This window comes from Streptomyces sp. NPDC026673, assembly GCF_040638135.1.
Classification (GTDB): domain Bacteria; phylum Actinomycetota; class Actinomycetes; order Streptomycetales; family Streptomycetaceae; genus Actinacidiphila.
The window spans coordinates 1-42,144 of sequence record NZ_JBEZXR010000075.1 but is presented as its reverse complement, the minus strand read 5'-3'; the positions used below and the strand labels follow the sequence as shown (position 1 = coordinate 42,144).

Sequence of the window (42,144 nt, the reverse complement as noted above, 5' to 3'; positions counted from 1 at the left end):
AACGCGGCTGCGCGTGAGATACGGCCGACCAACGCGGGGCCGCGGCCCGCCGTTCGTCGGCACAGCTGTCGGGGCAGGCGGCGGATCGCGAAGCTGCCTCACCGGCCCCGCGATTCCCGCTGGGCACCGGGAGGCCCGGTCTGCAGCACGGGCCGTGGACGAGCTGGACGAGGCGGGCCTCGGCGTGCCAGGCAAGAGGCGCTCGCCCGGGCAGACGCCGGCGGCCTGCGCCGGGGCGGCGACCGCGCGGGCCGCGGTGAGCAGCTCGGCGGGGTCGTCGGTGAGGACCAGGTCCAGGACCTCGCGGCCGCGGAAAGCGAGCCGCGGCCTGCTTCTCGCGGAGGCCGTTGGCGACCTCGTACGCGTACGGCCAGATCGCGGAGCTGGTCTTGCCGTCGGCCGGGCGGACGGCTGCGAGGAAGTGCTCTACTTCTGCGCCACCGGCAGGGCGTAGAGCATGGCAACGTCGCGGGCGGCGGCGAAGACCTCGTCACCTTGTTCGTGCAGCGCTGTCGCGGTGCCCATTCCGATGCCCCGGGACGCGCCGGTGTGCGGTTGCCGCTCACACCGCAACCCGATGCTATGTAGGTCAACACACAAAGCTTGAGCGTCAAGAACACGGAGACCGGACCCGGCGATCGGAAGAGGCGCTGGCGGGGGCCGGGTGCTCTGGGACCGGACACACCAGGGTACGGGGACGACGCGTGGGCGCACTGAGCGACCGGCCCGTGCGGTGGTGGCGGGCCGGGCCGGCGGGGACGGTGCTTCAGCGTCGGACGCGTTCGATGCCCTTCGGGGACACGCTCGCGGCGTGGCTGACCAATACGGTACGGACCGCCTCATACGGAGTGGGGCTACGCAGAGCGCGGGAGGTGATCATCGCTCCCTCGATGCCCGCGAGCACGGCGTCGGCGAGCACTCTCGCCGACGCGCGCTCCACGCCGAAGGCGACGAAGTGGAAGGCGAGCCTGTCGGTCATCTCCGAGAAGGCACGACGGCCGGTTTCGGCGATCTCGGCCGAGTCCTGCGTGGCGCCCTCGGTGATCAGCGGGGCGACGGCGCAGCCTCGCCCGTAGTCGCCGGCGATCATGGCGTCGCGGCCCAGTTCGACGTAGAACTCGATCAGCTGACCTGCGGAGCCGGCCTGTCCGGCGGCGCGGTCGATGATCTCGACCTGCTCGAAGGCGTGGGCTTCGGCGGCTTCGATCGCCAGTTGCGTCTTGCCGCCAGGGAAGTGGAAGTAGACCGAACCGCGGGATGTGCCGCTGAGTTCGAGCACGTCGGAGAAGGCCGTCGCGTGGTAGCCGCGCTGCCGGATCAGCTGCTTGGCGGCCTGCACCATCTTCTGCTTGGTGTCCGTTCGCCTTCCCATCCCGCATCCTCTCCACATAACATGTATGCTGACCTACATAGTATCTATACGGGGGCATAGAACCCAAGAGCGCAGCCGCCTCGATCGAGGAGGAGCTCCTCGTGCCTTTCGTTGCAGATCCACTGCCCCGTGGCGGGCCTGCCGCCTGCCGCGACGCGGTCTCACCGGCGGCGCACGAGGCCTGGTTCGTCCCCCACTGCCAGGACTGAGCTGTCGTGTTCATCACGATGGCCTTCACGCTCCCGGAGGCCTCCGGACCGAGGCGAGCGTGATCGCGGACCGCATGGCGGCTCCGGCCATTCCGGCCGCACCATGACGGTCACCCGCCAGGCCTTGCATGCCTGGCGAGTCCCACTGCCTGCGGCTCACCGAGCCCGGGCGGCACGACAAAGAGCAGACCGGTCCGGAACAGGTGGAGCAGACCGGTCGAGGACAGGATTCATCATGACCACCGATCTCATCTACGTCGACGCGAGCGAACTCGCCGAGCTGATCCGTGCCGGGAAGGTGTCGTCCGTCGAGGTGGTCCAGGCGCACCTGGACCGCATCCAGGCCGTCAATCCGGGGATCAACGCCATCGTCACGCTCGCCGACGGCGCGTTGAAGGCCGCTCGGGGGGCGGACGAAGAGCTCGCGGCGGGCGGGGAGACAGGGCCGCTGCACGGCGTGCCCTTCACGGCCAAGGACTCGTTCGACACCGCGGGAGTGCTCACCCAGCGCGGTTCGCCGATTTTCGCGGGGCGCATCCCGGACACGGATGCCACCGCGGTGGCGCGCCTGAAGCGGGCCGGAGCGATCCTCCTGGCCAAGACCAATCTCCCGGAGTTCTCGTACTGGGTGGAGTCCGACAACCTCCTGACGGGCAGGACGAACAACCCCTGGGACCTCGACCGCTCTTCCGGCGGTTCCAGCGGCGGGGAGTCCGCGGCGATCGCGGCGGGGATGTCACCGCTGGGGCTTGCGAGCGACCTGTCCATCTCGGTGCGCGGGCCGGCGGCCGACACCGGTGTGGTGTCCCTCAAGCCGACGCACGGACGCATCCCGATGACGGGAGTCTGGCCGCGCGAGCCGCGCCGTGACTGGCACGTCGGGCCCATGGCCCGCAGCATCCGCGACCTCGCACTCGCGTACGGGCTGCTGACCGGCCCCGACGGCGCCGACGGCTTTGCCACCGCCCCGCGCGAGTTCGACGCCGGCCTGGGCGCCTGGCCGGGCCGGCCCGTGCGCGTGGGATGGCTGGTCGACTCGGGACTCGGTCCGACCGACGCAGAGGTCGCGGCAACGGTGAGGGCGGCCGCCGACGCCCTGCAGGCGGCCGGAGCCCGGGTCGACGCCGTGACCATCCCGGCCCTTGAACGGGACAACCCTCTCGAGCTTTTCAACCTGCAGCACGTCATGGAGGTGAAGCCGGCCTTCCGGCAGGTCACCGCGGGTCACGAAGACCAGATGTTCACCTACTCCAAGACCTTGGCCGGCATGCCCGACACGTCCGTGGAGGACTACGTCCGGGCCGAACAGGGCATCGAGCGGCTCCGGGACGGTTTCGCGGAGTACTTCCACCACTACGACGTCCTGCTGCTGCCGGTGACGACCATCCCCGCACACCAGCACCAGCTCGGGCAGTTCACCCTCGACGGCCAAACCGTCGGTCCCTTCCATGTGTCGTCGACGACCGTCCCGTTCAGCCTGACGGGACTGCCGGCCCTCTCCATGCGGTTCGGCACGAGCAGCGACGGCATGCCGATCGGTGTGCAACTGGCGGCCGCCTGGCACGCGGAGTCGACGATCCTGCACACCGCCTCGCTGCTGGAGACACTGAGCCCGGTGCGCGACCAGCACCCCGCCCTCTGACAACCGGGAACCACTCCCCACGACCCCCACCCGTCCCGCACCCCTCACGCTGACCCGTGAGGGGTGTGGGGTGGCGAGCGCGCGGACCGGCGGTGACACGCGGGGCCGGCGTGGCGGTCCCGGCTGTCGACCCCGGTAACCCGGGCATCCGCGGTGAGGGCCCCCGCGCCGGCCAAAGCACCGTCAAGCCTGCTGTCGGGCTACACCGCCATGTGCTCAGCCACAGTGACCTCGACCAGGCAGAACGCCGGGACCCCCACCCCGACGGCGACGACCGAGTGTGGCCGCGGTCCTCAAGAGCGCCGGATGGTGAGTGGGCCGCACCATGGTGACGCACGCTGACGCGCACGGTCCGCCGTGTGGGTCAGCCGTGGTCCTCCCACTCCGCTTGGCAGAACCGTGCCCCGCTGACCACGGTGTCGCCGGCTCGGGTGGCTCGTACATACATGTTGAGGCCGCTCGAACCGAGATCTCCTCCGCAACCGAAGGTTATGTCCGGCCCGCTCTCCTCCAGGTACTGGATCAAGGACGCGTCCACAGCCTGGACCGGCATGCCGATCAGCCGGATGCCCTCGAATTCCACCTGCGGCCCGGTGAGTCCGTCGACGGTGACTGCGCCCAGGGTGGGGGGCACGCCCGGGCCACAGGCATAGTGAGCGGTCACGCCGGCTTTGTCGAAACGGTCGCGGTACAGGATCCACTCCCCGGGGCCTTCCCACGGCTGCCCGAAGGAGTACCGGCCGAGACGAGCAGCCGGCTCCTCGTCCAACACGCTCGACACCTGCTGCGGATTCATGCCGAACTGGAGGGGGCCGATGCTCTGCAGCGGTGTCCAGTCCCAGCGCGACCGGTCTTTCTCGGCCCTCATAGGCCACGTCCCCGGGTTCGGCCGCTCATCCCTGACATCGCGCCAGTACACGACTGGCTCGGATCCGTACGGATCCTCCGCCAGCTCACTGTTGACGAGCAGGGCATGGGTGATCACCGTGTCCTGCCGCTGCTGATACCCCTCGGACGACAGCCCCAGTTCCTGCGCGGCGCCCATGGAAACACCCCACGCCTCGATCTCCGGATCACCGCTCCAGTTCACCCGCACGGAAGTCCCCTCCCGGTGGGCGAGGTCCTGAATATCGGCGCACACCTCGGAGGGCACTCGGGCGATCAGCTCGATGTCCCGCAGACTCACCAGTGGGCCGTCCATCGCATCGATCGCCACCGCGACCAAGCCCGAATCCGCCCCATAGATCCCGGTCACACCCCAGGCGGTGTAAGAGCCCCAGCCTCTGCCGCCGCCCAGCCCCTGCGAGACGTGGGCGATCGCCCCGTCCAGAGCCGATGCCACCTCATCCGAGTTCATCCCGAACCGCAGCGGCCCCACCCCCACCAACGGATCAAGCACCCACTGCGCCCGCTCCCCAGGCTTCCTGTTCCACCAGTGCACCCCGACCCCCACGGCCGTTCCGAACACTCCCGGCAGCTCTGCCAGGGATCATGGAGCCAGCCTAGGCGCGACCTCCGACAACAGGCTCTCCCTGCGCAACCGACGTACACGATCACTGCCACGGCCCCACCTGCGGTGCGACGCCCTGACAGCCCCCCTCGCGCCGGGCGGCAGCAGATCACCCCAGCCTTGATTGCTCTCCTTCTTGCCCTCGAGGACGAACGGGCTCGTACCCGACAGAGGGCGTAGGCTTGCATTAGGCAAGTCTGGAGGTGCGGCATGCCAGGACCCCGCCGCGGCACCGCCGATGGACCATGCCCGATCGGACGGGCTGCCGACATCCTGGGCGACCGGTGGACGTTGCTGATCATGCGCAACGCCACCGTCGGGATGACGCGCTTCGACGACTTCAAGGCCGAACTGGACATCGCGGACAACGTCCTGTCCAACCGTCTGCGGCAACTCGTCGAGTCGGGGCTGCTCGCGCGAGTCCCCTACCGGCCCGAGGGCGGCGGCCGGACCCGCGAGGAGTACCGGCTGACGCCGGCGGGTGAGGACCTGCTCCCCGTCCTGCACGCCATGATGGTGTGGGGGAACACCCACAGCGAGCCCGCGTCACCGACGCAGCCGATGCGTCTTGTGCACAGCGTCTGCGGACAGTCCTTCGAACCCGGCCGCCGCTGCCCGCGCTGTCGCAAGCGGGTGCCACGCACCGAGACCGCCTGGGTCAGGCCCTGGCGGAGCGACCTCGCCCAGGTCCTGGGCGCCACCGAGACCCCGTGAACACCCTTCGATATGCCCGAAATGCTGGATTTTGTTGCGAAAGCCTGTCGCGCCTCCTAGGCTGGCTCCTGCAAGGCAAGCCAGAAGGGAGCAGATCATGGTCCACACCACCACGACGACGCACCCAGCGATCCGCGCACTCCCCCGTTCCGTCACGCGATTGGAGATCCCGGTCGGAACGAACTACGACCAGTTCCGGGCCCGCTTCGAGCAGGCCGTCCCGCCGCTCGACTACCGGCGCACCTTCGAACTGGTCACCCAGCGGGCTTCGTGGAGCGCCGTACGCGAACTCGCCGACAAGGACGCTCCGCTGGGGTTCATGATCTACTGGAAGTTCGACGCCCAGCCGCTGTTCGGCGTGGCCGGCGACCAGGCCCGATGCACCGAGTACCTGATGGGCAATCACACCATCGCAGAGCGCATGTACCGGCACGATGCCGGGGCCCTGATGTACGCGCCACTGCGCACCACGATCCACGAATCCCCCTCAGGCGAGGCGGTTTTCGCGATCGACCGCCCCAGCGACACGGTCAGCGTGCTCGGTCGGCCGGAGATCACGGAAGTGGGAAGGGAGCTGGACCGCAAGGTCGGCGCACTGCTCGCCCACCTCGGTCTCCCCGTACCCGAAGAACTGACCTGACCGGTCTGCAAAGCCGACGAGCATCCGGTCCACCGCGTCCCCGTCTGAGCACCCGGTGCGCTCGCCCGGCCGACAAGCGGGTTGCCCAGGAGGACACACCACCGCGATCCCGCGCTCGCGATGACCGCCCCCTCACGCCGAAGCCGGACGAGGGCGCGCACCGCGTCACGAGTGGGCGGGTTCGCCGCCGGATCCTGTCCGCGTCGGCGAGGACGAGGGAGCCTTCCACATCGCCGCAGTCGGGAACTTCGGACGTGGAGTCGGAGGGCCTGCGCACGAGCGTCCGGCCGAGTGCCGGCAGCGTGTGACGGGGGCGCTAATCTGGCCGCCATGTCGAAACCCGTGCGTCTGCGGCCCATAGCCGAACGCGACCTGGATCTGCTCGAGCGTCTCTTCGAGGACCCGGCCGAAGCAGCGGAGTTCGCCTTCTTCGGCCACCGCAACCCCGGGACCCTTCGCCGGCAGTGGGCGCAGACGGGCTTCATCGCCGAGGAACGCGGTCGGCTGGCCGTCGCCGGGGACGGCGACCGCTTTGTGGGCGAGGTGCAGTGGCACCAGGTCATGCTCGGCCCGGCATCGCCCTGCTGGAACATCGGCATCGCGCTGCTGTCCGCGGAGCGCGGCAAGGGATACGGCACGCACGCCCAGCGTCAGCTCGTCGAGTACCTCTTCTCCCACACCAAGGCCAACCGGGTCGAGGCAAGTACCGACATCGCCAACATCGCCGAGCAGCGGGCCTTGCAGTCGGCCGGATTCACTCGCGAGGGCGTACAGCGCGGGGCGTGTTTCCGCGCCGGACGGTGGCGCGACATGGTCGTGTACTCCGTCCTGCGATCCGAGGTCGTGCTCGCGGATTGAGCAGGTCCAGCAGACGGCCTCGCCGGCGTGTCCTTGCCGATCGTGCCGAGCGTATCCGCATTAGTGGCGGATTCGTCGTGGGAGACCGGGTGGCCGATCGGTGGAAGCCACTCGTGCGGGGTGAAGGCGGCAGCCACACCCGGCATCCTCGGGTCTGCCGATCTTGCGAGTGGTCGCGTTGAACCCAGCGACTGCGGGGGGACGTTGAACGCGTGATCTCGGTCTGCCACGTGTGATCAGGTGGCGTCCTGGTCCCAGCCGCGCCTCGATCCATGGCCACACCGTCCACGTCCTCCTCCCCCTGACGGGTCAACAGCCTCGGTCGTAGATCGCCCGCAACCACGGTTCCCTGACGGCGGGCATCCGTGCGAGCGTGTACCGGAACGCCTCCCCCGACGGCTGGAACAGGTACCCCGGGTGCGGCGGCAGCGGGTCGTCCCGTTCCACCCCCGCCGGCAGTCCGCCGACCACCGGCAGCCGGGTCCGGTGCGGAGGGAAGGCGAGCTCGGCCCAGAGCGCGGCATCCATAGGAACCGGCACCGCTCCGGCACGCGGCCGCCACATGTCCCCGGTCTGCGGATGTACCGGCACCAGCACCAGGTCAGCTGCCGGCTCGCCGAACCCCGGCCCCGCCAAGTCCAGCCGCTTCGCACCTTCCTCGGCGGGCAGCAAAGCATCGAGCGCCCGGCCGAACAGCTCAACCAGCGGCCCGGGCGCCACCTCGACCGACGCGCCCCCGGCGGCCGCCACCACCCGGGCCAGGGCCACGCCCGCCGGGATGTCCCGGTACTCGCTCAGCCGATGCCACAACGCGCCGGTGGCCGGCAGCTCCGCCCAATCCATGATCGGCCGCTCCGGCGGGCCGGGGAGCCGTACCACCGCCTGCGGGACGAGCCGGACGACCTGCCAGCACCCGCAGTCGTCCATCCTCGTCGCGACCGGCAGATCGCAGCCCAGGCAGGCAAGGTTCGGCCCGTCCCTCCCGTCGATTCCCATGCAGTAGCCCCCGGCCCGCTCGACGATCAGCCTGGTGCCCCGCATGTCGCCGGGCGCGAGCAGCACGGTGCCGGACGCCCCGCCGGACAGCGCGCCATACGGCGCGAAGCGCCCCCGCTCCGCCGCCTCGCGCTCCCCGACCTCGTCCCACTGCCGCCACGGCGGCCCATACGGCTCAGGGTCGACAGCGTAGGACCCCGCCTCCAGCAGCGGCGGGTGCAGCGTCTCCCAATGGGCGTCGGCCAGATGGATCGGCAACGCCACCTCCGACACCGCCGCCGTCAGAACCACACCGCAGCCCGCACACCCGAACACCGCCAAGCCGTCCACTCCCGCCGTCGAAACCCCTGCATCCCACCAAGCGGGCAGCCTGGGGGGCAAGGGGTTTTCAGCCGATGCTGAAACAGCCCACCCATGGTCAGAGCGGGCTTCGACGTCCCGGACGCAACCTCAGGAAGCCGAAAGCCGCGCCAGCCTGAGTCTCCGCACGTGATACGCACCGTCGGTCAGCCGCCCGTGATCGCGGAATTCGGACGGATAGCTGCTGCGGCACAGCAGGCTTCACCCCGCTTCGCCACCGCATCCTCCTCGGATGGCGGCACGGCCGGTGTGTGCGTTCGCCGCTATCCGGCCAGGGCAAGGTTGTGCATGCGGGGAATGGCGAGCATGGTGCGATCGGCTTCATCGTCTTGGAGGCAAGATCAATTCGGGGCCCGGCGCCGGACCCTCGCACGACCTCCCGGTCGGGGCATCCGGGTTTCCCGGCAGTTTCCCGATCGCATGTCTGCGGGTGTCCCGCAGTCTCACCCGGCAGACGGTCGGTGACCGCGGCCGGGCCTTACGTTGGCAGGGAAAGGGCTTCCCGGTCCCGGCGTCGCGCGACGCGTGGACGCGTTGCGCAGGTCCCGGGAACGCAATGGCTCCCTGGCACTATGCGAGGGCATCGTGATCCAAGCATTCCGCACTGACATCAAACCGCCCGACGAGCGGACCGAGTACTGGGCAGACGCCGTGGGCCAGGCGTTCATTCAGATGGAGGTCCGTAGCCTGGGAGAGGCCGTGATCCATGGCGCCATTCGACGGGCATGCGTGGCGGGCATCCAAGCCGGTGTCATCGAGACAAGCCCGCAACGGCTGGCCCGAACCGCGCCGCTCATCGCCGCGGACGGCGACGAATCGCTGGTCGTGAGCCTGCAACGAACCGGTGCCGGCGTCGCGCATCATGACGGCCAGGAGATCCCGGTCGCCGCCGGCGAGCTCGTCATCCTCGACACCCGCAGGCCCTACGCCGTCGAGTTCACCGGCCCGGTACGACGGCACCTCGTCACAGTCCCGCGCGAGATGCTGGATCTCCCCGACTCGGCACTGCGCCTGGCCACCGGCCGGACCTACTCAACCCGCCGAGGCATCAGCGGAATCCTCGCGTCGTACGTGAACGGACTCGTCACGATGACGGACCACTGCATCTGCGCGCCGACTCCGAAGGACTTCCTCAAACGGGGCATCGTCGACGTGCTGACGGCCCTGGTAGCCCTGGAGGGCAACATCAGGGAAGCGGCCACGCCCGCCGCGGAGGCGGACCTGTTGCTACGCCTGCGCAGCTACATTCGCGCCCACCTGCAAGACCCCGCACTCTGCCCGGCCTCACTCGCCGCCGAACACCACATCTCCGTTCGCTACCTGTACCAGCTCTTCAAGGACGAGCCCATGACCGTCGGCCGTTGGATCCAGCGCCTCAGACTGGAGGCATGTCGAAGGGACCTCGTATCCCCGGAACTCGCGGGGCAGACCGTGGCGGCCATCGCACACCGCTGGGGCTTCGCCAGCCACGCGCACTTCAGCCGCACCTTCCGTTCGGTCTACGGAGTGTCTCCCATGGAGTGGCGGCAGGCCGGCGTCCTGCAGACTGATTCTCTCCAGGCCGTCGATCTCCCCCTTCAGTAACACAGCGGGTGATCAGTGCCGCCGTACCGATCCGCGCCACGCGATGCGGGCGCATGCGTGGATCCGGCAGGCTTGTCCTGCGACCTTCGCCTTGGCTGGCTCGGCGCAGCCCTGGGTGGCTTCAGTCCGCCCGCTGTTCCGGCCTGACGATCAGGGGCAGGGGCGGGCGGCAGCAGCCGTCGGCACTCAGGCGGAGCGTGCTGGTGAACCCGCCCCCGGGAGCGGCCCGGGCCCTCAACGGTGGCCCGCTGGTGTACCGCAAGGCCAGGCAGAAATTAAGATGCACAATGCAGCAAAAACTGCGAAATGGGCAACTGGCCGCAGTGCCACGGAAAATGTGCGCCCGCTACGCAGGCTCCGCGACCTGTTCGGGAGGAAGCTCACATGGCAGTTCGACTCGACGCCGCGTCGCTGGCTCCTGGTGATCGTGCGGACGCGATCCGGGATTTCTCGTGGTCCATCAACGGCCGCGTAGAGGTGGACCTTCCGCCGAATCCGCATCGCCAGCGGGCCTATGCGACCACCAACGCGCTGGGGTCGGTGAAGGTCTCGGAGATCGGCTGGAACGTGACCCGCCTCCTGTGTACCGCTGCCCCGATGAACGAGGACATGGTGCCGCACGTTCTCGTCCATCTCCAGGAGGCGGGGGTCTCCGACGTCCGCCAGGGAGGCAGGCACGCACTGAGAAGGGCCGGGGATCTCACGGTGCTCGACAATGCGAAGCCCTATGAGGTCTTCTTCCACGGCTCGACACATTCGGTTCTCGTGCGCGTTCCCACGCATGTCCTGGGGCTGCGGCCGTCCTTGCTCGACCAGGTCACAGCTGTGCGCATCGGTTCGGACTGCCCGGTCGTGGGAGCCACAGCGGCCTTCTTCACCCGACTGGCCCGTAGTCAGGCCACTGTCGACGAGGCCGGGACCGCCCTGTTCGAGGAGCCCTGTGTCGACCTGATCAGGGCTGTGCTCACCATGGCCCTGGGCCGGGACGACCTGGCCCGAGCGCCTTTGAACAGCACCCTTCTGCAGCGCGTCCAGGAATACGTCCGCCTCCATCTGGCAGAACCCGACCTGACCGCCGCACGTATCGCCGCCGAGCACCAGGTGTCCGTACGCCAGCTCTACCTGACCCTGTCCCGAGCGGGAATCACCCTCGGCGAATGGATAAGGACGCAGCGCCTCGAAGAGTGCAAGAAGGAACTGGCCTCGCCAGTGCATCAGTTCATGACGATCGAGGCCATCGCCCACCAGTGGGGGTTCGCCAGCGCGGCCCACTTCAGTCGCGTCTTCAAGACCACGTACGGTGTGAGCCCCCGCGAGTTGCGGCGGCAACACACGGCGGGGAGAGCCGACTCCCACCGGCCTGACTGATGCCGGGCCGCGTGCCGGCCTCCGTGACCCGCGGGGCTCCAACGCTCGGGACCGGTGGGCGACGACACCCGCCGGCCTCAGGGCGCAGAGAAGCCACAGGACACCGGTCTGTTCGACTTCAACATCTCCCGCTTCTGACGCGACCCGCTGACCGCAGGCGGGGGCCGTCGCCGAAGGACGCCAGCGCCGCCCGTGCCGCAGGGTAGAACTCCGCTGGGAAGCGCCGGTCGGACGACAGCGTCGCTTCGAGCAGAGGCGCCGCGGCAGAGGCCGGGGCACCGATCTGGGCGATGTAGCGGACCGCCGCGCGGCAGGGCTCGTCGGCATCACCCGACCTCAGAGCTTCCAGCGCCGCCAGCAGTACCGGAACGGCGGCCTCGGTGTCGCCGGTGATCCGCCACCAGGCATAGGCGGCCTGGACGCGGGTCCACGGGCCGGGGGACTCCAGCAACGGCCGGAGCGCGGTCACGCATCGTGTCGCCAGCGGCCCCAACTCCGCCAAACGGCCGAGGTCGGCATACCCCAAGCCCCGGGAGGCCGCCTCCTCCACGAAAGTCAGGAAGACCTCCGGTTCGCCGGTGATTCGCCAGTGAGCCCACGCCGCGTTCTGCGCGCCGTGCCATCGTCGTATGCCGTTCGGCATCAGGGTGCTGCCGTCGTGGCGCGGTGGTTGCGTGACACCACGGGCAAAGCCCTCGAGGGTGCTCGCCGTGAGCGCCGCCGCCGGGCCGATACTGCCGAGCACGTCGCAGGCCCATCGGACATTGCGGGTGGACAGTGTCGACACGAGCTCCGGAACCCCCTCGCTCACAGCGGGACCCCAAGCGGCCAGGGCCGTCAGGACCGGACGCAGTCCCTCGCTGTCGGCCGAGTCGACGAGCATGCGACGGATTCCGGGAAGCAACTCATCGGCACATCCGACCAGCGGCTGCAGGACCTGCCCGAGTGACGTCACCTGGAAGACCGGAAGCCGGCTGCTTGATGCCAGCCACCGGTGCACCGGCTCCCGAACTGCCGGATGGTCGAGACGGGCAAGAGCCAGTGCCGCCGGCCCGGCAACCCTGTCGTAAGAATCGTTGGCGGCCACGATCAGGGCGGGAACGGCCGACGTGATCTCCTGCGTGGAGTCCGACGACACCAGCCCCGCCAGCGCCATCGCCGCGTCGCCCCTGGCATGAGCATGAGGGGAGTCCAGGCAACGCACCAGGCCGGCCACCAACTCCGGCCGGGGCGCACGCCATCGCCACAGAATGTCCGACGCGATGGAAACCGCGCCCTCGACCAGGTCAGAGCGCTCGGAGCCGAAACCGCTCAGGGCAAGCTCGACACCACGATCCACGTGGTCATACACGTCCAGCCGCAGATCGCTCGGATCCACACCCGCCTCGACCAGCAATTTGCGCGCCTCAAAGCCGTGTACCGTCCCAGTCCCAAGCGTCATGGCTCGCACGCTACAGCTGCGGGACTTTCCCAGAAGACGCCGGGCGTTTCCCCCGACGCCGCCATGCTTCGTCAGGGCCTCATGGCAGCTCACCGGACCGAACCTCCCCCGGTAGGCGGCAACAAGGTTGCGACCGCAGATCAACTGCGTCGTCCAGACCTCCGAGTCTGCTGGGCGCGCGAAAGTGCGAGGCTGGGCCCCCGCTCAGGGGATCGGTCGGTGGGCCGCCTGGCTCAGCTCGGCGCACAGGTCGGCACGCCCCGGGAGGACACGGACCAGCTCGGCGAGGTCGTCGCGGAAGTCCGCGAGTCCCCAGGGATGGTGGCGGTAGTTGAGCGCCGTCCCCAGCCAGCGACGGGCCTGGCGTTCCGCGCCGAGCGCCACGTGGAAGACCGCCAGGTTGGCTGCATGGGTGAAACACCAGGGGCCGAACTCCCGGTAGAGGGACGTCTCCTGGCGGATCGCCGCGCCGATCTGCAGGCGCGCCTGTTCCGCGCGGCCGGCGACGAACAGCCCGAGGGCGTACTCGTAGCGGGTCCAGACGCAGTCGGGATCGATGGCGCTCGCCGCCGTGAGGTCCCGCACTGCCTCTTCCATGTCACCGAGCTCGCGCCGCACTTGCCCGCGGGACAGCAGTGCCGACGGGGACCCGCCCTCCCGTGGGACGGCGTCGAGGTCGGCGAGCGCCTCGGTGAAACGCCCGGCGCGGCGGAAGGCCTCGCCCCTGCGGTGCCGGGGGATGGCCCCGTGGGGGGAGAGCGCGAGAGCGCGGTCGAAGTCGGCCACGGCGTCGTCGATCCGTCCGGTCCACAGCAGATGCGCGCCTCTCGCGGACAGACGGGACGGGTCGGCGGGTGTCAGCCGGACCGCTTGGTCGTGGTCGGCCCTCCCGAGGTCGCCTCGATTGAGGCGGGCCAGCGCCCGTGCCCGCTCGTCGTGGACAGCGGCCAGTACCGGCAGTTCGGCGTCCACTACCTCGATCGTGCGGTTCGCCACGACGAGCGCCCGGTCGTGACGGCCGAGGTCTCCGAGCCGTCGCATCACGGACGCGGCCTCCGTCACCATCGGTCCGATGCGCACCGACGGCGTTGCCCTTGCCATCCGGTGCCGCTGATGGGCGGCGACCAGCAAGAGGGCGGCGGCTTCGGAGTCCGGGCCTTCGACGGCGAGGCAGCGCGCGCGCTGTCCGAGCGTCCAGCCCCGCAGGTCGGCCGCCTCGGACGCCGCCTCGGCAGCCAGGGGGGATTCGTCATCGGGCTCCTGCACCGACTCCAGCAGGGCGAGTGCCTCGTCGTGCAGCGTCAGGGCTTCCCTCCACCTCCCTGACTCCTGATGCACTACGCCTATCTTGGTGAGGGTGCGGGCCAGGTCCGCCGTCCGCTCCGCGTGCGGCCGCATGTCCAGCCGGGCCAGCGCGGCAGCCTGGCCGAGCGCGGCGGAGGCCGCCAAGCCCCGACGCCGTCGGGCGACGGCGAGCAGTACCTCGATCAGCCAGTCCACGTGGCGATGGGGGGCGTGCCGGTGGAGGAGCCGCAGGATTTCGAGGTGCTCGCCCTGCGCGTCGAGCACCTCTTCCATGCGCCGCCGGTACTCGGCCTCGTCCCCGTCGGTGGAGTGGCCCCGGGCCAGCAGACGGGTCGTCTCGCGGTCGATCGCGTTCAGGGCGCGGTCCAGGTGCCAGACCAACTCCGGGTGGAACGACTGTCCGCCGGGCCGCTTCGGAGTCTCACGGCCCGCCGCGCCATCGTCCGCCGCGTCGTACGCGATCGGCGTACCGGGCTGGGAATCGGCCTGCTCTGAGCGGGAGTTCGGGCTGGGTGCGACCTGGTCGAGGGCCCGCGCCAGATCATCGGCGGTGTATTCGGTGTGGCCGGCGGCGCGCGCCAGGGCGGCGGCGGACGCGAGCACCCGGTCGGCCCTCGGAGTCAGCGGCAGCGGAACACAGGGCTCCGGCCCCGTCCCCGCTTCAGGGGCGGGCGCAGGGGTCTGACCGCGGAACAGCCGGTCACCGGCCTGGTCCAGAGCGGTGTGGAGGTGTTCGGGACCGATGTAGGGCTGGTCCCCGGCCTCGGCGGCCGCCCGGGCGGAATCCAGGACGCCCTTCGCCCCGGCGTCGGGCGCCGGCCCGGCCCTGTCCTCCCCGGCTGCCGGAACCGGGCGCGCGGGATGCGCGGCAAAGTCACCGTCCCGGAGGATCGCCTGGACGATGTCGTCCAGGTCCGCACCCGGACGGCCACGCCTTACCGCGTCCTGGGAGGCCGCCGCCAGCACCCGGTGTACGGCCGGTGTGGACATGACGCGCAGGGGGGCCGCGCCTGCCCGTGGGGCGGGGTGGCCGGCGCTGTCCGGCTCGGGGGCATCCGCGTCCGACGGGGCGCGCTCCGGGCGGCGCGGAGGACCGGCGAGAGGCATGCCCGGCGGGCCGGCGGTGGCGTCGGTGTCGGCGGCCACGTGGCGGGTCTGGTCCCAGCCCTCCGCGGCGATCGCACGGAGCAGCAGCGCCGGGTCCAGCAGACCGCCCGGTGAGTCCGCGGCCCAGTCCACCGCCCGGGCGACGCTCCGGCGGGCCGGTGCGGTGAAATCCCCCAGCGTCGGCAGCCCGCCGATCAGGTACCCAGCCGAGTCCGGCGACAGCGTCGGGGGTTGCGAGGCTGAGGCGGTGTGCAGTCGCACGCGAACCAGGATCTCGTCGTGGTCCGCGCCGAGCGCGGTCAGGATCTGGGCGCCGACGCCCCGGCCGTCCAGCGCCAGAGCGCCGAGGACGTGGAGCGGGCGGACGCGCCTCGCGCCCAGGCTCCGGGCATGACCGGCGGCCAGGGCGAGCACGGTTGTCGCCCGCTCGGTGAGCGAGAGGTCCGCGCGGCGTTCCGGGTCGGGCCCCAGCAGCGCCGTGACACATCGAAGTACGGCCGGCCGGGTGATGTCCAGCAGCCCCAACAGCCCGCCACAGTAGGTGTCCTCGCACACGGCCAGGAGGAGGTGCTCGCTTCCCACTCGCCCGTGCCCGAGCCGGTGGGCCTCGGCCGCCGCGGTCAGCGCCGTCCAGCAGTCGCCCCCAGGCCGCCCGGCCGCCGGAGCCCACCAGGAAGGACGTGCCAAGGCCCCGGGCAGCGGCCGCTCGCCCTGTGGGATCTCCGCGGTCATGTCCTTGAAGGGGCCCGGTACGACCGGCGGGAGCCTCAGGGCCTCCGGTGGGTTCCTTTCGGCCTCGGCGGACCCTTCGCCGGGCGCGCGCCGAGCCACTCCTACGGCCCGGGTACCCAGGTCGTTCGCAGTCCGCCGGCCGTCGAGCAACGGCTCCCCGCCGAGCAGCGACTCCAGGTCGGCGATCGTCCCGCGGGCACGGTCGTACATCGCCCGGAACGTCTCCGGGTCTGACGCGCTCAGCCGGGAGAACACCTCGTGCGCCTCCCGGGCCGCAGCGCGCAAGCGGGCGGTGTCCGAACGCTCCGCCCACCACACCGGCCGCGGCAGTGCTCGAACGTCCACGCCGCCACCCGGATCCGGTTCCGCGTCGGCGCCGGCCGTGGCGAGAGCCCGGATACCGTGCACGCCTTCGTGGAGGGCAGCCCAGCGGCGCTGCGCCGCGTGGTCCGCGAACAGGAAGAGGGAGTCGGCCGGGGGCTCACCGGGGACGGTCCACACTCCCCTCCCCGTCCGGGCCAGTTCGGCGAGGTAGCTACGGGAAGCGGACAGCCGTGCCGCTGTCTCGGCGTCACCTCGGTTCGCCGCCGAGGTCGCGGCGAGGCCGAAGACGAGGGGCGCGTCGCTGTCGGAGCAGTCATCGCCCATGGCGGCACGGCAGTGGGCCTCCTCGCAGAGCGCCTCCGCCCAGTCCGCCGCGGCGTACCGCATGCGCCGGTCGGCCTCGGGATGCCGGTTGACGACGGCCAGGATGCCCTTGGCGGCGACCCAATCGGTGACGCCCGTGAACCGGCCGGCCATGTCGAAAGCCTCGCAAGCGGGTTCCAGCCGCTCGTGCCGCAGGAACGTGCGCCCGAGTGAGATGAGGAGGGAAGTCATCACGCCGGGCTGGGAAGGGTTGAGCCGATGCCTGCTCAGCATCGAGGTGAGGCAGGTGGTGGCGCGGTCCAGGTCCTCGAAGGGCGCCTCCAGCACCAGATGGACTTCGGCCGCGGACAGGCGTACCAGCCAGTCCACCGTCTTGTCGCGCTGCACGGTGCTCTGCGCGCGGCGCAGCGCCCCTGCCGCCGCTTCCGTCCGGCCCAAGGCCAGCAGGGCGCGGGCCAGCAGGGCCAGTGCCCGGGCGGTCAGTGCGGCGTCCGCGCCGATGGGTCGCTCACCGGCGCCGCGCACGGCCGCGGACGCCAGGTCGCGGGCGATCTGCGGGCAGCGCGCGGCCAGTGCCGCCTCCGCCGCTCGCGCGTGCAGCACGCGGTCGCAGAAGCCGGACCTCGGGTGGTCGGCGAGCGCGCGCAGGTACGCGTCGAGCGCCTGCGCGGCCTGTCCCGTCGTGAGTGCCGCGTCGGCGGCGCCGACCGCGTCACCCGCTCGGTGCGTGCAGCGCAGCCGCGGCGTGAGGGCCACGGTCGGGCCCGACGGGCGCCGCTGGACGAAGTCCGTCGCCATCGTCAGACCCCCACTCCCACGTAGACGAACGCCTGCCAGAGGAACGGCCGGCCCCGGCCAGTGCGGCGCCACCGCTCCAGTTCGGCGAGCTGGACCTCGCGCAGCGCGTCGGCGGGGTTCTCGCCGTCCACGAGCCGTTCGGCGAGACGGTGGGCGATGTCCTTGAGTTGCCGTACCGGATACACCGGGAAGAGTGTGCAGATGGCGTGTTCGGTGCCCGCCAGCATCAATGCCGAGCCGAAGCCGAGCCACTCACTGGTCGGGGTGCGGACCGTGCCGGCGGCCACGGTGTCGTGCCCGAGGCTGGCGCACCCGACGGCGAGGACCCGCTCGGGAAGCGGGAACGGGTTCTCCTGGCCGTCCCGGTCCGCGGCGGCGAGCATCTCGGCGATGGACAGATGGCCGTGGCCGTCGCCCTCCGGCGCCAGTCGCAGACCGCTGCGGGTCGGGTTCCCGCCGGCGTCCACGTGCCCCGCGAGGTAGAGGAGCCAGTGCCGGTCGTCGTCGAGCGCGCGCAGGGCCTCCGACAGCCGCTTCTTCGGCAGCGGGCCGCCGAGGGACCGGCGGGCGGTCGGCGGGCACTCCAGGCGGGCGGCGGCATCCTGGTCGCCGTCCGGGGCGATCACCGCGAGGCGCAGATCGTACGGCCCCGTCGGCCCGGAGGGCCGCGACCGGCGCTGTCCGACCACCGACCAGGCCGGGACGTGCAGCACGCGGGCCACGTCCACCACCCGGCGGTCCGTGCCGGGCTCCAAGGGCAGGGCGGGCACCGGCAGATGGGCCAGAGCCGCGGGCAGCGAGACGACCAGCGACGACACTTCGCCGGACGTGGCGCGCAGCCCGGCCACGAGCGGGGGCGGCAGGAAGGCATCGGCGGCCGCGCCGAGCAGCGCGCGCTCCTTCCCGCCGTCCGGTCCGGCCCCCCGTCCGAGGGGACCCCGGTCCGCGCGCGCTCCGGCCGACGCCGAATCCTCGCCCGGGAGCGGCAACGGCAGCGCCTCGCGCAGCGCCCCGTCGGCGAGGGCGGCGGCACTGTGCTCACCGAAATCGCAACTCCCCTGGAACCAGCGGCCGTCGGGATCGCGGACGACCCAGTGGTAGCGGTCGAGCACGGCCGCCGCACTCCAGTACCAGCAGCGGCCGGCCAGCGCGCACAGCTCCAGGTCGAGATCGATCACGTCGGGCCGGTCCGTTCCGGTGGGCAGCCGCCGTCGCCCCGCAACCCTCACCGGCGGCGGCCTGCGGACCGGATCGAGGCCCGCCGGCCCGGCCGGCGCCCCCGCCCCCGCCAAGTCCTCTCCGGCCAGAGGCCCTCGGGGAGCGGAGTCCGCGCGGGCGGCCGTCCCGGCGGCCGTGGCCGAGGCGGTCATCGCGTCGAGAGCGAGGTGCGCCTCCAGTTCCGCGCGGCCGATCCGGTCGGGCAGTACCTCGCCTCGCACGGTCTCGACGACCTCGGCGACCAGGACCGCGTCCTGCGAGCGCTCCGCCAGGCGCAACACGGTGGCATAGGCGTTGAGCTGCATGCGTTCCCACTGCTTGCGGCCACGCGCCGAGGGGATCAGGTAACGGGCGTCGTGTACGGCCGCGAGAGCATACGCGGCCTGGGCCAGCGCGAGATCGTGACGGCCGTCGAACTCGTCGGCCCGGGCCAGCAGCAGACGCGCGGCGACGGCGGCGATCGGCCTGCGGCCGGCATCGACGATCGCCAGCGCGGCCTGCGCGTCCTTGCGCGCCTGGTCGCGTGTGTCCGCCACCTCGACCAGGACGGACGCCCGCAGCAGCCGTTCGTTCGCCGCCTGGTCCGGGGTGATGTGCCACGGGGTGCGGGCGTCGTCGTCCCCCTCGACCACGGACGGCAGGATCAGTGCCGCACCGGCGCGGTTGTCCACCTCCCTCAGCATCAACTGGACGACACATATCTCCGTGAGCCGCAACAGGTTCTGATCGCCGGCGCGCATGGCCGCCCGTCGCAGACGGTGGATCTCCCGCAGGGAGGACTCGACGGGTTCGACGGCCAGTTCCTCGGCCACACGCGCGACCCGCAGTTCGCGTGCGTAGCGGCGGCACCGCCGACCCCGGAGCAGAAGCATCGCCTCGTCGCGGACAGCCGCCGCGTCGTCGAGACGGCCGCTGGCGAGGAGGACCTGGGACAGTTGGGCGCGGCACCAACCGCGGACACCGGGCGGAGACGTCCGCGCGGCATCCACAGCAGCGCCCGCCCGGGCGAGCGCATCCGCCAACTCGCCCCGCTGCAGGGCGACCAGGGCCCGTGCCATGTCGAGGACGGGCCGGCTGCGGCGCGGGACCTCCCCGCAGCGCGCCAGGAACGGTTCGGCGGTCTCCGCCTGTCCCCCGGCCGCCAGGTCGACCGCCGTGGCGAACAGGGTCCACCTCCCGCGCGCCCTGAGCATCAGCCGGTCCCCCCACGGCAGGAAGGCGAACGCCGGACCGCGGGCCCACCACGCCGTTCCCGTCACGCTCCACAGCAGGTCGGTCACCACATGGGCGTACCAGGAGGTCATCGTGGCCAGCGGGGGGAACCACCAGGTGTGCCACCCGGCCACGACGGCGCCAAGGGCCAGCAGGGTGCACGCCAGGGTGTGCCAGCGGGCCAGCAGCGCCGCACCCATGCACAGCAGGATCTGCGTAAAGGGCAGACCGAGCAGGGCTCCGGAAGCGCCGACGAGTCCGGGCAGGAGCAGTCTCAACGCCAGCGGGCGCAGCACGATCTGCCGAAAGAGCAGCCGCCCGCTGTCGACGTCCCAGGTGCCAAGGCGGCGCCGTCCCGTTCCCGCACGCCGAAACGCACGGTTGTCGCGAACGGCCCGCCCGAGGACGAGCAGTCCGTCGCGGCGGCCCAGGCGGCGGGCCGCGATCAGGAAGTCGGCCGGAGCGGCCAGATCGGCCGCCTCCAGGTCACGGGGACCACCGCGCTCGGCCAGCCAGCGCCGCGCGGACTCCGCGTCCCGAAACGCCGGATCCGATGCCAGGTCAGCTCTCATCGTCACCGACCAGCCTCGCCTCGACCATGCTGCGCAGCTCGCGCCAGTACGAGAGCCGGAAGTAGCGCAGCGGAAGCTCCGGGCGGCCGAGGTCGACCCGCTTCATCCATAGCTCGTCCCGCACCACAAGAACCTCGATGAGCGAGGCGCCGAACACGAGCCAGGACAGCGGCGCCGGCGTCAGCCACAGCCCGACGGTCCGCGCCGCCACCCAGAAAGCCCACGGCACGAGGGACAGCTGGAGCGAGACGAGGGGAACGCAGGCGAGAAACACCCAGTCACCCTTCTCCATGCCCTCGTCGACGAGGAGAAGCACCGTCAACAGCGTGATCAGGCCGTGCGCCGTGTGGCCCAGAACCCACGAGCGCACCCGGACGACTCCCAGCCGGGTGTTCATCCGGCCGCTCTCCGGCAACTGGCCACTCATCAACCGCGACACTGAGGCCGAACGCCGACCCGTGGTACGGGTCGCGAGGTCGCCCGGCTGGGGGGCCGCGGGCACCGACAGGACCGTGCCGTCACCCTCCGAGCGGGGACCGACCGCGAAGGCCGCGTCCGCCCCACGCACGTCCCCCCGGCACCGCGCCCCGGCAGCAAGGACAGCGTCGGAGCTCAGTCCGGCCTCGCGCAAGAAGACGCCCTCGGCAGCGGTGGACCGGGACAACGCCGCGAGCAGATGAAGTGTGGTCGCCCGCCGGTCCCCCGTGACGGCCGTCCAGGAACCGAGGCCGCGCAGCACCTCGTGGACGGCGGCATCAGGTGGCGGAGGCTCCGCCGCACGGCTCCTGACCACGACGGGCCCGTCCGTCCCCCAGAGCCGCTCGCGGCCCAGCTCACCTGGTTGACGTCCCCGGGCCCGCAACGCCACGCCCGCGTGCGAGGCGGGGTCCTCGGCCACGCATAACAACGCGTCCAGCACATGCCCCGTCGTGACATGCGCGCGGCCTTGCCGGGCGGCCAGTGCCTGCGCCCGCGCGAGGGTCTCCGCCACAGCCGCGCTCACCCGGCACCCTCCCCACAGCTCACCGAGCACGGTGTCCATGTCACGGCCCTCCCGTGGAGCCACCGGCGGCGCCCGTCGGCGCGACGGTCGTCGCCGCCCCCTGCGCCGGAACGGGAGGGGAGCCGCCGTCGCCCGGCAGATAGCTGACGGTCACGAAGGCGAGCTGGCGCGCGCTGATGACCACCGCGTTGACCAGGGGCAGCACTGCCGCGGTGCTGTCTCCCGGCGCGCGGTAGGTGATGTCACCGCGCAGGGTGAGCTCACGGTCACCGCTCTCGACCGGGGAGCGGCTGAAACTGTGGAGCCGTCCGGCGAGGTAACCGCCGTCCGTCAGGACACATCCCAGATGGACGGCCGCGTCAGGATGCTCGTGGAACAGAAGCCACCAGGCGGACTTCGGCTCCAGGCGCCGGGAGCGGCTCTGCCAGCGGGACGCCAGCGAGCGGGGCAGGCAGCGCACCCACCACCGCGCACCGAGCCCGTAGGCGACGGCTGTTGCGGTCACGAGTGCCGCTGCGGCCCACGGCACCAACTCGGAGAAGTGGCGCAGGCTGTACGGGCCAGGTCGGTCCAGGAGGGCCGACAGGTCAGGTCCGTACCACAACCCGTACGCAGTGCCGCCCATGAGCAGGGCGACCACTGCGACGTCGATGGCCACGCTCACGAACAGGATCGAGAGCACCTCCTGGAACGCGGTGTGGACGCGCTCGGGCACGTGGCGGTCGACGGCGCGGTGGTAGACGTAACCGGGCAGCGCCAAGACGACGAGAAGAACCAGACCGGCCACGTTCGTCGGCACGCCGTCCTCCCCCTCCCCCGAGAGCGAAACAGCACCCTGAAGCGCTCAGTTCACCAAGTGTCCCGATGTTACAGTGCCGTTGAATGGCATCTGCGGCATTTCGACACAATGGAGGCCTAGGTGGGAGACAGTCGGGGCGGCAGGTCCGTGGAAGGGCATCGGGCGGCCGGAAGGCGCTCGGACGAGGCTCTTTCCACGGCCGACGAGGTCGACGACCCAGCCGAGAACATCGCCGACGATGACGAACTGGGACCTCCCCTGGGGCAGGCTCTGGGCCCAGGCAACCAGAAGCCGCCGCGGGCGCCCGCCCCACCCCCACCGCCACCACCGAGCCCCCGCTGACCGTGCCCCTGTCCGCGCACACCACGGGCTCCGGGTGCCACCGTGAATGTGGCTTCTCGGAGGGTGCGTGGTTCGCGCTGGAGGCTGAGGGAGTGGCCCATGCGCGGCCGCCCCGATGGGAGGTCGGGGATGAGTGGTACGTGACGGCCAGGCCGGCGATGGACGGCCTTCGGATAGCCGAGAAAGGCGTCGAGCTGCTGTGTGCCCCCGGCCTTCACGCGCCGACGACCGCCTATGCCCGTGCCCTCAATCAGGCAGTGTGGCAGGAGCGTGACGCGGTGAGTCTGGCCGAGCGCCTGGAACCCTTCAAGGCAGAGTTTCTTGCGGCCGCACGCAGCAGCCTGACCTGACGTCACGGCCATCCGTTGGTGGCCGGAACAAGAATGGTCGCCTCGTATCGGCCCCCCCCTTGTCCTACCCCGTGGCCACAGCGCGGCGCCTGTTGCGACGGTTGATCCCGCACTCCACCGCGTGCCGGGCCCGGTGATCCTCCGCGTCGGGCTGGGCGTCCGGCCGCCGCTCCCAGGGGTGGGGGCGGCGGCCGTGTACGCGCTTCGCCGGCGCGGTTCGGGGTGTCAGCAGGTGATGCTCTTGACGGTGACATCCTGGGCGTCGTTGATCTTGATCCACATGCTGCCGAGTCCGCGCCGGTCGTAGGTGGTGGTCATTCCCTGAGGGGCTGTGCCGACCACCTTCGTGACGCATCCCTTGTAGGCCCGGAAGGCGTCGGTGTCCTCGAAGCCGGAGTAGTCGTCCGAGTCACGCCCGTTCGCGAGCTCCATCTCCGGGTTGCACGGCAGTTCGTCCGCGTAGTACCTGCTTCCGTAGCTGTCGCTCCAGCAGCCGGCGATCCTGATCTGGTGACCGCCGGAACGGTTGTAGACGTCGCCGCAGACGGCGTACCAGGGACAATCGGATCCGGCGTACGCGGGCGCGGCGGGTACGAGAGTTCCTGCGGCGACGGCAGCGGCCACAAGGAATCGGCTTACGGAACGGTTGATCACGGTGACTCTCCCCCTGATGTCACGGCAGACCGCGGCCCGGCCGGCCGCGGCGGCCATGCTGACAACATGTCGGGTCCGTCGTCAATGGGTTCGACCAGGACAGCGATCGGCGGGGACCTGCTACGGCAGACCACCCGGCCGGGGCGGCAGTGGTTCTGCGCGATGACCTCGGGCCGGAAGGTGTGTGCCCTGTCGGGGACGTCGAGGTTGGCTGCAGGCGGGCGGGAACCCACCTAGAGCGTTGGACTTTCGTGACTGACGGTGCCCCGGATGGGGGGCGTCGCTGCCCTGCTGCCACACTGCGAAGCACCAGGTCCGGGTGGGGCCGCACTGAAAGAGGAGCCGCGTTGAGATCTGTCCCCCTGGCGGCTCTTGCTCTGATGGTTGTATTACTCCCAGCCTGCACTGCCGGGGAGCAGCCGCCACCTCGAGTGAATTCGGAGCAGGCGCCTTCCCGGCATCCGGTCGTGACGCCCGGCCGATGTGCGGTGGGCACGTTCACCTGGGAGCACGTCACGTTCGAGCCGTTCTTGGCGGCCGTGTCTGACGCTGAAGCGCTTGAGATCCCCGCGCGGGGATCAGCGGAGCTCCGTCTTGAAGCGAGAATGGTTCATCCGCTGCTGGCCAGCATCTCGCCGGCGGCCGTCAAGGCCGGTGTGAGCCCCGCGGATGCCATCGCGTCACTGGAAGCCAAGACGGACGAGCCTTTGGGCAGGATCGGGACTCGTCTTACGCTCCCGAAGGACCGGGAGCACCTCACGTCGGAGCTCGTCAACGACGACGACGATCCGGATCGAGGGCGATTCCTCTACGCGGTGTCGGCGAAACGTGTAAAGGCGAGCTTCTCCGTCGTGTGTACGGAAGGGCGGGTGCAGGGACAGGTGACCACCTGGTCGAAGTACCTCGGCTCGGACTCCATCCGCTGCGGCATCGACGAAGCCTTGTCGAAGACCAGCAAAGAGGCCGAACAGCGGTCCTGCACTACATGACCGAAGCATGCATCGTTGCGAAGCGGCCTCCACGGGACAGGGGTCCCGCCACCCCGGTCGCTCCGGCGGGAACGGTTCTCCTCGAACCTCTGACGCCAGGCCGGAGGCAGCCACGCACCCGTACCGGCGCCCGGTCCGGTCGCGGCTCGCTCGCCCGTCCCAGCAGCCCTGCGGCCGTGCCGGGAAGCGACGAGGGAGGCGCCTCACCCCATACGGCTCACCCGGCATGATCGCCGCCGTTGGGGACAGCAACCCACATCTGTAACCGAATTGCCCGTCCGTCCGCGCTCCTCCCCCGGTCTCCGGCCACTGGGGGCGGTTCGACCCTCAGGGCAGCCCGTAGCTCCTGCCGGACGCCCGGGCCTGGCCGCTGGACGACTTGAACGAGCCCGCAAGACCACCGCGCCGAGACTCTGCGATCCGCCTCGTCCACAGGCCCCGCGGTGGCTCACGTCCCGTGGCTGCCCCCTACCCCGGCATCACCCCGGCGCCCTCCAGTGCGCAACCGTCACCGTCCGCGCCTGGAAGAAGGTGCCGGGCAACGCGGATGCGTGCCACGCCGCCCCGCATGACGCCGATCAACTGGGGACGTGCACAGACGACGTGTGGGGAGACGTGTCCGCTGCCTGGTCGGTTGCGGCTGCGGCTGCCGCCAGACGTCGGAGCCCCTTCTCCGAAGGGCTGCCCGACTGCGCCGTCCAGATGACGACGTGCTGTTGGGGAGCGGTCGAGCTGGTCAGGGTGTCCCAGTCGAGGAGGAGGGTACCGGCGACCGGATGGTGGAAGACCTTGGTGCCGGTGCCCTGGACTGCGACCTCACGCGTCTGCCACCAGCCTTGGAACTCGGCGTGATGCGCCATCCGTTCCAGGAGGCGCAGGAGGCGGGGGTCGTCCGGGCGGCGGGCGGTGTGCATGCGCAGGTAGGACACGCATGCATGCGCACCGGTCTCCCAGTCGTCGTACAGGGCACGCAGGCCGGGGTCGTTGAACAGCAGCCAGACGTAGTTGCGGTTCTCTTCGGGCACTCGTGCGAAGTCGACGATAAGGGCTGCGGCAAGCCGATTCCAGGCCAGGACGTCCATGGTGTCGGACAGGACCACGGCGGGTGATTCGGTCAGTTGGTCGAGGAGCCTGCGGGTGTGCGGGGTGACGGCCCGGCCCGGTCGGGCCGGCGCTTCGGCCGGTGGACGGCCGGCGAGCTCGAACAGGTAGGTGCGCTGGTCGTCGGTGAGGCGCAGGGCCCGCACGATCGCCTCCAGGACGGGGACGGATGCCTGCATGCGGCCCTGTTCGACGCGGGTGTAGTAGTCGATGCTGATGGCGGCCAGCTGGGCGACCTCCTCGCGGCGCAGGCCCGTCACCCTGCGCTGGCGGCCGGTGTCGGGCAGCCCTACCTGCGGGGGATCCAGCTCGGCCCGGCGCGCCTTGAGGAATGTGCCCAGTTCTCTCAAGCCTGCGTTGCCGCTGCTCATGGTTCCAGTGTGGCAGCGGCTCGGGTCAGCCGGGCAGCGCGCGGTCGGTGTCGGTTCTGATGCCGGCGGGGGCCGTCGTCGTGGCGTCCGTCCAGGAGGCGAGGATGCGCAGGGCCTCGTGGGAGGGGGAGCCGGGTTCGGCGGACCAGACCACGAGCTGCTGGTCGGTGTCGGTGGTGGAGGCGAGGGTGTCCCAGTCGAGGGTCAGCTCGCCGACGACGGGGTGCCTGAGTGTCTTCGTGCCGACTCCGCGTACCGCGACGTGGTGGGCAGCCCACCACCGGCGGAAATCAGCGTCCCGGACCGAGAGCTCGCCGACGAGTGCGGTGAGGCGCGGATTGTCCGGGTCGCGGGCCGCCTCCATGCGCAGCTGGGCCACACAGGTGTGGGCGACGTCCCTCCAGCCGGCATAAAGCTCCCGCATATCCGGGTCGGTGAAAACCAGGCGTATATAATTCCGGTACGCGTCCGGAATTCTTGAGAAATCGGTGACGAGAGCTGCCGCGAGTGGATTCCACGCGAGGATGTCCATGCGCCGGCCGAGAATGATTCCCGGAACCGTGACCAGGTCGTCGAGCAGACGCCGCAGCCGGGGCTGTGCTTTCTGGGCGGCGCGGCGTGCCGGCCGGTCCGAGAGGCGTCCGGCGAGCCGGAACATGTAGGTGCGCTGGTCGTCGTCCAGGTGCAGGACGCGTGCCAATGTGTTCAGCACCGGCGCCGATGCCTGCATGCGGCCCTGTTCCAGGCGGGTGTAGTAGTCCGTGCTGATCGCGGCCAGGGCGGCGACCTCCTCGCGGCGCAGCCCCGGGACACGGCGGTGGCCTCCGTTCTCGGGCAGGCCGACGGTTCGCGGGCTCAGGTCGGCCCGGCGTGCCTTCAAGAAGTCCCCCAGTTCATCGGGGTGCGCACCACTGCTCATGGTCTCCAGTGTTACCCGGCGTGCGACCGCGGTGGCAGGGATATTTTTGTCCCTGGATGGATTCCTCCCCGGATGAAAGCCTCCTCTGGTGGCGGCGTGCGGCACGTGCGAGTGTCGTCCTGTGGCCGATGGATGAGCGACGGAGAGGCGAATATTCGCCGATGTCCGGGAATTCGGAGCCGGGATATCTCGTATCCGGCGAAATCGAGTAGGCGCCCTGGTGCCGTCTCGGCGCCCCGCCTCTACGGCCTTGCACGGCAAGGACCCGTGCGGGAGGCGGCTTGCCCTCCCGAGTGACGGATCTCCTCACCGAGAGCCCCGCGGCCTGGACGGACCCGGGCCATGGGCCGGACGCATCCTCCGGTCACGGGCCACCCCACCCGCTGTGAACCAACAGGGAGAACGGAGCCACCCTCCTCATGAAGCACACCAACCTCGGCGGACTCGAGGTCTCGCGCATCGGCCTCGGCGCCATGTCGATGTCCGCCTACTACACCGGTGCCGGAAGTGACGACGCCGAGGCCGTCCGCGCCATCCACCGCGCTGTCGACCTGGGGGTCACCCACATCGACACCGCGGAGATCTACGGCCCCTACACCAACGAGGAACTCGTCGGCCGAGCCGTGAAGGGCCGGCGGGACCAGGTCGTGCTGGCCACGAAGTTCGGCGGCATCTCCTACACCGGCCGCCCGGGGCTGGACAGCAGCCCGGCCAGCATCCGCACCGCCGTCGAGGGCTCGCTGCGCCGGCTGGGCACCGACTACATCGACCTGTACTACCAGCACCGGGTCGACCCGGACACCCCGATCGAGGAGACGGTCGGCGCCCTGGCCGATCTCGTCGCCGAGGGCAAGATCCGCCACATCGGCCTGTCCGAGGCCGGCCCGGCCACGATCCGCCGCGCCCACGCCGTGCATCGCGTCGCCGCCCTGCAGACGGAGTACTCCTTGTGGACCCGCGACCCGGAGGCCGAACTACTGCCCCTGCTGCGTGAGCTGGGCATCGGCTTCGTCCCCTACTCGCCCCTCGGGCATGGCTTCCTCACCGGAAAGATCCGTTCCATCGAAGATTTCGCCGAGGACGACTGGCGCAGGATCAATCCGCGCTTCATCGGCGAGAACTTCCGGCACAACCTGCGGATCGTCGACGAGGTACAGGCCATCGCGTCGGAGGCGGGCGCGACACCGGCGCAGATCGCCCTGGCCTGGCTCCTGGCCCAAGGTGAGGACATCGCCCCCATCCCCGGCACCAAGCGGGTCTCACGCGTCGAGGAGAACACCGCCGCCGACCGCGTGGAGCTCACCGGCGAACAGATCGACCGGCTCACCAACCTGCCCCCGGCCGTCGGGGAACGACACGACGAAGCCGGAATGGCCGTCATCGACTCCTGAGGCGACGAAGGAACCGAACCCCTCATTCCCTCCATCGATCGTGCCCTCGCCGCCGCGGCGACCGCCCGCGGTCCGACCCCCACGGCGCTCGCCCGCAGCGAATCCCACGCCCGCGACGCGCTGCTTCCCGACATCGAGATCGCCTTCGGCGACTGACGGCAGCGGACGCCTCACAACGGCGGTCCGTGACTTCGCCGCGGCGCTCCTCGTCCGCGGACCGGACGACGACGCCGCAAAGGACACCGCCGGCCTGCCCTTGGATGCCGAACCGGTCCGCGTCATGAACGACCCCGCGCACCTGCGCACGGAAAACCACACCGCACCCACCCACACACAACAGGAGCCACTCATGGAAGCCATCACCTTCCCCAACGGCCAGATCACCATGGCGGGCAACCTCCACCTGCCCGCCGACTTCGCCCCGGACACCCGTCACGCGGCGATCGTCGTCGTCCACCCCGGTGGCGGCGTGAAGGAACAGACCGCCGGCCTGTACGCGAGCAAGCTCGCCGAACAGGGCTTCGTGGCGCTCGCCTTCGACGCCTCCTTCCAGGGCGACAGCGGCGGCGAGCCGCACCACCTGGAGGACCCCTACGCCCGCGTCGAGGACGTCCGTGCCGCGGTCGACTACCTGCAGTCCCTCGACTTCGTCGACCCGGAGCACATCGGCGCACTGGGCGTCTGCGCCGGCGGCGGCTACAGCGTCAACGCAGCGATGACCGACTACCGGATCAAGGCCCTCACCACCGTCAGCGCCGTCAACATCGGCACCTCCTTCCGCCGTGGCTGGTACGGCACCGACTCCGACGCGGCCGCCGTTCCCACCCTCAGGGCCCTCGCCGAGCAGCGGACCGCCGAGGCCACGAAGGGCGCCGACCCGGCCTACCTGCCCTACGTCCCGCCCCAGCCGGACGAGAACACCCCGCGCGACCTGGTCGAGGCTGGCGACTACTACCTCACTCCGCGCGCCTGGCACCCCAACGCCAAGAACAGGTTCCTCTTCACCAAGAGCGTCTCGCGGATCTTCACCTTCGACGCCTTCCACATGGTCGAGGACCTCCTCACCCAGCCGATCCTCATCGTCGCCGGCAGCGAGGCCGGGTCGCTGTGGATGTCCACCGAACTGCACGGCCGGGTCCGCAGCCCCAAGCAGCTCCAGGTCGTCGAGGGCGGTCGGCACATGAGCTTCTACGACGTGCCCGAGTACGTCGACCGCGCCATCTCCCAGGCCGCCCCGTTCTTCCGGGAGCACCTGACGGGCGAGCCCGCCGACAAGGACTGATCACCTGTGGGAAGCACGGCCCTGCCACGGCCCGCGACCCGCTTCACCGACTAGGAGTTGCACCCATGACCGACAACATCAGGCACGTCGCCGTCAAGGCGCTCGCCTGGGACCTGGCCGCCGACATCCACCTCCCGCCGGGCTTCGACGAGAGCCGGACCTACCCCGCCATCGTCAGCGTTCACCCCATCGGCTCGTGCAAGGAGCAGACCGCCGGCAACGTCTACGGAACGGCGCTGGCGGCGGGAGGATTCGTCGTCATCGCCTTCGACGCCGGCTTCCAGGGCGCGAGCGGCGGCGAACCGCGGTCGATCGAGGACCCGGTGCTGCGGGTCCAGGACATCAGCCACGTCATCGACTACCTGGTGACGCTGCCCTACGTCGACGCCGACCGCATCGGGGTGATCGGCGTGTGCGGTGGCGGCGGCTACGGCATCAACGCCGCCATGACCGACCGTCGTATCAAGGCCGTCGGCAGTGTGACGGGCGTGAACTTCGGGCGCCTCATGCACGAGTCCTTCAGCGGCTACGACCCCATCGGCGTCCTCGACGCCGTCGCCGAGCAGCGGACGGCCGAGGCGCGGGGACAACAGCGGCGGGTCATCCAGTACCTGCCGGCGTCTCCGGAGGCCGCCAGGGAGCAGGGTCTGACCGAACTCGACCTGACCGAGGCCACCGCGTACTACCGCACCGAGCGCGGCGAGAAGCCCGGCGGCCGTACCGAGGGTCTGTTCTCCCGGCAGGCATCCGCGATCGGCTGGGACGCGTTCCACCGCGCCGAGGTCCTCCTGACGCGACCCCTGTGCGTCGTCGTCGGAGACAAACCCGGTGCGTTCGGGGCCTACCGGGACGGCCTGGAGGTCTACCGCCGCGCGGCGTCGAAGGACAAGGAACTGGTCGTGGCGGAAGGCTTCTCCCACTACGACCTGTACGACCAGCCCGAACCGGTCAAGATCGCCCTGGATCACCTGATCCCGTTCTACAAGAAGCACCTCGGCCGGTGAGGCCGCCCCGCCCAGCCGAGCAACCGCCGGCTGGGCGGGCTGTTTGTGGCTGATTTGCGTGTTCCGGCCGCTACGGGCGCCACCCGTCGCGCATCCGGGGCGGCGGCAGATCCGGGGACGCCGCAGGTCGTGACGTTGTCGACGCTCATGCGACGAGTGCCGGGCCGTGGGCGCCGGTGGCGCCTCGGGTGAGTGCCCGTTCCGCCTGTGCGAGTCCGCGGACCGCCAGAGTCAGCTTGCCCGGTGGGAGCACGTACGGCAGCCGGATGTTGCGTTCGAACGCGCCTCCGATCCCGAATCGCGGTCCGGCCGCGATGGTCACTCCGTAGTCGGGCGCGATCGCCGCCAGTCGTGAGCTGATGGGCTGGGGGAACGTCGCCCACAGCGTCATGCCGCCGGCCGGCTGCGGGACGTGGAGGTCGGGAAGGTGCTCGGCGAGTGCCTGGCGCAACGCGTCGCGTTGCGACCTCAGTTGCTCGAGCGTGCCGGGCCGCCGGGTCCGGCCTTCGTTCAGGAGGACGGCTGTGGCGAGCTGCTCGACGAGGGGGGTGCCGAGATCCGTGGCGTGACGAGTCTGCCGGACGCGTTCCAGAAGAGCGGGCGTCGCGCGGATCCAGCCGATGCGCAGACCGCCCCAGATGCTCTTGGAGACCGAGCCGATGCTGATGGCGGTCGGCATGTGCAGCGCGAAGGGTTCCGGGCTGACGCCGTCCAGGGCCAGGTCGGTCATGGTCTCGTCGATGATCGTGGGACAGGCCGGCCGGAGGCTTCGGCGGACGCTCGTGGGCATGCACAGCCCCGTCGGATTGTGGAAGTCGGGGATCAGGTAGGCCAGATTCGCGATGCGGCCCGCCGCCTGGAGTTGCGCGGTGTCCCAGCCCGAAGACGCCACGCCGACGGGCAGCAGACGAGCCCGCACCTCGGTGAACGTGCTGATCGCGTGCGGGTAGGTCGGATGGTCGATCAGGACCTGGTCGCGCGGCGACAGGAGGGTCCGTGCCAGAAGGGCGAGCGCGTGCTGCGCGCCGTTGGTGATCAGGATGTGATCGGGCGCCGTGGGCAGTCCGCGCCGTTCGTACCAGTGGGCCACCGCCTCGCGCAGCTCCGCGGTGCCGTTCCGGTCGTAGCCGTGCCGCTCGAAGTGCCGTGGCAGCTGTTCGAGAGCGGCCGCGAACGCGGCGTGGAGGATTTCGACGGGCGCGGGTGGCGCGGCGAAGGACAGGTCGATGGTCCCCGGGCCTGCGCCGGCCCGGGGCCCGGGGGGCGTGTCGTCGGGGAGCCGCACGGTCGCCCTGGCACGCGCCCTCGTGGCGAGGTACCCGTGCTCGACCAGAGTGCGGTAGGCGGCTCCGACGGTGGTCCTGCTGACGGACAGGGCGACGGCCAGGTCACGCTCGCTCGGCAGGGTCGAGCCGAGGGAGAGACGGCCGTCCAGGACCAGCAGCCGCAGCCTGTCGGACAGGCGCTGGTGCGCCGGCCCGGGCCCTTCCTGCCAGGCCCCCAGCATGCGTGCCACCACGTGCGAAGTAACTTTCACCCGGCCAGCCTAACCAATCTGGCTATGGAACCCAGGTCCAGATGCCCCGCAGGCTTGCCCCATGGCACCTCCCGTTTCCCCTGTGAAGACCCCTGTCCCGGCTCGTCGCGACCAGCCTCTCCTCGCCAATATCAATGCGTTTGCCCAACTTCGGGCAGGCCGAAAGGCGCGTCGCATCCCCCAGCTTCTGGCCGGCTTGGTGGGGTACGGGGTCGCCGTAATGACGCTCGTCGAGTCCGGTCTGGGGGCGGCCAGCTGGAACGTCCTCACGGACGGCGTCTCCAGGACACTCGGCCTCTCGTTCGGATGGACGACGAACCTGATCTCCCTGCTCGTGCTCCTCGCCTGGATTCCCCTGCGGGAACTGCCCGGCCTCGGCACCCTCCTCAACGTCGCCATCGTCGGCTTCGCCGCGGATGCCACCGCCACCGTGCTCCCCCACCCCCAGGGGACTCTCGCCGAGATCGGATACCTCGCAATCGGCCTGATCGCACTGGCCTTCTTCGACGCGCTCTATCTCGGCGCACAGTTCGGATCGGGCCCACGCGACGGCATCATGACCGGACTCGTCCGGATCACCCGCCTCCCCATAGCGGTGGTGCGCACCGGCATCGAAACCACCGTCGCCACCGCCGGCTGGCTCCTGGGCGGAAGCTTCGGCGCCGGAACCGTACTCATCGCGCTGTGCACGGGGCCCCTCGTCGGCTTCTTCCTGCCACGCGTAGCGGTTCGCCTCCCGTCCCCGCCGCAGACGAACGGCACGACCGCTGACGGCGAACGCGCGGCCGCTCCGGCGGAACGCCCCGCATTCCGCTGACGGCAGGCGCCGGCTGATTGACCCTGCCCGGCCGACCGGAATGCGCCCGAGTACACCGGCTTCCTCCGGGGGCGCGTCCCACTGGACCTACCCCGGAGAACCACCGGCTGCGGCTGACAGCGCAGTGCCGCGTGGCGACACCGTATACGCGACCTGAGCGCACGGCAGTTGCCCGTACGCCGGCACAACACGGTGGCCCCTGGGGCCGCTTGCTCGACGCAGTAGCGTAGCCGGTCGCCGGAGCCGACCTAGACGCGTTCCAGTGCGCGGTGCGGTTGAGCCGGAAGTTCGATCTCGACGAGATCGTCGGGCTGGACGCTTCCGCTCTGGCGGACGACGGCCATGACGCCGCATCTGAAGGTGAACTCGTCCGAGCGCGGGTCCAGGGCGAACATCTCACCCAGCAGGCCGGTCCGGAAGCCGCTGATCTTCGAGCAGGGGTTGCGCAGTCCCGTCACCTCGACCACCGCATCGGCTCCCAGGCGCAGCAGTGTGCCGGTGGGAAGGGCGAGCAGGTCGACTCCGCGGGTGGTGATGTTCTCGCCGAGCTGCCCTGCGGAGACCGCGTACCCCTTGAGGGCGAGTTCCTCGAAGAGCTCCTCGTGCATGAGGTGGACTTGGCGCAGGTTGGGCAGGTGGGGTTCGTAGGTCATGCGGAACTGGTGGCGGATCGTCTCTCCGGCATGGACGTCCCCTTCCACGCCGAGGCCGGCGAGCAGCGTGATGGAGGGGTGGTTCGGCTTGCTGAACACGTACGTGGCGTTACGACTCACCGCCGTGACGCGCCCTGCCTTCACCGACTCTCCGGGGCGATCCGGGTGAGGACCGTCTCGCGCAGGGTGGCGGGGTCGACCTGGAAGGCGGCCAGAACCTCCATGGCGTGGCCTTCGGGCACAGTGAGCAGGCCGAGAAGGATGTGCTCGGTGCCGAATGTGTCGCGGCCCAGTGCCCGGGCCTCGCCGAGCGTGTTCGTCAGCGCGGTGCGAGCCTCCTGGGTGTAGGCGGGCCTGGGGAACTGAAAGGCACCGGCGCCGAAGGAGGTATCGGCCTGGCGCTGGATCTCCGCGACGTCGATGCCGAGCGATGCCAGGGCGTCGCGCGCGGGCCGGCCGCCCGAGGCGACGATCCCGGCCGCCTCCAAGACACGTACGGTCTCCTGCCGGGCCCGCTCCAAGTCGACGTTCTGCCCGTGCAGCACCCCGGCGGCCGTCCCCGCTTCGGCGGACAGGAGGCCGAGCAGGAGGTGCTCGGTGCCGATGAAGTCGTGCCCCAGGGCGACTGCCTCGTCCTGGGAGGCCGCCACGGCTTGCTTCCCGTGATCGGTGAAGAACTCGAACACCGCTACTCCTCCATACCCATGGCTTTGCGCCTGCCTGAATGCTTCTCGTGCACCGACTGCCTGCTGACGTTCAGGGCCGTGGCGATGGTCTGCCACGACCAGCCCTGGCGGCGGGCGTTGTCGACGTGCAGCCGCTCCAACTCCTCCAGGAGACGGCGCAACGCGACGACGGCCTCCAAGCCGACGGCGGGGTCCTTGTCGGTGACCCGTCCGGCCAGCGAGGCCGGGGTGTCCTCAGCTCCCATGCATGTCAGGCTGCCCTGACACGCATCGGATGTCAAGGAAACCTGACACGGGCATCTTTGCCCGGAGGCGTTGCCGACGTTCACCAGGCCGACTGCCGATCGGCAGGTAGAGCCCATGTCCCGAACGGCTGCGGAACATGGGGCGACGCCTGTCGCACCACGGCCCGCCGGCGCCGTCAGATCGCGGTGCGCGTGGACCTCCATCCGGGCCGGACCCTCGCCGGCACCGACTGCAGCGGTTCCTCAACCAGGCCTGCGTCCCCTGCGAGCAGACAGGTGACTCCGAGTGGCGCCGCAGACCGGAGAAAAATCGCAGGGCCGGGCTGTCACACCCGTGTGGTGCACCTCGTCTACCTGGCGCGGGTCGGCCCGCCGGCGGCCCTGTAGACCGAACCTTTGGAGAGCGCGTAAATGGCAAGCGGACAAGCCCGGGTCCCTACAGAGCGAAGGGCGCATGACGGCGGGTCGGCCGGGCCTGCGCGGCCGGAGCTCAGTGCCGCCCGGATGCGCCGGGACGCCGAGTGACCCACGCTTTCCGATCGGAGAAATACTCTTGAGTTCCCTTGTCCTGCACGCCGGCTCGATGTTCGACGGATACACCCTGTCGGGTCCGGCGACTGTGCACATGTCGGGAGACCGCATCGTGCGCGTGGACCGAACCGGCGCGCTGCCGACCGACGGCAGCGAGGTCATCGACTTCGGCGCCTCGGCCTGCCTGCTGCCCGGCCTGATCGACGCGCACGTCCACCTCGCCTTCGACGCCGGTCCGGACCCCGTGACGTCCCTGATCTCCACATCCGACAGCGACCTGCTGACGCACATGCGCACCGCGGCCCGCTCCGCCCTGCTGGCCGGCATCACCACCGTGCGCGACCTCGGAGATCGCGGCTACCTCCTGCTGGACCTCGTGGAGGAGCTGACCGCGCACCCGGAGCTGGGCCCGGAGATCCTGGCTGCCGGCCCTCCGCTGACCACGCCGGGCGGACACTGCCACTTCTTCGGCGGCGAAGTCGAGGGCCACGACGCGCTCAGGGCCGCCGTCCGCGAGCGCCACGCCCGCGGCTGCGGCGTCATCAAGATCATGGCCGGCGGCGGCCGTATGACTCCCGGTTCGGTGCCGCCGCACGCGTCCCAGTACGGCCTGGAGGACCTGCGTACCGTCGTGGACGAAGCACACCGCCTTGGGCTGCCGGTGGCTGCTCACGCCCACGGCATCCAGGCCATCAGCGACGCCGTTGAAGCGGGCGTCGACAGCGTGGAGCACGTCTCCTTTCTGACCGCGGACGGCATCGACCCCGACTCCGGCCTCATGGAGACCATCGCGGCGAAGGGAACCTTCGTCAGCCTGACGCTGGGCCTGGACCGGGAAGTCACGCAGCTGTCGGCGGCTCAGGCCGCCCATTTCAATACCGTCCTGGACACCTACGGCAACCTGCACAAGCACGGCGCCAACGTCGTCATCGGCTCGGACGCCGGTATCGCACCCCTGAAGCCTCACGACGTCCTCCCCCACGGCGTGGCCGACTTCGCCCGCATGGGCGTCGCGCCGCTGGACGCGCTCAGGTCCATGACCAGCTTGGCGGCCCGGCTGTGCCGGGTGGAGGGCCGCAAGGGCCGCCTCGTCGTCGGTGCCGACGCCGACCTTCTCGTCGTGCGCGGCGATGTTGCGCACGATCCCACGGCCGTCCTCGACGTACAGGCAGTCTTCCGCGCGGGTACCCGCGTGCGGTGAGCTGACGGTCTTCCGCCGGACCAGGCTCCACACCATCCGGCCGACGCCCCTCGGTGAACCGGCAGCAAGCACCGTTCGCCCACGAGTGGCAGGCGGCCACCCTGCCACGTGCCGCACCACGACGCGAACAGGTGCCCACCCTTCGGGGACACGTCCGCCACCGTCCGCCACGACGACGGCGCGGCACCTTGGCCAACAACCCTGAGTACGCAACTTCTTCTTCCACGCTGTATGAGAGGTGTTCAGATGTCCACCCGTTCGGATCAAGCAGACCCGCGCAAGACCGCCGAGTCGCTGGAGTACCTGCACGGCTTCGGCAACCTTCATTCCAGCGAGGCGGTGCCCGGCGCCCTGCCGGCCGGCAACAGCACGCCGCATCGACCCCCGCTCGGGCTCTACACCGAGCGGTTCCACGGCGCTTCCATGACCGAGCCGCGGGGCAACAGCCGCCAGGCCTGGATGTACCGCATCCGGCCGTCGGCGCAACACGGCCCCTTCAGCCGGATCGACGGAGGGACGTTCCGCGGTCTCGCCGACGCCCAGACCGAAATGAACCGCTCCTCTTGGAACCCGCAGCCCGACCCGAAGCCCGGCACGGACTTCGTCTCCGGCCTGTGGACTTTCGGCGGCCACGGCGACCCGGCCGAGCGCACCGGCATGGCCGTGCACGTCTACGCCGCCAACGCCTCCATGAAGGACACGGTGTTCAGCAACTCCGACGGCGAGATGCTGATCACCCCGTTTGAGGGTGCCCTGCTGGTGCGCACCGAATTCGGGCTGCTGCACGTCAAACCCGGTGATGTCGCGCTGATCCCGCGCGGCGTGCGGTTCCGGGTGGAGCTGCTGGACGCGATGGCCCGCGGCTATGTCGCCGAGAACTTCGGCCGTCCGCTCGTCCTGCCGGAGCTCGGCCCCCTCGGCTCCACCGCTTTGGCGGACCCGAAGGACTTCCGCGCTCCGGTCGCGGCCTATGAGGACGTCGAGCGCCCCGTGCAGGCAATCGTCAAGTACTGCGGCGAGCTGTGGAGTTCCACCTACGACCACTCGCCGCTGGATGTCGTGGCCTGGCATGGCAACCATGTGCCCTATGTCTACGACCTGCACTCCTTCATGACCGTTGGAACCCTCAGCCACGGCCACGCCGACCCCTCGGTCTACACGGTGCTCACCTCTCCGACCGACACCCCCGGCGTGGCCAACTTCGACTTCTGCTCGGTCGTCGGGCGCTGGGAGGTGGCGATGGACAGCTTCCGGCCGCCGTACTACCACCGCAACATCGGCAGCGAGTTCGTGGGTATCGTCAAGACCCCGCCGTTCGGGCCGACCATGTTCGGCGAGCCGGGCGCCGGAATGCTCCACAACATGCTGGCACCGCACGGCCTTTGGCCTGAGGGCGACGTCGCCACGACCAATGCGGCGGCACTCGAGCCCGAGTGGATCGACATCGGCCTCGCCATCTTCTACGACTCCCGGCTTCCGCTCAAGCTCACTCGCCAGGCACTCGAGTCGCCCCAGCGGCAGCATGACTTCGACAAGCACTGGCAGGGCTTCGAGCGCCGGTTCCCGCGCTCACCGCTCCAGGAGGACATCAACGCACGATAGGTTCACCATCCAGGACGTCCTCTCCCGGCACCGGCAACGCTCCCGGGAGGGGCGCACCTGCGATGGTGCCCGGCGGCTTCCTGTCGCTCGGCGGGAGGTAGCCGGGCGTTCCAGGAGGTCATCGACAGCAAGGACGTGCCTCGGGGCATGGCGTACGTCCTTCGCCATGACCGGGGATGGCAAGGAGTGTCGGCCGGGAGCTGGTGGTGGGCGGCGTTCCCTCACAGTCGGCAGCGCGCCTATCCGAACCGGCCGCCCGGCACGCCCCAGGCCGGTGGGAACGGGTGCTGCTACTGTGCGGACGCCCTCGCCCCGCCCGACGACCCAGCCTGGAGAACACCCGCAGATGGCCCAGACTTCGGGATCCTTCCCATCCGCCGCCGCCTACGCCGACGACGTGGTGAGCGGCACGACCGCCCCCTTCACATGGAGCGATCTCGAATCCAGCGCCTTCGCGCGACTGCCTGAGCTGCACAAGGTGGTCGCGGCAGCCGGCGCCGATCTCGACCGCACCAAGACCCGGTGGGACCACGCCCTGGCCGCGGGCTGGCTTGTGTTCCTGTTCGCGCCATTGGCCCTGCCGCTGCTGGCGATCCTGGCCGTCAAGGACGAGGACGCCGCGATCCCCCTACTCGCCGCTATCGGGCTGATCTGCGCCGTCCACATCGCGCTACGCGCCAAGGAGTGGCAGCGGACCCGGACCAGTGGACCGCGAGTGAGTCCGCAAGAGGTGGTACTCGCCGCTTTCGAGGCCGCCTTCGCCACGGTGTCCGCCGCTATATGCGCAGTCGCGGCCACGGTGACAGCGTCACCGGGACGCTGGCTTGCCTGCGCCGGCCAGGTGGCCGTCGCCGCCGTGTGTGTGGTGAGCATCCGCGTGGCCAAACAAGCGGCCGCGCGCGGTGTTCCGACCTTTCTGCGACCGGCCTTCGAGGACGTCATGGCGCTCATCTCCGAGTTGGACGAGCATGACCGCACAACGGTGCACGCCGACCTTGACCTCGCCCTCACACGGCTCGCCGACGCGGGCGTGATCAACCAGTCCCAGCTCGACGAGGCACACCGCGCACCCCTGGGAAGCCTGGCGCGTCGACTGTGGGCACTGGAACGGTCACCGGCCCGCCAGGCACGATGAGCCCGGTCCCGGCGCCACGGGCCCCCTGTACTCAGCCAGGGCGCCCGAGAGGCCTGCTGTCAGCAGCGGAGATATCCCCACCCTGCCCACGGGCCCGTCGCAAGGCCCCGCCGGCACCGGCCTGTCGGGCCCCTGTGACCCTTAGCGCGTCGCACAGCACTCAGCCTCTCTGACCGGGCCGCCGCAACTCAATGGTGTGTCGGGATGTCTTCCGGCTCGCGGTGGCCAAGCGGGCAGGTGGGACGGAAGCGAGGCGAGACAGGGAGATGATGGCATGACAGGCGGGGACGGTACTCGCGTCACGGATTCCGTTCCGCGACCGCTGCCGACGCGCTCCTTGACACGGGAGTCAGGCCGGGCCCGGGCTCTGCTGACCGCCGGGGAGTGGCGCCCCACCGCGGCCGACGCGGAGGCGGCGACCCGCGTCCTGGCCCGCCTCACCGCCCCGCTCCCGGTCCGACGGGGCGGGAACACGCCGATTCGGGCCATGGACCGGGACCGACGGCTCCAGCGGATCTGGCGGACCGCCGTCCACCACCTCGACGTAGGTGCCGTCACTCCCCGGGCCGCTGCCCTTCTCGCCGCCGTCGCCCGCGCGCTGCTGCCCTGGCACGCCGCCCCGAATCCACCGGCCGCCGCAGCGGCTCCCCGTTACGGGCCCGCGCCGGAAACAGCGGGCAGCTCGGCGATGCCGCCCACCGATGCGGGCGAGGCGCTACTCCCCGACCTGATCACGCTGTTCGCCCTCCTGGCCGTCCCACGATCACCTGAGACCGATGCGCATACACCCCCGGCCGACCCCTGGCAGATCCAGCACGCGGGCCGATTCCGGCACTACGGCAGACCCTCCGCCGGGGTGTGGACGGCCGACACCTTCTGCTGCCCGGGGTGCGGGCGGATGGACGGCCCTTGGACGGTGACGTGCGACTGGCGTCTGATCACCCTGGGCTGCCCGTGCGGAGTGGCGACGGAGCAGCACGGCCTGACCTTCTCCGAGGTCTGGCTCCTCCTACCGGACACGTGATGGAACGTCGCCATCGGGTTCACGCCCTCGGGTAGGGGGTCGTGTACTTGCGGGGACGACCGGACAAGAAGCGACGTCGGGACGTACGCCACCGGGGAGGTCAACACCAGCCTCGCGCCCGGACACGCCTGGGCCCCAGCCGGAGCTGCGGGCGCACGCGGCGGTGACACTCCAGGGCCAGGCGTGCCGGTGACCCCACTGGAGGCGTGCGGCCCTGGCCGGCGGTGACGCCGGCTTCCCCATGCCGGGCCGTGTCGGCGTGCCTTGTCCCGCCCGCCGCGACGTGCGCGGGACGCGAGCGGAAGATCCCGGGGCTCCCCGAGCGAGGTCCGGGCGGGCAGCGAGCAGGTGAGCCGGGAACGGGAAGAAGCCCGCGAGGCCCCTATACGGCAATCGAGTGAAGGGTCGTGCATTTTTTCTATTGCGGATCCGTCGTCAATCCGGGCCCCTGCTTCCTCTTATCTGCGTCACGGTTTCCTCCCCAACGCATCGAAGGACGGGTCAACGTGCACCACCTCGCCCCGGGCGTGATTGTGCTGTTCAGTCTTCTGGCGCACAAACGAGTGATCGAACACTGGGTCCTCGACCGCTCTCGCCAGCGCCTGAATTGTGCCGTCCTGCGGGAACTCGCCCGTACCGGTGGCACGATCCGGGAGGAACGCCGATCACGCGGCGGCTCCCTGGTGTGGGAGGTGAAGCTGCCCCACAGTAGGCCCGCCCCTGCGCGACGTTCGCAGACCACCCGTGCGGAGCGGGTGCACCGGCCTCGGCCCGCGGCGTGCGGCGCGGGCGCCACGAGGCCGCCCAGGAGTCGTGCCGGCGCCGGCGAACCAGGCAGCGGCCGGTGATCGAAGAGAGTTCACCCCCGGTGGACGGTAGTGGCTCCGAAGACCCGTTCGACGAATTCTTCCACTCCGTCTACGAAGACGCCGTGCTCTACGTGACGTTGCGAGCACCCGGCTTGGATGCCGAGGACATCGTCGGGGAAGCATTCACTGCGGTACTCACACACTGGGACACGGTCCGAAACCCCCACGCGTACTTGTACGCCACGCTCCGGAACGGAATCTCACAACGCTACAAGCACAGCGGCAGGGATGCTCTTCTCCACAGGCTCTACGCAGCCTCGCGTCCCCCTGTGACTCACCCGGATCCTGCAGACGTCGCCCAGTCCGACAGCGTGTTCCAAGAGGTGGTCAGCGCTGTGCAGCAACTCCCGGAGGGCATGCGCGACGTCGCCCTGCTGACCTTGGCGAACTACAAGCCCGACGAGATCGCCGACCTGCTCGGCGTCCGCCGCAGCACGGTGACCACCCAGTTGACCAAGGCCAACAGGCGACTCCGAGCAATCTTGGGGACCGAACCAACACAGCCACGGAACGTGCAGGGGGACCGATGACCGAGCACGCCCACCAGGCACAGCCCGACGAGCAACTGGACCCTGCGGTCGCCGACCGGCTGGCAGCGGCCCAGGCGTACCTGCGCGCCCACTCGCCACTGCTCACCCCGCAGGCTCGGGCATCGATGCTCCAGCGGGTCAGGCAGCAGGCCGCTGCGGCGGAAGTCACCGCTGCCCAACTCGCCCATACGGCACAGGCAACAGCACCCGCCGCCCAGCCGTCCCGGTCCGACGACGCGCCGCCCGTTCAGGCAGCCGGGTCGCTCCTGACACTGCAACGCACCCGCCGCGCCCAGGCCTTCGCCGAAGCTCTTGCCGACGCGAGCGCCGGGACGCACGCCGACGAGCAGCACGACACCTACGTCCCGGACCGGGAACACGGGCCGGACCAGGGGGGGTTGGTTGCCCTGGCCGACGCTCTGCAGGGCATGCCGCGGCCGATGCTGAATCCCGAGACCAGGACGGTCCAGCGTGCCCAGTTGATCGCCGCCATGGAGGCCGCCCTCGCCGACGGCACCCTGACCGTCCCCGAACAGCCGGGCAAGCGTGCCACCCACCGACGGGTCAGGAGAAACAGGCCCCGCTCCGCCTGGTCACGCGCAATCGCCGCAGGCGGCCTGTCCGTCGGCGTGGCGGCCGGCGCGTTGGGCGGCGTTGCCGCCTCGAGTACCGACGCGCTGCCCGGCGACACCCTCTACGGCCTCAAACGAGGCATGGAGGACATGCGCCTCAACCTCGCCGACGACGACGCCGACCGAGGCAAGGTCTACCTCGACCTGGCCTCCACCCGGCTCCAGGAGGCCCGCCGCCTCATGGAGCGCGG

At 70.6% G+C, this 42,144-nt stretch carries 33 protein-coding genes; 18 read left to right on the top strand and 15 right to left on the bottom strand.

What is annotated here, in order from left to right:
- Window positions 1-766: 766 nt before the first annotated feature.
- Window positions 767-1,372 carry a TetR/AcrR family transcriptional regulator gene (locus AB0F62_RS34495; protein ID WP_361808698.1) on the bottom strand — a complete coding sequence of 202 codons (606 nt, stop codon included), beginning with the start codon at window positions 1,370-1,372 and terminating at the stop codon, window positions 767-769.
- A gap of 444 nt (window positions 1,373-1,816) precedes the next feature.
- Here AB0F62_RS34495 and AB0F62_RS34490 point away from each other — a divergent pair, with 444 nt between their 5' ends.
- The gene (locus AB0F62_RS34490) at window positions 1,817-3,223 is read left to right on the top strand and encodes an amidase (RefSeq protein ID WP_361808695.1); all 1,407 of its coding nucleotides are present in this window, start codon (window positions 1,817-1,819) and stop codon (window positions 3,221-3,223) included.
- 364 nt (window positions 3,224-3,587) lie between these two features.
- On the opposite strand, the gene AB0F62_RS34485 is transcribed toward AB0F62_RS34490, so the two are convergent.
- The gene (locus tag AB0F62_RS34485) at window positions 3,588-4,622 is read right to left on the bottom strand and encodes a hypothetical protein (protein ID WP_361808692.1); all 1,035 of its coding nucleotides are present in this window, start codon (window positions 4,620-4,622) and stop codon (window positions 3,588-3,590) included.
- 321 nt (window positions 4,623-4,943) lie between these two features.
- Between AB0F62_RS34485 and AB0F62_RS34480 the strand changes: the two genes are divergently transcribed.
- The 3 genes from AB0F62_RS34480 (at window position 4,944) to AB0F62_RS34470 (ending at window position 6,945) form a co-directional block, all read left to right on the top strand.
- Window positions 4,944-5,447, top strand: a complete 504-nt coding sequence (locus tag AB0F62_RS34480) for a helix-turn-helix domain-containing protein (protein WP_361808689.1) — start codon at window positions 4,944-4,946, stop codon at window positions 5,445-5,447.
- A 97-nt stretch (window positions 5,448-5,544) separates the two neighbouring features.
- On the top strand, window positions 5,545-6,087 hold the full coding sequence (locus AB0F62_RS34475) for a hypothetical protein (protein ID WP_361808686.1): 543 nt from the start codon (window positions 5,545-5,547) through the stop codon (window positions 6,085-6,087).
- 330 nt (window positions 6,088-6,417) lie between these two features.
- Window positions 6,418-6,945 (top strand): GNAT family protein, encoded by a 528-nt coding sequence (locus tag AB0F62_RS34470; protein WP_361808683.1) that lies wholly within the window; start codon window positions 6,418-6,420, stop codon window positions 6,943-6,945.
- A gap of 309 nt (window positions 6,946-7,254) precedes the next feature.
- On the opposite strand, the gene AB0F62_RS34465 is transcribed toward AB0F62_RS34470, so the two are convergent.
- Window positions 7,255-8,262, bottom strand: coding sequence for a hypothetical protein (locus AB0F62_RS34465; RefSeq protein WP_361808680.1), 1,008 nt, complete (start codon window positions 8,260-8,262; stop codon window positions 7,255-7,257).
- Between the two features lie 564 nt (window positions 8,263-8,826).
- Here AB0F62_RS34465 and AB0F62_RS34460 point away from each other — a divergent pair.
- Entirely contained in the window at window positions 8,827-9,885 is a 1,059-nt protein-coding gene (locus tag AB0F62_RS34460; RefSeq protein ID WP_361808677.1) for a helix-turn-helix domain-containing protein, read from the top strand.
- A gap of 384 nt (window positions 9,886-10,269) precedes the next feature.
- Complete coding sequence (locus AB0F62_RS34455; RefSeq protein WP_361808674.1) at window positions 10,270-11,253, top strand: helix-turn-helix domain-containing protein; 984 nt, start codon at window positions 10,270-10,272, stop codon at window positions 11,251-11,253.
- A gap of 118 nt (window positions 11,254-11,371) precedes the next feature.
- Here AB0F62_RS34455 and AB0F62_RS34450 read toward each other — a convergent pair whose 3' ends face one another.
- The 5 genes from AB0F62_RS34450 to AB0F62_RS34430 form a co-directional block, all read right to left on the bottom strand.
- The gene (locus AB0F62_RS34450; protein WP_361808671.1) at window positions 11,372-12,694 is read right to left on the bottom strand and encodes a hypothetical protein; all 1,323 of its coding nucleotides are present in this window, start codon (window positions 12,692-12,694) and stop codon (window positions 11,372-11,374) included.
- 204 nt (window positions 12,695-12,898) lie between these two features.
- Window positions 12,899-17,284 carry a Clp protease N-terminal domain-containing protein gene (locus tag AB0F62_RS34445; protein ID WP_361808668.1) on the bottom strand — a complete coding sequence of 1,462 codons (4,386 nt, stop codon included), beginning with the start codon at window positions 17,282-17,284 and terminating at the stop codon, window positions 12,899-12,901.
- Between the two features lie 2 nt (window positions 17,285-17,286).
- A complete protein-coding gene (locus AB0F62_RS34440; RefSeq protein ID WP_361808701.1) occupies window positions 17,287-20,286 on the bottom strand; it encodes a CHAT domain-containing protein in 3,000 nt (999 codons plus the stop codon).
- Window positions 20,276-21,328 (bottom strand): hypothetical protein, encoded by a 1,053-nt coding sequence (locus tag AB0F62_RS34435; RefSeq protein ID WP_361808665.1) that lies wholly within the window; start codon window positions 21,326-21,328, stop codon window positions 20,276-20,278. Before AB0F62_RS34435 ends, AB0F62_RS34440 begins: the two co-directional genes overlap by 11 nt.
- Window position 21,329: 1 nt before the next feature.
- On the bottom strand, window positions 21,330-22,088 hold the full coding sequence (locus AB0F62_RS34430) for a DUF6338 family protein (RefSeq protein ID WP_361808662.1): 759 nt from the start codon (window positions 22,086-22,088) through the stop codon (window positions 21,330-21,332).
- Window positions 22,089-22,570: 482 nt separating this feature from the next.
- On the opposite strand from AB0F62_RS34430, the gene AB0F62_RS34425 reads away from it, so the two are divergent.
- A complete protein-coding gene (locus AB0F62_RS34425) occupies window positions 22,571-22,780 on the top strand; it encodes a hypothetical protein (protein ID WP_361808659.1) in 210 nt (69 codons plus the stop codon).
- A 225-nt stretch (window positions 22,781-23,005) separates the two neighbouring features.
- On the opposite strand, the gene AB0F62_RS34420 is transcribed toward AB0F62_RS34425, so the two are convergent.
- Window positions 23,006-23,434, bottom strand: a complete 429-nt coding sequence (locus tag AB0F62_RS34420) for a hypothetical protein (RefSeq protein WP_361808656.1) — start codon at window positions 23,432-23,434, stop codon at window positions 23,006-23,008.
- A 488-nt stretch (window positions 23,435-23,922) separates the two neighbouring features.
- Here AB0F62_RS34420 and AB0F62_RS34415 point away from each other — a divergent pair, with 488 nt between their 5' ends.
- Window positions 23,923-24,423, top strand: a complete 501-nt coding sequence (locus tag AB0F62_RS34415; RefSeq protein WP_361808653.1) for a hypothetical protein — start codon at window positions 23,923-23,925, stop codon at window positions 24,421-24,423.
- Window positions 24,424-25,001: 578 nt separating this feature from the next.
- Here the strand turns inward: AB0F62_RS34415 and AB0F62_RS34410 are convergent.
- Together AB0F62_RS34410 and AB0F62_RS34405 are read right to left on the bottom strand one after the other, a co-directional pair.
- Entirely contained in the window at window positions 25,002-25,895 is an 894-nt protein-coding gene (locus tag AB0F62_RS34410) for a helix-turn-helix domain-containing protein (RefSeq protein WP_361808650.1), read from the bottom strand.
- 25 nt (window positions 25,896-25,920) lie between these two features.
- Window positions 25,921-26,814, bottom strand: coding sequence for a helix-turn-helix domain-containing protein (locus AB0F62_RS34405; RefSeq protein WP_361808647.1), 894 nt, complete (start codon window positions 26,812-26,814; stop codon window positions 25,921-25,923).
- A gap of 419 nt (window positions 26,815-27,233) precedes the next feature.
- Between AB0F62_RS34405 and AB0F62_RS34400 the strand changes: the two genes are divergently transcribed.
- The 3 genes from AB0F62_RS34400 (at window position 27,234) to AB0F62_RS34390 (ending at window position 30,491) form a co-directional block, all read left to right on the top strand.
- Window positions 27,234-28,205 (top strand): aldo/keto reductase, encoded by a 972-nt coding sequence (locus tag AB0F62_RS34400; protein WP_361808644.1) that lies wholly within the window; start codon window positions 27,234-27,236, stop codon window positions 28,203-28,205.
- Window positions 28,206-28,554: 349 nt separating this feature from the next.
- On the top strand, window positions 28,555-29,487 hold the full coding sequence (locus AB0F62_RS34395) for an alpha/beta hydrolase (RefSeq protein ID WP_361808641.1): 933 nt from the start codon (window positions 28,555-28,557) through the stop codon (window positions 29,485-29,487).
- Window positions 29,488-29,552: 65 nt separating this feature from the next.
- Window positions 29,553-30,491: an alpha/beta hydrolase gene (locus tag AB0F62_RS34390; protein ID WP_361808638.1), complete on the top strand. Its 939-nt coding sequence runs from the start codon at window positions 29,553-29,555 to the stop codon at window positions 30,489-30,491.
- 145 nt (window positions 30,492-30,636) lie between these two features.
- On the opposite strand, the gene AB0F62_RS34385 is transcribed toward AB0F62_RS34390, so the two are convergent.
- On the bottom strand, window positions 30,637-32,028 hold the full coding sequence (locus AB0F62_RS34385; protein ID WP_361808635.1) for a PLP-dependent aminotransferase family protein: 1,392 nt from the start codon (window positions 32,026-32,028) through the stop codon (window positions 30,637-30,639).
- A gap of 220 nt (window positions 32,029-32,248) precedes the next feature.
- On the opposite strand from AB0F62_RS34385, the gene AB0F62_RS34380 reads away from it, so the two are divergent.
- Window positions 32,249-32,845 (top strand): hypothetical protein, encoded by a 597-nt coding sequence (locus tag AB0F62_RS34380; protein WP_361808632.1) that lies wholly within the window; start codon window positions 32,249-32,251, stop codon window positions 32,843-32,845.
- A gap of 248 nt (window positions 32,846-33,093) precedes the next feature.
- Here the strand turns inward: AB0F62_RS34380 and AB0F62_RS34375 are convergent, their stop codons facing one another.
- From AB0F62_RS34375 to AB0F62_RS34365, 3 genes are read right to left on the bottom strand one after another with little or no spacing between them, the layout of a single operon-like run.
- Window positions 33,094-33,618: an MOSC domain-containing protein gene (locus AB0F62_RS34375; protein WP_361808629.1), complete on the bottom strand. Its 525-nt coding sequence runs from the start codon at window positions 33,616-33,618 to the stop codon at window positions 33,094-33,096.
- Between the two features lie 20 nt (window positions 33,619-33,638).
- Entirely contained in the window at window positions 33,639-34,184 is a 546-nt protein-coding gene (locus tag AB0F62_RS34370) for a Clp protease N-terminal domain-containing protein (RefSeq protein ID WP_361808626.1), read from the bottom strand.
- 2 nt (window positions 34,185-34,186) lie between these two features.
- Entirely contained in the window at window positions 34,187-34,429 is a 243-nt protein-coding gene (locus tag AB0F62_RS34365) for a hypothetical protein (protein ID WP_361808623.1), read from the bottom strand.
- 553 nt (window positions 34,430-34,982) lie between these two features.
- Here AB0F62_RS34365 and AB0F62_RS34360 point away from each other — a divergent pair.
- The 6 genes from AB0F62_RS34360 to AB0F62_RS34335 all read left to right on the top strand — a co-directional run.
- Window positions 34,983-36,161 carry an amidohydrolase family protein gene (locus AB0F62_RS34360; RefSeq protein ID WP_361808620.1) on the top strand — a complete coding sequence of 393 codons (1,179 nt, stop codon included), beginning with the start codon at window positions 34,983-34,985 and terminating at the stop codon, window positions 36,159-36,161.
- A gap of 246 nt (window positions 36,162-36,407) precedes the next feature.
- Complete coding sequence (locus AB0F62_RS34355) at window positions 36,408-37,763, top strand: homogentisate 1,2-dioxygenase (protein WP_361808617.1); 1,356 nt, start codon at window positions 36,408-36,410, stop codon at window positions 37,761-37,763.
- A 397-nt stretch (window positions 37,764-38,160) separates the two neighbouring features.
- The gene (locus tag AB0F62_RS34350) at window positions 38,161-38,898 is read left to right on the top strand and encodes a hypothetical protein (protein ID WP_361808614.1); all 738 of its coding nucleotides are present in this window, start codon (window positions 38,161-38,163) and stop codon (window positions 38,896-38,898) included.
- A gap of 487 nt (window positions 38,899-39,385) precedes the next feature.
- Complete coding sequence (locus tag AB0F62_RS34345) at window positions 39,386-39,922, top strand: hypothetical protein (RefSeq protein ID WP_361808611.1); 537 nt, start codon at window positions 39,386-39,388, stop codon at window positions 39,920-39,922.
- An 844-nt stretch (window positions 39,923-40,766) separates the two neighbouring features.
- Complete coding sequence (locus tag AB0F62_RS34340; RefSeq protein ID WP_361808608.1) at window positions 40,767-41,321, top strand: sigma-70 family RNA polymerase sigma factor; 555 nt, start codon at window positions 40,767-40,769, stop codon at window positions 41,319-41,321.
- The coding region (locus AB0F62_RS34335; RefSeq protein WP_361808605.1) for a DUF5667 domain-containing protein at window positions 41,318-42,144 on the top strand (827 nt) is incomplete at its 3' end. The genes AB0F62_RS34340 and AB0F62_RS34335, both read left to right, overlap by 4 nt.

Bases quoted from the DNA above. Each gene is read 5' to 3' on its own strand.
- AB0F62_RS34380 (WP_361808632.1), top strand. From the start codon at position 32,249: ATGACGCTCGTCGAGTCCGGTCTGGGGGCGGCCAGCTGGAACGTCCTC.
- AB0F62_RS34395 (WP_361808641.1), top strand. From the start codon at position 28,555: ATGGAAGCCATCACCTTCCCCAACGGCCAGATCACCATGGCGGGCAAC.
- AB0F62_RS34475 (WP_361808686.1), top strand. From the start codon at position 5,545: ATGGTCCACACCACCACGACGACGCACCCAGCGATCCGCGCACTCCCC.
- AB0F62_RS34390 (WP_361808638.1), top strand. From the start codon at position 29,553: ATGACCGACAACATCAGGCACGTCGCCGTCAAGGCGCTCGCCTGGGAC.
- AB0F62_RS34400 (WP_361808644.1), top strand. From the start codon at position 27,234: ATGAAGCACACCAACCTCGGCGGACTCGAGGTCTCGCGCATCGGCCTC.
- AB0F62_RS34435 (WP_361808665.1), bottom strand. From the start codon at position 21,328: ATGGACACCGTGCTCGGTGAGCTGTGGGGAGGGTGCCGGGTGAGCGCG.
- AB0F62_RS34440 (WP_361808701.1), bottom strand. From the start codon at position 20,286: ATGAGAGCTGACCTGGCATCGGATCCGGCGTTTCGGGACGCGGAGTCC.
- AB0F62_RS34490 (WP_361808695.1), top strand. From the start codon at position 1,817: ATGACCACCGATCTCATCTACGTCGACGCGAGCGAACTCGCCGAGCTG.
- AB0F62_RS34495 (WP_361808698.1), bottom strand. From the start codon at position 1,372: ATGGGAAGGCGAACGGACACCAAGCAGAAGATGGTGCAGGCCGCCAAG.
- AB0F62_RS34405 (WP_361808647.1), bottom strand. From the start codon at position 26,814: ATGAGCAGTGGTGCGCACCCCGATGAACTGGGGGACTTCTTGAAGGCA.
- AB0F62_RS34365 (WP_361808623.1), bottom strand. From the start codon at position 34,429: ATGGGAGCTGAGGACACCCCGGCCTCGCTGGCCGGACGGGTCACCGAC.
- AB0F62_RS34410 (WP_361808650.1), bottom strand. From the start codon at position 25,895: ATGAGCAGCGGCAACGCAGGCTTGAGAGAACTGGGCACATTCCTCAAG.
- AB0F62_RS34455 (WP_361808674.1), top strand. From the start codon at position 10,270: ATGGCAGTTCGACTCGACGCCGCGTCGCTGGCTCCTGGTGATCGTGCG.
- AB0F62_RS34345 (WP_361808611.1), top strand. From the start codon at position 39,386: ATGGACCGGGACCGACGGCTCCAGCGGATCTGGCGGACCGCCGTCCAC.
- AB0F62_RS34450 (WP_361808671.1), bottom strand. From the start codon at position 12,694: ATGACGCTTGGGACTGGGACGGTACACGGCTTTGAGGCGCGCAAATTG.
- AB0F62_RS34480 (WP_361808689.1), top strand. From the start codon at position 4,944: ATGCCAGGACCCCGCCGCGGCACCGCCGATGGACCATGCCCGATCGGA.
- AB0F62_RS34470 (WP_361808683.1), top strand. From the start codon at position 6,418: ATGTCGAAACCCGTGCGTCTGCGGCCCATAGCCGAACGCGACCTGGAT.
- AB0F62_RS34445 (WP_361808668.1), bottom strand. From the start codon at position 17,284: ATGGCGACGGACTTCGTCCAGCGGCGCCCGTCGGGCCCGACCGTGGCC.
- AB0F62_RS34355 (WP_361808617.1), top strand. From the start codon at position 36,408: ATGTCCACCCGTTCGGATCAAGCAGACCCGCGCAAGACCGCCGAGTCG.